Raw genomic sequence first — 55,637 nt, 5'->3', positions numbered from 1 at the left:
GATCAGCGCGGCGAACCCGCCGAGGACCCCGAGACCGGCGCAGACCGCAGCCATCACGACGAGGGTGATCCGAGCCCAGTTCTGACGCTTCAGGACGAAGATCGCCACCACCGCCGCCAGCGCGCTGATCAGGGCGAGCACCACGCAGAGCGCGATCACGAAGCCCTGCGCCGACTCGAGATCGCGGACGTCGCCCGGAGTCAGGTCGAACTCCGCCGGGTCGTCCATCAGCAGGTCGATGATCCCGGCGAACAGGACCGTGCCGAGCAGCCACAGCAGCGCGGACGCCCCGGAGGTCAGGATCGTGATCCACGCGGCGGCGGAGACCGTCGCCGGACGTCGGTCCGGGTCGGCCGGCAGCGGATACGCAGCCTGCGGCAACCCGCCGTACGGGGTGCCGGGCGGCGGACCCTGGGGGGTGCCGTACGCCGGGTTCTGGCCGTACGGAGGACTCGGCTGCTGCGGCGCGCCGTAAGGCGGGCTCGGCGGCTGCGGAGCGCCGTATGGAGGGTGCTGCGGCTGCGAGGGCTGCGGCGTGCCGTAGGGGCTCTGAGCGGAAGGCGCGTCCGGCGCGGGCGCGGAGTCGGGACGGTCGGGTGGTTCCTGGCCGGGTGTCGGTTCGGACATGGCGGCGATCCTAACGAGGCGGTCGGACGGTCGAGGAGTCCGTACGCCGGTGCGCGGCGAGGTCGGTCACGTTCGCCGGCGGGGCGCTTCGCGGCTCCGGCTCGGGGTCCGCGTCCTCGGGGAGGTCCAGCTCGTCGGCGGAGTCCGGGAAGTAGCCGAGGTAGGCCATCGCCGACTCGTGCAGCAGCGAGTTCGTCGCGAGGGCGTTGCCGTGCCACGGTCCCGATCGTCCGTTCAGCGCCGTGAACGTGCCGCCGGCCTCGCGCACGATCACGTCGAGCGCCGCCATGTCCCACAGGGCGAGCTCGGGCTCGGCGGCGATGTCCACCGCACCCTCGGCCAGCAGCATGTACGACCAGAAGTCGCCGTACCCGCGGGTGCGCCAGCAGTGCCGCGACAGCGCCAGGAACCCGTCGAGCTTGCCGATCGCCTCCCAGCCGCCGAGCGAGGCGTAGGAGAACGACGCGTCCTCGACCCGGTCGACCGCCGACGTGCGGATCCGGCGCGCCGACATCAGGGACTTCCCGGTGTAGGCGCCGGCATCCTTCGACGCCCACCAGCGGCGTCCGAGCGCGGGCGCCGAGACGCACGAGGCGACCACCTCGTCGTCGATCGCGAGCGCGATCAGCGTCGCCCACACGGGGACGCCGCGGACGTAGTTGGACGTGCCGTCGATCGGGTCGATGATCCACCGGCGCGACGCGTCCTCGACCGTCCCGACCTCCTCGCCCGACTCCTCGCCGATCACCGTGTCGCGGGTCCGTGCGCGGCGCAGGGTGCCGCGGATCGCCTGCTCCACGGCCCGGTCCGCCTCCGTCACCCAGGTCGCATCCGGCTTCGTCGCGATCTGCAGGTCGGCGGACTGGAACTTCTCCATCGAGATCGCGTCGGCGTTGTCGGCGAGCACGTGGCAGAGTCTCAGGTCGTCGTGGTGGGAGTGCGCCATGACGCCACCCTAGAGCCTCGCGACCCTAGGATGGACCACGACGGCTGCTCGGACCCGCGGCCGCGGGAGGCAACGTGTTCGACCAGATCGGCGGACTGCCGCTCCACCCCCTCGTGATCCACGTCGTCGTGGTCGGGGTGCCGCTCGTGGCGCTGCTCTCGGTGGGATTCCTCGTGCCCCGTTGGCGGTGGGTCCTGCGCTGGCCGCTGGCGGTCGGAGCGGTCCTGACCGCGGTCTCGGGCTTCGTCGCGGTTCGCGCGGGGCACGCGCTCGCCGACGACCTCGATGCCGGAGGCGAGATCGGCGCCGCGATCGACGAGCACGAGCAGTGGGGGACGCGTCTGCTGGTCGCGCTGATCGTGCTCGCCGTGCTCGCCGTGGCGACGGCCGTGGAGGCGTCACGGTCGAGCGGGAGCGCGGTGCACGTCCTGGCCGTCCTGACGATGGTGGTGGCGCTCACCTCGGCGTGGCTCGCGTTCGAGACCGGCGACCGTGGAGCGCGTGCGGTCTGGTGCGGTCAGTCGGTCGCCGCAGGTGACGCCGACAGCCTCGAGGACTGCCTCCGCTGATCGACAGTCTGCGCAGCGACAGCCTGCGCAGCGACAGTCTGCGTAGCGACAGTCTGCGCAGGGACAGTCTGCGTAGCCGGCTGGGCAGACCCGCACCTGGCCCTGACGGTTTCCCCAGCCAGGTGCAGGGTGTCCCAGCCAGGTGGTCGCGTCTACGCACTCCCGCGCGTACGCCCTCCACCCGGCGCTGTCCGCCGCGCGGCTACTCGCCCTCCCGGCTCGCGAGGAGCCGCCGGAACGAGTCCACCCGTGCGGCGTCCACCCGTCCGTCGGCGACCGCCGCGTCGAGCGCGCACTCCGGGTCCGACGCGGTGTGCTGGCAGCCGCGCGGACAGTCGACGGCGACCTCCTTGAGGTCGCCGAAGGCGGCCAGCAGCCCGTCCGCGCTCACGTGCGCCAGGCCGAAGCTGCGGATCCCCGGCGTGTCGACGATCCATCCCCCGAACGGCAGGGCGAGCACGCGTGCTGCCGTCGAGGTGTGCCGTCCGCGGCCGGTGACCTCGTTGACGTGCCCGGTCGTGAGCTCGGCGTCCGGCACGAGCGCGTTGACCAGCGTCGACTTGCCGACGCCCGAGTGGCCGACGAGCACGCTCGTACGACCGCGGAGCCGCTCACGCAGCATCGCCAGGTCTCCGCCCCGCTCGGTGACGACCACGTCGACGTGGAGCGGCGCGAGCTGCTCCGCGAGCGGCGCGGGGTCGGCCAGGTCGGCTTTCGTGAGGCAGACCAGCGGCGTCATGCCCGCGTCGTAGGCGGCCACGAGACACCGGTCGACCAGACGCGGACGCGGGGGAGGATCGGCCAGCGCGGTGACGACGACGAGCTGGTCGGCGTTCGCGACGACCACGCGCTCGTGCGTCTCGTCGTCGTCCGCGGTCCGGCGCAGCACCGTGCTGCGCTCCTCGACGTCGACGATCCTGGCCAGCGTGTCCGGTCGTCCGGAGGTGTCGCCGACGACCCGGACGCGGTCTCCCACGACCACGCCCTTGCGACCGAGCGGGCGCGACTTCATCGCCGTGACCCGGCGGTCGTCGTCACCGACGAGCAGGGTGTAGCGCCCTCGGTCGATCCCGACGACCCAGGCGTCCTCCGCGTCGGCGTGGCGAGGCCGGTCCTTCGTACGGGGGCGGGTCCGTCGACGGGGTCGGTCGAACTGCTGGTGCAGCCGCTCCTCGTCGTACCCGCCGGTCACGATGCGAACCGCTCCCAGTCGTCGGCGAACCCGGGGTAGGTCTTCGCCGTGGTCTCGACGTCGTGCACCCGGGTGCCCTTCGCTGCCAGGCCCAGCACGGCCGCCGCATGGGCCATCCGGTGGTCGGCGTAGGTCTCCAGGTCCGCGGACCGCAGCGGCCCGGGCACGATCGTCAGACCGTCGTCGTGCTCGTCGACCGTGCAGCCGACCCGACGCAGCTCGGTCGCCAGCGCGGCGATCCGGTCGGTCTCGTGGCCGCGCAGGTGCCCGATGCCGCGCAGGCGCGAGGGGCCGTCGGCGAGTGCGGCGACCGCGGCGACCACCGGCGTCAGCTCACCGACGTCGCCGAGGTCGAGGTCGACACCGCGGGGGACCCCGGTCGCGGTGACCACGAGGTCGTCGCCGTCGCGCTCGACCGCCGCACCGAACGACACCGCGATCGACCGCCAGCGGTCGCCCGCCTGGGTCGTACGGGTGGGCCAGTGCCGCACCCGCAGGCGGCCACCGGTGACCAGAACCCCGCCCAGGAACGCCCCGGCATTGGAGAGGTCGGGCTCGATCTCGGCGTCGAGGGCGCGGACGGCACCCGGCCGGACGATCCAGCGGGCAGGCTCGGGCTCCTCGACCTCGACCCCGCGACGCCGCAGCTCGTCCAGCGTCATCGCGACGTGCGGCAGCGAGGGCATCCGCTCGCCTGCGTGCCGCAGGTCCAGGCCGTCGGCGAAGCGGGGCGCGACCAGGAGCAGCGCGGACACGAACTGGCTGGACTCCGACGCGTCGATCGTCAGCGGACCGCCCGCGACCGTGCCGGTCCCGTGCACCGCGAACGGCAGCCGGTCTCCCTGCGGGGTGTCGAGTGCGACACCGAGACCGCGCAGGGCGTCGAGGGTCCCGCCCATCGGGCGCTCCCGCGCCCGCGGGTCACCGTCGAGCGTGGTGGTGGCGTCGAACAGCGCGGCGACGGCCGGGACGAAGCGCATGACCGTCCCAGCCAGCCCGCAGTCGATCGTGACCGCCCCGAGCGGCTGTCCGAGCGGTGCCGGGGTCACCGTCCAGTGCTCGGCGTCCCTGACGATCCCGGCGCCGAGCGCCGCGAGCGCGTCGGCCATCAGGTCCGCGTCGCGCGAGACCAGCGGGCGGTGGAGCCGGGACGGTCCGTCGGCGAGCGCGGCGAGGACGAGCGCGCGGTTCGTCTGCGACTTCGAGCCCGGCAGGGACACCGCGGCGTCGAGGGGCTCGGGACGGTACGGGGCGGACCACAGCTGCGTCGACATCGCGAAGAAGCCTAGCCGAGCCGATCGGCGCCTCAGCGCCGTCGGCGCTTCACTTCCCAGCGCACGTGGTTGGCGGTGTCGTGCAGCGACTCCTGGACGGACTCGCCGGCGTCGACGACCTTGTCCTTCGCTCGGGCCGGGAGGATCTTCTTCTTCGGGTCCGGGTCGAGCAGCGACATGAGCAGTCCACCGAGCATCGACAGGTTCTTGACGAAGTGCACCTGCTGGTTGCCGCGCACCGTCGGGTCGGACTCCTCCCAGTAGCGGTGACCGGCGAGCGTGGTCGGTACCAGCGAGGAGGCGAGGACCAGCGCCGACAGCCGTGGCATCCGCCCGGTGCCGAGCATCACGCCGAAGGCGACGTCGACGGCGCCGTTCACGCGGACCAGCGTCGGCCCGTCGATCGGGACGGGAGCGTCGGGTGCGACGCTGCCGACCAGCGACTCGATCCGGTCGGTGACGGGCTTGGCGCGAGCGGCGACGGCCTCGGTGTTGCGCAGGGCGTTGAGCCCTCCGTACACGAACATCGAGGCGAGGAGGGGGCGAGCGACGGCTCGGAGCAGGGTCATGGTTCCTTCCTACCGCCGATCGGGGTCACGGGCACGCGACGGCGGGTACGGGTCGGTGGTGTCGGCGGACGACGACGGTGGCGGCTCAGTCGGCCAGGTCGGTGAGGGCGACGCCGGGGTCGGCGAGCCGCTCGGGTGGGACCCGCGTGCCGATCAGCGGCTTGAGCGGCTCGACCCCGTCGTCCCACTGGTTGACGTGCATCGCTGCCCGGACGACGCCGTCGACCAGCCAGAACGCGACGTACGCGAGCTCGGACACGTCGCCGCGCAGGACGACCTCGGCGGAGGTGGCGTCCTCGAGGTGGCCGACGTACTCCATCCCGAGGTCGTACTGGTCGGTGAAGAAGTACGGCAGCCGGTCGAAGCTCACGTCCTGGTCCAGCATCGAGCGTGCCGCCGCGGGACCGGTGTTCTGGGCGTTCGCCCAGTGCTCCACGCGGACCCGGCCCTCGAGGACCGGGTGGTCGACCGCCGCGACGTCGCCTGCTGCGAAGATCGTCGGGTCGGAGGTACGCAGCGCTGCGTCGACGTCGACCGCGCCGTCGCCGGCGAGTCCCGCGGCGATGGCCCAGTCGACCTGCGGGTCGGCGCCGATCCCGACGACCACGCAGGCCGCCGCGATCTCGTCGCCGTCGGCCGTGCGGACTGCGGTGACGACGCCGTCGGTGCCGGTGATGCGGTCGACCTCGGTCCCGAGGCGGAGATCTACGCCGTGTGCGCGGTGCAGGTCGGCGAAGAGGGCCCCGACCGTGGGTCCCATCACACGCAGCAGCGGCTGCTCGGCCGGCTCGATCACCGTGACGTCGCAGCCGGCCGCGCGGGCAGCGGCGGCGACCTCCAGGCCGATCCACCCTGCGCCGACCACGACCACCGGGCGCTTCGTGGTGAGGGCGGCGCGGATCGCCGCGGCATCCTCCCGGTCCCGCAGCGTGTGCACCCCGTCCAGGTCGGCACCGGGGACGTCGAGCCTCCGAGCACGCGACCCGGTTGCGACGAGCAGCCGGTCGTACGACACGGCGGTGCCGTCGGCGAGCGTCACGGTGCGGGCCACCGGGTCCAGCGCCGTGACGAGGGCGCCGGTGCGCAGGTCGACGTCGTGCTCGTCCCACCAGTCCAGCGGGAGCACGGTCGCGCTGGCGAGGTCCTTCTCGCCGAGCATGAAGCCCTTCGACAGCACCGGGCGCTCGTACGGCAGGTGGTGCTCGGCCGCGAGCACCACCACGGTGCCGTCGAAGCCTTCCTCGCGCAGCGTCTCGGCGGCTCGGGCAGCGGCCAGACCGCCCCCGGCGATGACGTAGGTCGTGTTCGCGCTCATGCTCCGACCGTAGGGGGCGCAGGCTGCGCCGTCAGGTGGGCGACCCCGTCAGGAGGGGGAACGTGGCCCGTCGAGGAGGAACGTGAAGCGTTGCGGCTGGTTGAGCCGGTCCTGAGGGACGAACAGGCTGGAGATCAGCGTGCCGCGCAGCTGGACCGGCAGGCCCGGGATGTCGAGGACGGCGAGCGAGGCGTCGAGCGTCTGCGAGGGCCGCGCGTCCGACCGGATCTGCTGCTCGCCCGTGTCGTCCGCGTCGATGCGCCACCGCTGCTCGGGAGCCGACGTGCAGGGGCGCAGGGCGGTGGCCCTCAGCAGCCCCTCCCAGGTGAGGCAGAGGCCGGCGGCGGGACCGTCGATCGGGCGCAGCGTCGAGGCGTTGACGTCGCGCGGGTCGACGCGCCACCGGGTCGCCTCCGCGCAACCCTCCTCCGGGTGCGTGAACCCGACGACCGGTGTCTGTCCGACCTCGAACACCTCCAGGCAGACGGTGCTCGAGGTGAGGTACGGCCGGACCTGCAGCACGCCGTGCGTGTTCGGGAGGTCGACCGGGCCGTACAGACCCGGGTCGGACTCGCCGCCGGGGCCGACGGCGACGATCTCGTAGAGCACGCGCGCCCCGTTCGGGGCGTCGCGGTCGACGAACGACGGGGACGTGAGAAGATCGTCCCCGGAGACCAGCGTCCCGGTGACCTCGGCGGCGACGGCGAACCGACCGCCGAGCGCGGTGCCCTGCTCGGCGCGGTACACGCGGTAGCCGTCCGCGCCGTCGACGGCCTTCCACGCGAGCTCGGGGCCGTCGGGTCCGAGGCTGAACGTGATGTCCTCCGGGGCGCTCAGCCGGGGGTACGGGATGTCCACCGGGCGTGAGAGGCCGGGATCCGACGTCCCCCCGGGCCCGACGGCGACGATGCCGTAGACCACGCGTGCTCCCGCGGGCGCGGACCCGTCGAGGAAGACCGTCGCCTTGATCGGGTCGTCGCCGGACACGAGCTCGCCGAGCTCACCCGGCTCGCCCTGGCCCGTGGAGCGGTACACGCGGTAGCCGTCGGCGCCGTCGACCGGCCTCCAGGTGATGGCAGGCCCCTCCGGACCGAGCTCGACCGTGATCCCGCCCGGGGCGGTCGGGGGCGCGGGCGGCGGTGTCGTCGGTGGGCTCGTCGGTTCGGTGGTCGGCTCGGACGTCGGTGGGCTCGTCGGTTCGGTGGTGGGCTCGGACGTCGGTGGGGAGGTCGGTTCGGTGGTGGGCTCGCTGGTGGGTGGGGAGGTCGGCTCGGTGGTGGGTTCGGACGTCGGTGGGGACGTCGGCTCGGTGGTGGGCTCGCTGGTGGGTGGGGAGGTCGGCTCGGTGGTGGGTTCGGACGTCGGTGGCGACGTCGGCGGGCTGGTCGGGGGAGTCGTCGGCCGGGACGGGATCTCCACGGGACCGAAGACGCCCGGGTCCGAGTCGCCTCCTGCACCGACGGCCACGACCTCGTACACCACGACGGACCCGTACGGTGCGTCGCGATCGGTGAAGGCCGTCGACGTGATCGGCCGGCGCCCGGAGATCAGCGTCCCGCGTGCCGGTGCCGCAGCGGCTAAGCGACCGCCGGTCGCGGTCCCCTGGGTCTGCCGGAAGACGCGGTACCCGTCTGCTCCGGCGACCGCATCCCACGCGAGCTGGGGGCCGTCCGGTCCGATGGAGAACGTGAAGCCACCGGGTGTCCCCGGCGCCCCGCCGTTGTCGCCTCCGCCGTTGTCGCCTCCGCCGTCTTCTCCGCCGCCGTTGTCACCTCCGCCGTTGTCGCCCCCGTCGTTGTCGCCTCCGCCGTTGTCTCCGCCGCCGTTGTCGCCGCCGCCGTTGTCTCCGCCGCCTGCGTCGTCGTCACCACCGGGAGACGTGCCGGTGTCGTCCCCGGCCCCGGTGTCGCCGGGCGCGGGGGCCGCCGGCGGGACCGCGGCCGGGGGCAGCGCAGCGGGGAGCGCGGCCGGACCGTCGGCGGGCCCGTCGTCGAGTCCGTCGTCCGGCCCGTCGCCCGGGCCGCCGGAGCCGGGCCGATCGAGCTCCCCGCCCGGGGTGAGCGGCGAGATCGCGATGTCCGAGCTCGGCGTGCTCTCCGAGTCGTTGACGAGGTTGGTCAGGACGAGCGCGCCGGCGATCCCCGCGCCGACGATGCCGACGGTGACCCCGGCAGCCGTGAGGGCCGGCCCCGGCCCGCTCGCGACGAGGTCGCGGAACCGGTTGCCCGCCTGGCTGAACCAGCCGCCGACCCCCGCGGAGCCCGCCGCAGCGACCTTGCCGGCTTCGGCGGCGTAGCCCAGGGCCGCGGCGCCGAGCAGTGCCGGGAGCAGCAGGCCCTTGAGGTTGGAGTTGACCTCGAGCAGCTCCAGGTAGACCGCTGTGCAGCGCGAGCATCCGTCGAGGTGCTCGCGGACCTTGCCGGCGTCACGCTTGCCGAGGCCGTCGCGCACGTACGCGCCGAGGTGCTCGGTCGTCCAGCGGCAGCCGTCGGCGGCGGTGTCGGACAGGTGGTTCTGGAGGTAGGCCTGGCGCAGGCCCTCGCGGGCGCGGTAGGCGAGGGCGGACACGCCGTTCGGTGTCATCCCCAGGAGCGGGGCGACGTCGGCGGGCTTCTGGCCCTCGACGTCGAGGTGCCACAGGACGAGCTGCCACCGCTCGGGCAGGGACGTGAACGCCGCGGCGGCGGCGGAGTTCTCGAAGTCGCTGACCGCGGTGTCGTCGAACTCGACCCCGCCGCCCAGCTCCTCGGGGATGTCGGTCGCCGTCTCGCGCTGGGTCGTGCGGATCCGGTCGACGTGCAGCCGTCGGATGGCGGTGAGCAGGTACGCACGGAAGGCGAGGTCGGGTCCGCCGCCGGCGCGCAGCTGGTCCAGGACCCGGATGAACGCCTCGGAGACGAGGTCGTCGACCTCCGTGCCCGAGGTGAGCTGTCGGGCCATCCGCTGCGCGGCCTCGCGGTGGCGCTCGAACAGCTCGCCGTACGCGTCGGTGTCGCCCGCGCGCACCGCCGAGATCAGCTCGGCGTCGCTCGGGACGGCAGGGTCGGTCTGAACGCTCATGTCGGGTCTACCGTACGCATTCGCGGGGGCCGCCGAGAACTCCTGAGAAAAATCCACGAAAGTCGCGTCACGTTTCGTCACGCGCCACGTCTCTGGAGCATGACGCACATCGAGGACCCCCTCCACCGACCCGACCGACGCCAGGCGAGCCCGGCCTCGGACGGGTCCGAGGGGCTGTTCGGCGTGCCGATCCGTCGCCTGGACGCGCTGGGGGAGACCCTCGCGTCCGGCGGCGACCTGGCGGGGGTTGCGGTCGAGCTCGGGGCGACCGCAGCCACCGACGGCATCGGGTGGAGCGAGCTGCTGCGCGACGTCGAGGACGTGTGTCGTGGCGTCTCGGGCTCGCTCCCACCGTACGAGCTCGTCCGCGAGATGAGCATCGCCTGGACCGAGGCGGTCCTCCAGCACGCACACACGCTGTCGTGCGAGGACCCGCTCACCGGTCTCGCGACCCCGGCGCACCTGCGGACGCGCCTCGACGAGGCGTACCGGGTCGCCGAGCGCGAGGGGTACGACGCCGGCAGCCGCTGGGTGTTCGTGGTCGCCGAGCTGCCCGCCGGGGGCGGGCCGGAGGCCGGGCTGCTCCGCTCGCTGTCGATGCTGGCGCTGTCGGAGACGATGCGCACCTGCTTCGACGCGGACGAGACGATCGCGCGCGTAGGGGAGCGCCGCGCCGTCACGCTCGTCGAGCGCGAGTCCGGCACGGACCGCTTCGGCGCGCTGAAGGACCTGCTCGACGCGGCCGTCGACCTGCCGCAGGTGCGGCTGTGGGTCGAAGGGCTGCCGAGGGGCTCGGAGTCGGCCAGCCGGCTGCTCGACGAGCTCAGCAGGTAGTCGGGGGCACCGGTGTCCGCTCGATCTCGGGACGGGCGGACACCGGCCCCGGCGACGATGTCGGCGCCTTGTGACACGCTGAACCCATGTGCGGCCGCTACGCCACCACCCGATCCCGCGCCGACCTGACCGCCGAGTTCGAGGCCGAGCCGGCCGACGACCTCGGTGACGTCCGCGCTGACTACAACGTCGCGCCGACGAAGGTCGTGCCGCTGGTCCTGGAGCGTCGTGCGAGCGAGGGCGACGGGGTGCATCGCCTGGTCAAGGGGGTGAAGTGGGGCCTCGTCCCGAGCTGGGCGAAGGATCCGGCCATCGGCAACCGCATGATCAACGCACGGGCCGAGACCCTGGCCGAGAAGCCGTCGTTCCGCTCGGCGTTCGCGAAGAGGCGTGCGATCGTCCCCGCCGACGGATTCTACGAGTGGTACGCCGGGGACGAGCGCGATGCCAAGGGCAAGCCCGTCAAGCAGCCGTACTTCATCCACCACCCCGACGGCTCGACGCTCGCCATGGCCGGGTTGTACGAGATCTGGCGTGACAAGACCCGCGACGAGGGCGACGACGCGGCGTGGTTGTGGACCTTCACCGTGATCACGACGAGCGCCGCCGACGACCTCGGCCGGATCCACGACCGGGCGCCGATGCTCGTGCCGCGTGACGCGTGGGCCTCCTGGCTCGACCCCGCCAACGACGACAAGGAGGCGTTGTCGTCGCTGCTCGTGCCCGCCGCTCCCGGGGTGCTGGAGGCGTATCCGGTCTCGCGCTCGGTCAACAACGTGCGCAACAACGGCCCGGAGCTCATGGACCCGCTCCCCCTCGACGCGCAGGCGTCCGCGGGCGAGTCGCGCTCGTCCGACGACGCCTGATGGTCACGCTCGCGGAGGCGACCTACGACACCCCGCACGGCCCCGGTCGGATCGTGCAGCGACGGTCGTCGCGACCCTGGGCCTGCCTGGTGCTCACCCATGGTGCCGGAGGTGGCATCGACAGCCCCGACCTCGCACTGCTCACGGCGCGGCTGCCGCGGCTCGGCGTCAGCGTGGTCCGGGTGGAGATGCCGTGGCGCACGGCAGGCAAGCGGATCGCGTCCGCGCCGCGGATCCTCGACGAGTGCTTCGTCTCGCTGGTCGACCACCTGCGCCCGAGGAGCCCGATGGTGGTCGGTGGGCGCAGCGCGGGCGCCCGCGTGGCGTGCCGGACCGGGCGCTCGCTCGGCGCGGTCGCGGTCGTGGCGCTCGCCTTCCCGCTGCACCCGCCCGGGAAGCCCGAGCGGTCGCGGGCCGACGAGCTCGCGGGGTCCGGCCTCCCGACCCACGTCGTGCAAGGTGGGCGCGACCCGTTCGGACGTCCGGAGGAGTTCCGGGTCGGCACGTCCTTCACGGTCCTGCCGGACGCCGACCACAGCCTGCGGGTGCCGAAGCGGGCGGCGCTCGACCAGGCGGCAGCCGATGAGCTGCTGATCGCCGGGGTCGTCGGGTTCCTCCGGACGAAGGTCCCGGCACGCGCGGGCTGAGCGGACCGCAGCTGACACGGCGGCCGCGCTCCAGCGCGGTCGGACCGCCGGCCCGCGGGAATGGCGGCGACGCGGTCGACGTTGTGCGGGATGTCCCACCGACGCAGGAGGTGTCCGTGCAGCAGGTTCTGACCAGGCCCACCCAGCAGATCGTCCCGCTGGCGTCGGCGGCGACCCTGGACGGGGCGGCGAGGGTAGGCTGGAGTGCGATGACCGATTCCAGCGAGCAGGCAACGACGCCCTCCGGCGAGGCCGAGACGGTCCGGGTCGGCGAGGAGGAGACCGCTGCGGAGCGGACCGCGCGCTTCGAGCGCGACGCCCTCCCGTACCTCGACCAGCTGTACTCCGCCGCGCTGCGAATGACCCGCAGCCCGCACGACGCCGAGGACCTGGTGCAGGAGACCTTCGCGAAGGCGTACCAGGCGTTCCACCAGTTCCGGCCGGGGACCAACCTCAAGGCCTGGCTGTACCGGATCCTGACGAACACCTACATCAACTCCTACCGCAAGAAGCAGCGCCAGCCCGCGCAGCAGATGACGGAGGAGATCGAGGACTGGCAGCTCGCCCAGGCGGCGGCGCACACCTCGAGCGGCCTGAAGTCCGCGGAGATGGAGGCACTCGAACACCTCCCGGACAGCGACGTCAAGGAAGCGCTGCAGAAGCTCCCGGAAGACTTCCGGTACGCCGTGTACCTCGCCGACGTCGAGGGGTTCCCCTACAAGGAGATCGCCGAGATCATGGACACCCCGATCGGGACCGTGATGTCGCGGCTGCACCGCGGGCGCCGGCAGCTGCGTGAGCTGCTCACCGACTACGCTCGCGAACGCGGCATGACAGCGGCAGGTGAGAAGGCATGACTGACGAGACGGCGCCCCCGAGCGACTGCCAGCAGGCGCTGGAGAACCTCTACCTCTTCCTCGACCACGAGCTGCCGGAGCGCAGCTGGGACGACATCCACGCCCACATCGCCGACTGCGCGCCGTGCCTGACCGCCTTCGACGTCGAGCGGATCGTCAAGGAGCTCGTCGCCCGGTCGTGCCGGGAGAAGGCGCCCGACGTCCTGCGGGCGAAGGTCGTCACCTCGATCAGGACCTCCATCGTGGTCCGGACGACCGATCCCGGCACCGACGCGTGAGCGGGCTGGAGCCCGGGCTCGCCGCGACCGAGGAGCACGTGGTGGGCGACGCCGACACGGCCGTCGCGCTCGGCAGCGGATCGCTGCCGGTGCTGGCGACGCCCCGTGTGCTGGCCTGGTGCGAGCGGGCCACCTGCGCGGCGATCGACAGCCGGCTGCCGGACGGCTCGACCTCGGTGGGGACCCGCGTCCGTCTGGACCACCTCGCGGCCAGCGCGGTCGACGCGCGGGTCGCGGTGACCGCGACCGTCCGGTCCGTGGACGGACGGCTCGTGACCTTCGAGGTGGTCGCTGTCGACGCCGGTGGCACGCTGCTCGCCCAAGGCGAGGTACGGCGGGTCGTGGTGGACGTGGACCGGTTCCTCGCGCGGGTGCCGGCATGACCCTGGCATCCGAGCACGGGACCTCGCGCCCGCAGGACGGCGACGATCGCTCGGTCGTGGTGCGCCCCGCTGAGACCTCGGAGCTCGACCGGGCGGGCCAGGTCGTGGTCGATGCGTACGACACCGCCGGCTACCTCACGCTGGCCGACGGCACGACCGACGAGTACTACGCCGGGCTCCTGCGGGATGCGCCTGCGCGGGCCCGGACGTCGGAGGTGCTGGTCGCGGTGATCGGGTCCGAGGTCGTCGGCTCGGTCACGTGGTGCGGCGCCGGATCGCCCATGCGCGAGCTCGCGACCCGGCCGGACCAGGGCGAGTTCCGGATGCTCGGCGTCGATCCGTCCGCCGGCGGACGTGGGGTCGCCTCGGCGATGGTCCGCTGGTGCCTCGAGCGTGCCGAGGCCGACGGGCTGGCCGAGGTCGTGATCAGCTCGCTGCCCGAGATGCTCCCCGCGCACGCGGTCTACCGCCGTTTCGGTTTCGACCGACGTCCCGACCTGGACTGGTCGCCCATCGACGGGGTCGACCTCGTCGGGTTCTCCCGCGCGATCTGAGCCGCACGGCGGCACGCCTCGTACGCGCGAAAGACGAAGGCCCCGTACCGAGCCGGTACGGGGCCTGTGCGTCGATCACGACGTCACGCGTTGGGGCGCTTGCCGTGGTTCGCGTTCTTCTTGCGACGCGCGCGGCGCTTGCGGCCGGTCTTGCCCATGTGTCCTCCTCAGGCTTGCTGCGCCATCCATGGTCTCATGCCGGGCCAACGGACCCGGACGCGGTCAGACGCCCGTCGTGCTCCGCGGGTACTGCGCGTTCACGTCGGTCATCACGTTGACGAGGTACGGGACGCCGGAGGCGAAGGCGCGGTCGAGCGCAGGGCCGATCTCGCGCGGGTCCGTCACGGCCTCGCCGCCGCCGCCGAGCGCGGTCACGACCTGGTCGTAGCGGGTCTGTGGCGCGAGATCGGCCGCGACGTCGTAGCCGTAGAGGAACTGCATCGGGGACTTCTCCAGGCCCCAGGCGGAGTTGTTGCCCACGACCATCACGACGGGCAGGTCGTGACGGACGAGCGTGTCGACGTCGATCAGCGACATCCCGGCGGCACCGTCGCCGAGCAGCAGCACGACCTGGCTGTCCGGCCGGGCGATCCGGGCCGCCATCGCGGCGCCCAGCCCGGCGCCGAGGCACCCGTACGGGCCGGGGTCGAGCCAGCCGCCGGGACGCTTCGGCTCGACGTACTTGCCGGCGAACGAGACGAAGTCGCCGCCGTCGCCGATCACGACCGCGTCGTCGGCGAGCCGCGGGAGGAGCTCGCCGTAGATCCGCGCCGGGTGGATCGGGTCCGCCTCCGCCGTCAGGAGGGTCGCGTCGGCCTGCGCGGCCGCGGCGACGCGCTCCTGCAGGTCGGTCAGCCAGGCCGCCCACGAGGGTTTCGTGCCGGACTGGGCGAGGAGCCGCTCGAGCAGCCCGTCCAGCGTCGTCGTCAGGTCGCCGGCGACGCTGGCCGCCAGCGCTGCATGACCCGAGACCTGCGCGGGGGAGTCCGCGACATGGACGACCTTCGCGGGATCGGCGCCGTCCTTGCCGCCGAACACGCCGTACCCGAGCCGGAAGTCCAGCGGTGCACCGACGACCACGACGAGATCGGCGTTCTTGAACGCGTGCGAGCGGGCCTTCGTGACGAGCTGGGGATGTCCGCCGGGGACCACACCGCGGCCCATGCCGTTGGACAGGACCGGGATCCCGGACTCCTCCACGAAGCGGAGCGCGGCATCCTCGGCGTGGTCGGCCCAGACGTCGGTGCCGAGCACGAGCACAGGGCGCTCGGAGGCGTGCAGAAGGCGTGCCGTCCGCTCGATCGCGTCGGCGTCGGGCTCGATCCGGGTCGCCTCGCCGGTCGAGGTCGAGGTGACCGTGGTGCGCGAGAACAGCTGGTCCATCGGGACGTCGAGGAAGGTCGGGCCCCGGTGCGACGAGCGTGCGAGCGTGAAGGCCCGGTCGGTCATCGGCGCGATGTCGTCGACGGCGTGGGCGGTGGCGGCCCACTTGGAGACCGTCTCGACGATCGGCGGGTGATCGAGCTCCTGGAGGCTGCCGGTGCCCCACCGGTTCGCCGGGGCACGCCCGCCGACCACCACGAGCGGCGAGCCGGCGAAGTGGGCCTGAGCGATCGGGCTGACGCCGTTCGTCACCCCGGGGCCGGCCGTGAGCACGGCGAGCCCGGGGTCGCGGGTCAGCTTGCCGGTCGCCTCCGCGGCGAAGACCGCGGACGGCTCGTGCCGGACGTCGACGATCCGCATCGGCGGGTCCGCCTTCACCGCACCGTCGTACATCGGGAACACGTGGGCGCCGGACAGGGTGAACATGGTCGTGACGCCGTGGGCACGGGCGACGTCGACCGCGTGGTCGCCGCCGTGGCCCTCGCGGCCCTCGGCGGGCGCGTCGGCGGGGGTGTCGGAGGTCATGTGACCTACGTTACCGAGCGGTAAGAGCCGGGCGCACGGCCCGGTGGCCGATCAGTGTGTCGTCGTGAGCGTACGGCGACCGCTGGTGGACGCGAAGAGTCCCGGGTTCTCGGCCCGGATCTGGTCGATGACCACGAGCAGGAGGTCCGCTCGATCGGGCGCGGGGGTGGCGAACAGGCGCTCGTCCCCGGGCAGGTCGGAGCGGCCCTTCACGCCGAGCGCGAGCTGGACGTACAGCGCGCGCAGGAAGCGCGAGGTGTTCGCGGCGGCCGGCGTCGGCCACTCGCCCCCGGCCTGCCCACGCGTCCGTGGTCGCCGGGTCCCGGCCGCCAGCCGGGCGATCCAGGGCTCGACGACGTTCGAGCTGACCGCGTCGCGGTGCAGGATCGTCATGACGGCGAACGCGAGGCGGTCGTCCTCGCCGTGGCTGAGCACGTAGTGCGTGTCGGCGAGCAGACGGTCGGCGACGACGTCGAGCAGCACCGTCAGCTCGAGCTTGTCGAAGTGCTCGGAGCGGGCGAGCGCGGCGATCAGGTCGGCACCGTGCGCGACCGCGTGCGCCCAGCCGAGCTCCGGGATCCAGCCGCGCAGGTCCCGCTCGCGGACGAACCACGAGGTCACCTGGTCGCCCCACCCCATCACGGTCGCCGCCGGGAGCAGCTGGTGGGTGTTGTCGCGGAGCACGGTCTCGGTCAGCACCAGTGCGGTGTAGGAACGTCGCAGCACGCTCGCGTCCCCGTCGGAGCCCAGGCCGTTGCGCAGACCGGTGACCAGGCCGTTGCCGAATCCGCGCAGCAGCTCGTCGTACGTCCCGTTGCCGATCCAGCTGGTCAGCACCGGCACCGCGAGATCGTCCCGGACCGCCGGATCGGTGCTGGCGAGCATCTCGGTCAGCTCGAGGGTCAGATCGTTGAGCGATCGGTCCTCGGGAACGCGCATGCCGGCCTCGATGACGGACCGCCAGTACGACTCAGACACGGGCCCTATCGTTGCACGCTCGGTGTCGGCGGAGAGAGGGTACCCCGCGCCCTCGGGGCCCGCCGATACGCTGGGTCGGTGCCCTCCCTCGACGACGTCGCTCGCCACCAGACCGCACTGAGTCGCGAGGACGTCGAGTGGCTGCACCGGCTGGTCGCCGACTGGCAGATCCTCGCCGACCTGTCGTTCGCCGATCTCGTCCTCTGGCTCCCGGACTCGGAGGGCAAGGGATTCTGGTCCGGGGCGCAGATGAGGCCGACGACCGGCGTCACGGCTCACCTGGACGACCTGGTCGGCGACTTCGTGCCGAGCCACCGCCGTCCCGCGTTGGAGGCGGCCATGCGCGAGGGCCGGGTGATCCGCGAGGGCGACCCCGAGTGGCGCGAGGACATCCCGGTCCGCCTCGAGGCGATCCCGGTGCGCCGCGACGGCCGGGTGATCGCCGTGGTCGCGCGCAGCACGAACCTGCTGGGCGTGCGGACCCCGAGCCGCCTCGAGCTCGCGTACCTCCAGATCGCCGACGACCTGACGGGGATGATCAGCGAGGGCGCGTTCCCGATCCCGGGCGAGCAGTCCGACCTAAGCCACTCGCCGCGGGTCGGTGACGGGCTCATCCGGGTCGACGCCGCGGGCACGGTGATGTACGCGAGCCCGAACGGCGTGTCTGCCTTCCGTCGGCTCGGCGTGACCGCCGACCTCCAGGGAGCCGACCTGGTCGCGGCCACACGGGCGCTGGTCCCGGCGCCGCAGCGCCCAACCGACAGCGCGCTCTCGTCCGCCCTGACCGGACGGGTCGGCGCTGCTGCGGACCTGGAGAACGGCGACGCGTCGCTGAGCCTGCGGGCGATCCCGCTCCGGACGCACGGCCAGTCGTCCGGCGCGCTCGTGCTGCTGCGCGACGTCACCGAGCTGCGGGGGCGCGAGCGGGAGCTGATGAGCAAGGAGGCGACGATCCGGGAGATCCACCACCGGGTCAAGAACAACCTCCAGACCGTCCAGGCGCTGCTGCGCCTCCAGGCTCGGCGGATGGAGGACGGCGCCGGGCGCGAGGCGTTGGAGGAGGCCGTCCGCAGGATCGGGTCGATCGCGGTCGTGCACGACACCCTCAGCCAGGCCTTCGACGAGACGGTGGAGTTCGACGAGGTGGCGGACCGGTTGCGCCAGATGGTCGCGGAGGTCTCCTCGCCCGCCCGGCTGGTCACCACGGAGCGGGCCGGGTCGTTCGGCGAGCTGCGCGCGGAGGTCGCGACGCCGCTGGCGATGGTCCTCACCGAGCTGATCCAGAACGCCGCGGAGCATGCGTTCGGCGAGGAGGAGCGGGGCCACGTGCTGCTCCAGGTGGAGCGCCGCCCGGCGTACCTCCGTGTGGCCGTGGTCGACGACGGCGTCGGGCTCCCGGTCGGGTTCGAGCCGAGCTCCTCGAACAGCCTGGGACTGTCGATCGTGGCGACGCTGGTGGAGTCCGAGCTGGGCGGGTCCTTGGCCTTCGGCCCTCGGTCCCCGGCGACCGGCGGGGGCGGGACGCGGGTCGCGGTCGAGATCCCCCTGAGCGGTCGATGACGCGCCCGCACGGTCGGCGGCACCGGTCGTACGGACGGGCCCGTCCGTACGGACGACCGTTCCGGGCCCGGACACACAAAAGGTCCCGCACCTCCGGGGAGGGCGGGACCTGTGCGTCGTTCGGATCAGGCGGTGCGGATCCGGGCGCGGGCGGTGCGACGCTTGAGGGCGCGACGCTCGTCCTCGCTCAGGCCGCCCCACACACCGTGGTCCTGACCGGAGCCGAGGGCCCACTCGAGGCACTGGTCACGGACGTCGCAGCGACGGCAGACCAGCTTCGCCTCCTCGACCTGAGAGATCGCGGGCCCCGTGCTTCCGATCGGGAAGAACAGCTCCGGATCCTCATCGAGGCAGGCAGCGTGGTGACGCCAGTCCATGACGGAACTTCCTTTCCTGTGGGCGCCGTGGGGGTGACACGGCTCGGCAGCATTGTGAAGACTTTCACTAACGGGGGCGAGAACTCACGTTTCCGTTCTTGTGCAAGGGGGGAATCGTGGAACTCATCACCGTCTCGGGCGCCGTGATCGGGCGCCGCACAACGGCAATATGATCGTCGCAAGAAACGCGGGTTAACACAAGAGCAATACAGCCGAAGGAGCTTGTCTCGTGGGTCACACTTCCCGCGCACGTCCGACCCGCCTCACAGTAGCGGTGGTGGTGCTCGCCGTCGAGGCGTTGTCACTGCTCGTTTTCGCGGGATTCGACCTCGCAGCGGTGCGGCACGGCCAGGTCGTGCTGGCCGTGGGCACGACGATGTTCTTCGTCGGCTACGCAGGCCTCCAGCTCGCGACGGGGTGGGCGCTGTGGACGCTGCGGTCGTGGGGGCGTGCCCCAGCAGTCTTCACCCAGCTGGTGCAGCTCGGCCTGGCCTGGGGGTTGCGCGAGACCGCGCCGCCGTTGAGCGGGCTGCTGACGATCGCGGCGGCGGTGGTGCTGTTCGGAGTCCTGTCGGCGCCCAGCCGCCGCGCGCTCGCCGACGCCGGCACCCCGGAGGCGCCGTCGCACGGGTGAGACGCGCGTCTCTGTTCCACCGACGCGGTCCGACCCGTCAGAGCGGTGTGGTTCAATAGTGGCGGGGTAACCCCCCGTCTTCGCGCTCCCGCGATCCGACCGGTCGCGTGCGGAGCCTTCATCCCTTTCCTTCGCGGTGCCAGGACTCTGCTTCCGTCTCGACGTGAGACGGTGGGCCCGGCCCCGTTCTTCGTCTCCCTTGTGAGGTTTGTCGTGGTTGCCGAGTTTGTCGACCGTATGGTGGGTTCGCCGAAGTTCGCCGGGGATCCGGTCTTCGACGTACACCGGGGCGGGAAGATGGCGATCTCGAGCACCGTAGCCCTGCGCGACGCCGACGATCTCTCGCTCTCGTACACCCCGGGTGTCGCCCGCGTGTGCGAGGCGATCGCTGAGGATCCGGCCGTCGCCGACGACTACACCTGGGTCCCGAACACCGTTGCGGTCGTGACCGACGGGTCGGCCGTCCTCGGGCTCGGCGACATCGGCCCGAAGGCCTCGCTGCCGGTGATGGAGGGCAAGGCCGTCCTGTTCAAGCAGTTCGGTGGTGTCGACGCGATCCCGCTGGCACTGGACGTGCGCGACGTCGACGCGTTCGTCGACACCGTTGCTCGGATGGCGCCCAGCTTCGGGGGGATCAACCTCGAGGACATCGCCGCACCGCGGTGCTTCGAGATCGAGGCGGCACTCCAGGCTCGCGTGGACATCCCGGTCTTCCACGACGACCAGCACGGCACCGCGATCGTGACGTTGGCCGCCCTCTTCAATGCACTCCGACTGACCGGTCGCCGCGAGGAGGACACCTCCGTCGTGATCTCCGGCGCCGGTGCCGCGGGCGTCGCGATCGCACGGATCCTGCTCGCGAGCGGTGTCCGGCGGATCGCCCTGGTCGACCGCAAGGGCGTGATCCATCCCGGACGCGACGACCTGACGCCGATCAAGGCTGAGATGGCCTACGAGACCAGCGAGTGGGGCCGGCGCGGGTCGCTGGCCGACGCGCTCGAGGGCGCCGACGTGTTCATCGGGGTGTCGGGCGGTTCCGTGCCGGAGTCCGCGATCGAGCGGATGGCCGACGACGCGATCGTGTTCGCTCTGGCGAACCCGACGCCCGAGGTCCACCCGGACATCGCGCGCCGGCACGCCCGCGTCGTCGCGACCGGGCGCTCGGACTACCCGAACCAGATCAACAACGTCCTCGCCTTCCCCGGTGTCTTCCGCGGCGCGCTCGACGTGCGGGCCAGCCGCGTCACGGAGTCGATGAAGGTCGCTGCGGCGCGTGCGCTGTCCGACCTGGTCGGCGACGCACTCAGCGAGGCGTACGTGATCCCGTCGCCGTTCGACGAGCGTGTGGCGCCGGCGGTCGCCGGTGCGGTCGCCGACGCGGCGCGCGCTGCCGGCGTCGCCCGCCGGTAGGCGTACGCCCCACCGACCGCCCCGCACCGCCCGCCCCGCACCGCCCGCCCGAGCTGACAGCCCGCAGGGCACCGCGCGGCCGCTGGAGACTCCCCAGCCGGCTACGGAGTTCCTCACCGGGCTACGGAAGTCTCCCGCGCCAGGTGAAGGACTCCCCAGCCGGCTGGGGAGACTCCACGGCGCGGTGGGCACTGGGCGGTGGGCGGTCGGTAGGGTGCCGACATGTTCGCCGTGTATGCATCCTCGTTCAGCAACGACGACCCGCTGTCCGGCCTCGTCCTCGGGGAGCGCCCCGAGCCCGACGTACCCGAGGGGTGGACGACGGTCCGGGTCAAGGCTGCGTCGCTCAACCACCACGACCTGTGGTCCCTGAAGGGGGTCGGGCTGCGCGAGGAGGCGCTGCCGATGATCCTCGGCTGCGACGCCGCAGGGTACGACGCCGACGGCAACGAAGTGGTCGTGCACGCCGTGATCAGCGACCCGTCGTGGTCCGGGGACGAGACGCACGACCCGAAGCGCTCGCTGCTCTCGGAGCGCTACCAGGGCACGTTCGCCGACGTCGTCGCCGTGCCGAGGCGCAACGTCGTCCCGAAGCCGGCGGGACTGTCGTTCGAGGAGGCAGCCTGCCTCCCGACCGCCTGGCTCACCGCGTACCGCATGCTCTTCACGCAGTCCGGGCTCAAGCCGGGGGACTCCGTGCTGGTGCAAGGCGCCGGAGGCGGCGTCGCGACCGCGCTGGTGACCCTCGCCCGCGCCGCGGGACTGCGTGTCTTCGCCACCAGCCGCGACGAGGCCAAGCGTGCCCGGGCGCTCGAGATCGGCGCGCACGAGGTGTTCGAGTCGGGGGCACGGCTGCCCGTGAAGGTCGACGCCGTGATGGAGACGGTCGGCGCGGCGACCTGGTCGCACTCGGTCAAGTCGCTCAAGCCCGGCGGCACGATCGTGATCGCCGGCGCGACGTCGGGTCCGAACCCCTCGCAGGCCGAGCTCACCCGGATCTTCTTCCTCCAGCTGCGGATCCAGGGATCGACGATGGGGACGCGGACCGAGCTCGCGCAGCTCGTGGAGATGCTCGACGCGACCGGCACCCGTCCCCTGATCGACGACGTGATCCCGATGACCGAGGCACAGCGGGCCTTCCAGGCGGTCGCCGACGGCGACGTGTTCGGGAAGATCGTCCTGACCCGCTGAGCGGGCGCGGCACTTGCGTCGGAGGCCCGTACGGCGGGCGTCGGAGGCCCGTACGGCGGGTTGCTGCGTCGCGCGCCACCACCTGCGTACGGACCGCGGGGACGGACGTGCCTGCGTACGGACCGCGGGAACGGACGTGCCTGCGTACGACACCGGGAGGTGGTTCGAACGCAGGCACGTCGGTGATGGCGTTCCCGCGGTGGACGGAGATGCCTGCATCGCGACCGGCTCGCGGTTGCCATCGCAGGCACGTGCGGTGCGTCGTGGCGACGCTGGCGCTGGCGCTGGCGCTGGCGCTGGCGCTGGCGCGGGCGCGGCTGCATCAGTGCGGCCGATCGAGGGCATCACACGCCCTGGATCCGCCGCACTGTGCGTCGGAGGCCCGTACGGCGGGTTGCTGCGTCGCGCGCCACCACCTGCATTCGGACGGCGGGGACGGACGTGCCTGCGTACGACACCGGGAGGTGGTTCGGACGCAGGCACGTGCGGTGATGGCGTGGGCGGAGCGGCTACTCGTCCTCGTCGTCGAGTCGCGCGAGCCAGGTCGCGAGGCGCTCGACCGGCACCTCGAACTCGGGGTGGACGTCGACGAACTCCGTCAGGCGCTCGGCCAGCCAGGCGAGGGAGACCTCCTCGTCCCCTCGCCGGCCGGCGAGCTCCTCGATCCCACGATCGGTGAAGTACACGCGACTCCTCGGGCCCTCGGCCCCTCGACTCAGGCGAACGCCTGCGACATCAGCGTCTTGTTCTCTTCGACGTGCCGCTTGTGGTTGCCCACCGACGGCGCCGCCGACGCGTCCCGCGACACCCGCACCATCGGCAGCTCCAGCTCGGGCGCCAGGTTGAGGGCCATGAACGGCCACGGGCCCTGGTTCGCGGGCTCGTCCTGGACCCAGCGGACCTCCTGGGCGTTGGGGTAGCTCGACAGCTCCTGGCGGACCTCGTCCAGCGGGAGCGGGTAGAGCTGCTCGAGCCGCAGGATCGCGGTCTTCGAGAGCCCCTCCTCGGCCTTCGCCCGCGCAGCGAGCAGGTCGTAGGCGACGCGGCCGGAGGTGAGGATCACCCGCTCGACGGCGTTGCGGTCGAGCTCGGCCGGGTCGGGCAGCACGGGACGGAACGTCCCCTCGGTGAACTCCTCGGGCATCGACGTCGCCGCCTTGAGCCGCAGGAGCTGCTTCGGCGTGAACACGACCAGCGGACGGTGCTCGCTGCCGAGCGCCTGGCGTCGCAGGAGGTGGAAGTACGACGCCGGGGTCGACGGCTGCGCGACCGTGATCGCGTCCTCCGCGCCGAGCTGCAGGAAGCGCTCGATCCGGGCCGAGGAGTGGTCCGGCCCTTGACCCTCGTAGCCGTGCGGCAGGAGCAGCACGACGCCGGACTTCTGGCCCCACTTCGCCTCACCGGCGGAGATGTACTCGTCGATCACCGACTGGGCGCCGTTCACGAAGTCACCGAACTGCGCCTCCCACAGCGTCAGCGCCTCGGGACGTGCCACCGAGTAGCCGTACTCGAAGCCGAGCGCGGCGTACTCGGACAGCAGCGAGTCGTAGATGTAGAACGTGCCCTGGTCGCTGCCGAGGTGCTGCAGCGGCGTCCACTCGGCACCGCACCGGCGATCGATGATCGTCGCGAAGCGCTGCGAGAACGTCCCACGGCGCGAGTCCTGGCCCGCGAGCCGGACCGGACGGCCGTCGAGCAGCAGCGAACCGAACGCGATGATCTCGCCCGTGCCCCAGTCGATCGGACCGGCCGTGATCGACGCGGCGCGACGCTGCAGCTGGGGGAGCACCTTCGGATGCACCGAGAAGGCCTCGGGGACGTTCGTGTACGACTCGGCGACGGCCTTCAGAGCCTCCGGAGTCGTCGACGTCTCCACGACGCCCGCGGGCTTGGCCGGGTACTCGGGCGAGGTCTGGTACTCCTCGGGCATGCTCGCCTCGGCGAAGACCCGCTGGAGCTGGTCCTGGTAGTCCTTCAGCGCGCCCTCGGCCTCGTCCACCGTGATGTCGCCGCGGCCGACCAGCGCCGAGGTGTAGAGGACGCGGACCGACTTCTTCGACTCGATCACGTCGTACATCTGGGGCTGGGTGAAGCTCGGGTCGTCGCCCTCGTTGTGGCCGCGCTTGCGGTAGCAGATCAGGTCGATCACGACGTCGCGGTTGAACGCCTTGCGGTACTCGAACGCGAGCTGCGCGACCCGGATGCACGCCTCGGGGTCGTCGCCGTTCACGTGGAAGATCGGTGCCTGGACCATCCGCGCGACGTCGGTCGCGTACGTCGAGGAGCGCGACGACGACGGCGAGGTGGTGAAGCCGACCTGGTTGTTCACGATCACGTGGACGGTGCCGCCGGTGCGGTAGCCGCGCAGCTGCGAGAGGTTCAGGGTCTCCGCGACCACGCCCTGGCCGGCGAACGCGGCGTCGCCGTGGACGAGCAGCGGCAGGATCGGGAACTCCTCGCCGCGGTTGAGCCGGTCCTGCTTGGCCCGCGTGATGCCCTCGAGGATCGGGTCGACGACCTCGAGGTGGGACGGGTTCGCGGCCACGGAGACCTTGATCGCGTCGCCGTTGGCCGCGGTGAACTCGCCCTCCACGCCGAGGTGGTACTTGACGTCACCCGAGCCCTGGACGGTCCGCGGGTCGATGTTGCCCTCGAACTCGCGGAACACGTAGCCAGGGTTCTTGCCCGCGATGTTCACGAGGACGTTCAGGCGCCCGCGGTGCGCCATCCCGATGCAGACCTCCTCGAGACCGTCGGCCGCCGCGGCCTCGCAGATCTCGTCGAGCAGCGGGATCATCGTCTCCGAGCCCTCGAGGCTGAAGCGCTTCTGTCCGACGAACTTCGTCTGCAGGAACGTCTCGAACGCCTCGGCCTGGTTGAGCTTGTGCAGGATCCGCAGCTGCTCGGTGCGCGGGGGCTTCGTGTGCGCCCGCTCCACGCGCTCCTGGATCCACAGCCGCTGGTCGGGGTCCTGGATGTGCATGTACTCGATGCCGACCGTGCGGACGTAGGAGTCGCGCAGGATGCCGAGGATCTCGCGCAGCTTCATGAACCGCTTCTCGTCACCGCCGAACGACCCGGTCGCGAACTCGCGCTCGAGGTCCCACAGCGTCAGGCCGTGGGAGGAGATGTCGAGGTCGGGGTGGCTGCGAGGGGAGTGGTCCAGCGGGTTGGTGTCCGCCATCAGGTGGCCGCGGACGCGGAACGCGTGGATCAGCTCGAGCACCCGCGCCTGCCGGTGCACCTGGTCGTCGTGGCTGACCGCGATGTCGCGTGCCCAGCGCACCGGCTCGTACGGGATCCGCAGCGCGGCGAAGATCTCGTCGTAGAAGCCGTCGCCGCCGAGCAGGAGATCGCTGACGCGGCGCAGGAAGTCGCCGGACTGGGCGCCCTGGATCACGCGGTGGTCGTACGTCGACGTGAGCGTCATCATCTTCGAGATCGCCTGGCTGGCGATCGTGTGCTCGGAGGCTCCGAGGAACTCCGGCGGGTAGTCCATCGAGCCGACGCCGATGATCGCGCCCTGCCCGGCCATCAGCCGCGGCACCGAGTGGTTCGTGCCGATCGTGCCCGGGTTGGTGAGGCTGATCGTGGTGCCCTGGAAGTCGGCGACGGTCAGCTTGTTGTTGCGCGCCTTGTCGACGACGTTCTCGTACGCCGTCCAGAACTGCGCGAAGTTCATCGTGTCGGCCTGCTTGATCGACGGAACCAGCAGCTGGCGCGTCCCGTCCGGCTTCGGCAGGTCGATCGCGAGACCGAGGTTGATGTGCTCGGGCTTGAGCATGGTGGGCTTGCCGTCGGCGACCTCGAAGCCCGTGTTCATCTCGGGCATCGCGCGCAGCGCCTTGACCAGGGCGTACCCGATCAGGTGGGTGAACGACACCTTGCCGCCGCGTGCGCGGGCGAGGTGGTTGTTGATCACGATCCGGTTGTCGATCAGCAGCTTGACCGGGACCGACCGCACGCTGGTGGCCGTCGGCACCGCCAGGCTGGCGTCCATGTTCGCGGCCGTACGGGCCGGGGCGCCGCGGAGCACGACCCGCTCGACGTCGCCGGCGGGCTTGGCCGGCTCCGACTTCGCGGCGGCCTTCGGGGTCGGGGTCTTGGCGTCCGAGGCGGGCTTCGACTCGGCCTTCGGCGCGGCGGGCTTCGACTCGGCCTGCTTCGACTCGGCCTTCGGCGCGGCGGCCTTCGAGTCGGCCTTCGGCGGCTCGGCCTCGCGTGCGGCGTGCTTCGGCGCGGCGGGCTCGGACGGCTCGCTCGGCGTCGTCGCCGCCTTCGGCTGCGCGGAGCGGCTGCCGTTCGAGCCGGTCGGGATCTCACCGCCCTCGAACAGCTTCTTCCACGACGCGTCGACCGCCGACGGATCCTTGCGGTAGCGCTCGTACATCTCCTCGACGAGCCACTGGTTGGTGCCAAAGTCTGGCAGGGCGCTGTCGCTCTCGGCCACGGCCTCGATCGCCTCTTCCGGGTTGTCCACTCTGATGTCGCCGCCCACGGGGCATACGCGTACAAGAGTAGACCCCGACAACAGGGTCGCCATCTCCGGTACCACAGGGTGGTGTGGCTCACAAGGGCCGTGATGGCACTGTGATCGCGGAGGCCCTCTTCGGTGGGGTCAGCCGCGCTCGCGCACGTGCTCGCGCGCCGCGCGGACGAACGTGGCGAACGCCGACCGGCTGGAGCCGAGCCAGGGCACGACACGCTCCGTCATCCACGCCTGCGCCTCCTGTGGCGCGTCGGCGAGCCGGGCCCGGGCCTCGAGCCGACGCCAGGCTCGTTCGAGCTCGGCGACCGCCTCGTCGTAGCGCAGCACCGCCTCGTACGCATCGGGTCGGGCGAGGCCGCGCAGGTCCGCGGCGCGTGTGGCGCGCTCGACGAACCGCGCGGTGCCCGGGCTGCGGACGTCGTCCACGAGGCGGGTCGACTGCCGGTCGGGATCGCCGTCGCGGCGCGCGAGCCAGGCGTCGAGGACCGCATCGTGGCGCTGCTGCGCGCGCCGGTGCGCCTCCGCGAACCAACGCCGGGCGCGGCGGCGGTAGACCACCTCGTCGGCTCCGAGCGCCGCGGCGCAGCCGCCGAGCGCGATGACGGCGAGCACGGGGCCGGCCGCGGCCAGGCCGACGAGCCCGGACGTCGCGAGCCAGGCGCACCACACCGACCCGCGGTTCGGCCGACTCGCTCTCATGCGCCCCAGCCTACGCGTCGGCGGGCTCCGCGAGGGCCCGAGCGAGCATCTGCAGGGCGTCGTCGGCGACCCGGTAGTACGCCCAGCGGCCGCGCTGCTCGCGCGTGACGAGCCCGGCGTCGCCGAGCACCTTCATGTGGTGGGAGACCGTGGGCTGGCTCAGCGCGACGGGCTCGGTCAGGTCGCACACACAGGCCTCGCGCTCCTCGGTCGCGGCGATCAACGACAGCAGGCGGACGCGGGTCGGGTCCCCGAGCGCCTTGAACATGGACGCGAGCCGGTCCGCCGTGGCCTCGTCGAGCGCACCCCCGGTGAGCGTCGAGCAGCAGGAAGCGACGCCGGAGATCACGGGGACCGAGGTGCTCATGGCCCGATCCTGCCACACGCATTGACATTCGTCGATCAATCGTCGAGGGTCGGTCCTGTCGATCGGCCGTGATGGCCTGGGGCGTCCGTCCACTCCCGAGGAGACCTCTTCCATGACCACCCCGACAGTGCCCAGCGTGCTGTTCGTCTGTGTCCACAACGCCGGCCGCTCCCAGATGGCTGCCGGCTTCCTGCGCGAGCTCGCCGGCGACCGGGTGGAGGTGCTGTCGGCGGGCTCGAAGCCGGCCGAGACGATCAACCCGGTCGCGGTCGAGGCGATGGCCGAGGTCGGGATCGACATCACCGCCCAGCAGCCGCGTGTGCTCGATCCGGACGACGTCGAGCGTGCGGACGTCGTCGTCACGATGGGCTGCGGCGACGCGTGCCCGTACTTCCCCGGCACCCGCTACGAGGACTGGGTGCTCACGGACCCGGCCGGGCAGCCGCTCGACGTGGTCCGCGACGTGCGGGACGAGATCAGAGGACGCGTCGAGACCCTGCTCGGCGAGCTCGGCGTCGCGCGCGCCTGACGGAGCCCCGCGCCGTCCGCCGGGTGGCGTCCCTGGCATGCAGGAGGGCCGCCGACCCGTGCAGGTCGGCGGCCCTCCTCGCGGTGCCCCCGGCAGGATTCGAACCTGCGCACCCGGCTCCGGAGGCCGGTGCTCTATCCCCTGAGCTACGGGGGCCTGGCTCCACCGTACGTCGAGCGGCAGATCGGCCCGGCCCACCCTTGGCGAACCGCGTCAAACCGTACCGCACGGCGACTAGGGTTGCGTACGTGGCCTCCCATGTCTCACCGCCGCCGCGGGTCCTCGTCGTCGACGACACGGACTCCATCCGCCTGCTGATGCGCACGAACTTCGAGCTGGAGGGCTGGACGGTGCTCGAGGCGGCCGACGGGCTGGAGTGCCTCGACGTGGTCGTCGACACGCGACCGGACCTGATCACGATCGACGTGGTGATGCCGCGGATGGACGGCCTCGACACGATCCGTGCGCTCCGCTCCAACCCCCACACCCACGACATCCCGGTCGTGGTCGTCACCACCCAGGCCCAGGCGTACGACCTCCAGCGCGGACGCGACCTCGGCGTGGAGGCGTACGTCACCAAGCCGTTCGACCCCTGCGACCTGGTCGCGACCGTCCGCGAGGTGCTCGAGCTGTCGCGGGCGTCGGCCTCCTGACCGCGGCGCCGAGACCGAGAGATTGCGATTGACCGGCGTCGATACGATGGACCGGTGACTCCGGAACAGCTCTCTGCCGCCATCGTCGACGCCCTGGACGCGCTCGTGCGCGACGGCGTCCTGCGCCTCGACGAGGTGCCCGCCTCGGTGACGGTGGAGCGTCCGAAGGTCAAGGAGCACGGCGACTACGCCACGAACATCGCGCTCCAGCTCGCGAAGAAGGCGCAGATGCCGCCGCGTGAGCTCGCGGGCGCGCTCGCCGAGCGCCTCGGCGCGGCCGACGGCGTCGGCTCGGTCGAGGTCGCCGGTCCCGGCTTCCTGAACGTGCGGGTCGACACCGGCGCCCAGGGTGCGCTCGCCGGCGAGATCGTCCGCGAGGCGGGTGCGTACGGCCGCTCGGACGCGCTCGGCGGTGCCCCGGTCAACCTCGAGTTCATCTCGGCCAACCCGACCGGGCCCTTGCACCTCGGGCACACCCGGTGGGCCGTGGTCGGTGACGCGCTCGCGCGCGTCCTCGCGGCGGCCGGGGCGAAGGTCGCCACCGAGTTCTACGTGAACGACCGCGGCAACCAGATGGACAAGTTCGGCCAGTCCCTGATGGCCGTCGCGAACGGGCAGGCCGTCCCCGAGGACGGCTACCACGGCGCGTACGTCTCCGACCTCGCCGCCGAGGTCGTCGCCGGCGCGCCCGGGATCCTCGACCTGCCGGACGACGAGCAGCTGGTCGCGTTCCGGGAGAAGGGGTACGCACTCCAGCTGGCCCACCAGCAGGCCGACCTCGAGGGCTTCCGCACCCATTTCGACGTGTGGTTCTCCGAGCGGACGCTGATCACCTCCGGTGCGATCGAGCGGGCGTTCGCCGTGATCGAGCGCGAGGGCCACCTGTACGAGTCCGACGGCGCGACCTGGATGCGCACCACCGACTTCGCCGACGACAAGGACCGGGTCCTGGTCCGCGGCAACGGCGAGATGACGTACTTCGCTACGGACACCGCCTACTACCTGGACAAGCGCGCGCGTGGGTTCGAGCAGTGCATCTACCTGCTCGGCGCCGACCACCACGGCTACATCGGGCGGCTCCAGGCGATGGCCGCGTGCGCCGGCGACCGGCCCGGCTACAACCTCGAGGTGCTGATCGGCCAGCTCGTGAAGATCCTGTCCGACGGCCAGGAGCTGAAGCTCTCCAAGCGTGCGGGCACGATCGTCTCGCTCGCGGAGCTCGTGGACCTGGTCGGCGTGGACGCGCTGCGGTACACGCTGGCCCGTCACCCCGCGGACTCGCCGCTCACGCTCGACGTGGCGGAGATGACCCGGCAGAGCAGCGAGAACCCGGTCTACTACGTCCAGTATGCGCACGCGCGCCTCGCGAGCATCCTGCGCAACGGCGCTGCGCTCGGGCTGAGCCCGGACCCGCGCACCGCCGACCTGACGTTGCTGGAGACCGAGCGGGAGGGTGACCTGCTGCGGGCGCTCGCGGAGTTCCCGCGGGTGGTCGCGAAGGCCGCCGAGCTGCGTGAGCCCCACCGGGTCGCGCGCTACCTGGAGGACACCGCGGCGACGTTCCACAAGTTCTACGACGTGTGCCGGGTGCTGCCGCAGGCCGACGAGGAGCCCGGCCCCGTGCACGCCGCCCGGCTGGTGCTCGTCGCCGCCACCCGCACCGTCGTCGCGAACGGCCTCGATCTGCTCGGCGTCTCGGCGCCCGAGCGGATGTGACCGGCCCCGGAGGAGAAGCATGCGCGCGCACGAGGCCGGAGCCCTGCACGGACAGGCCGGGACCCGTGGTCCCGCCTGGCTGGCCAGGCCCGAGGACCCGAACGCCCTGGTGGAGCACCTGTGGTCGCAGAACGTCACGAAGGACGACGCGGGCGTCCTGCAGGTCGGTGGCGTCCGTGTCGACGAGGTCGCCGCGACCTACGGCACCCCGACGTACGTCGTGGACGAGTCCGACCTGCGCGCTCGCGCCCGGGCGTTCGCGGACGCGTTCGACGGCTGGGACGTGTACTACGCCGGCAAGGCGTTCCTGTGCACGGCGGTGGCCCGCTGGGTGACCGAGGAGGGGCTCAAGCTCGACGTCTGCACCGGTGGTGAGCTCGCGGTGGCGCTGCGGGCCGGGGTCGACCCGGCCGACATCGGCCTGCACGGCAACAACAAGTCGGTCCCCGAGATCCGGCAGGCGCTCGAGGTGGGGGTCGGCAAGATCATCGTCGACTCGTTCGAGGAGATCGACCGGATCAGTGCGCTCGCGTCGGAGCTCGGCGTCACCGCCCGCGTGATGGTCCGCGTGACGGCGGGGGTCGAGGCGCACACCCACGAGTACATCGCGACCGCGCACGAGGACCAGAAGTTCGGCCTGTCGATCACCGAGGGTGACGCGTTCGAGGCCGTACGGCGGGTGCTGGCCGACCCGGCGTTCGAGCTGGCCGGGCTGCACTCGCACATCGGCTCGCAGATCTTCGACACCGCGGGCTTCGAGGTCGCCGCCCACCGTGTGCTCGCGCTGCACGAGCGGATCGCCGTCGAGCTCGGTCACGTCTGCCCGGAGATGGACCTCGGCGGCGGCTACGGCATGGCGTACACGACCCAGGACGACCCGGCGACGCCCGCCCGGCTCGCCGAGGGCCTACGGACGATCGTCGAGCGCGAGTGCCGCGCCGCGGGGCTCGCGGTCCCGCGGTTGTCGATCGAACCCGGCCGGGCGATCGCCGGGCCGTCGACGTTCACCCTGTACGAGGTCGGGACGACCAAGGAGGTCGCGCTGGACGGCGGGGCGACGCGTCGTTACGTCGCGGTCGACGGTGGCATGAGCGACAACATCCGCACCGCGCTGTACGACGCCGACTACTCGTGCACGCTCGCGTCGCGCCGCTCCGACGCCGAGCCCGTGCTGAGCCGCGTCGTCGGCAAGCACTGCGAGGCGGGCGACATCGTGGTCAAGGACGAGTTCCTCCCCGGCGACGTCGCTCCCGGGGACCTGCTCGCGGTGCCCGGGACCGGCGCGTACTGCCGCTCGCTCGCGTCGACCTACAACCACGTGCCGCGTGCGGCGGTCGTGGCGGTACGCGACGGCGAGGCGCGCCTGATCGTCCGGCGCGAGACCACCGACGACCTGCTGCGCCTCGACGTCGGCTGACCTGCCCTCACCCCCTGACTCGGTGGCGACTGTCCCTCGCGACGCCGCTCCGACGTGCATCTGCCACCCCATCGCGGGGCAGGCGGGACCGCCGGGACAGCGCCAGTCGGGGGAGGGCCAGGCCGACTGCGGCGACGGCGACCAGGCCCGCGGCGAGGGGCGGGACCGCGTTCGGGCCGGAGCGTGCGACCACGTCGGCTGCGAGGGCGGCGCCGACGGCGATCCCGCCGTTGAACACCACCGGGATGAGGGCGCCGGCGAACGCCCGGTGCTCCGTACCGGCGCGCCGCAGGATCTCGGTCTGCGCCAGCGCGGGGAGCGACCCCGATGAGAGGCCCCACGCAGCGACGACCAGGAGACCCACGGCGGGTCCGACGCCGACCAGCGGGAGCGCGGCCAGTGCCCCGGCCGTCGCGGAGACGGCGACGACGAGCCCGGTGCGGGTGTGGCGGCCCGCCCGCGCGGCGAGCGCGATGCCGGCGGCCGACGTCACCCCGAACACGAGCAGCACGGTGCCCGTCCCTCCGGGCAGGCCCGCCAGGTCGTTCGTCAGGCGCGTGATGAAGGTGTAGGCCCCGTAGTGGCCGGCGAGCGCGAGGGCCAACCATCCCGTGAGGACGAGCACGGGTCGCACCGAACGCTGCGGACGGCCACCGCGAGCGCCGGCACGCGCCTCGTCCGCGGGTGCCGCGCCGTCCGCGGGTGCCGTGGCGCTGCGCCCGGGGGCGACCACGAGGCGCACGAGCAGGGCGACCAGCAGTGTCGCGGCGGCCAGCGCGACGAAGGCGGCACGCCAGCCGAGGTGGTCGGCGACGATCCGCGCGCCCGGCGTCCCGACGACCATCCCGGCGGTCGCGCCGCCGAGCACCACCGCGACGGCCGAGGCGAGCTGCCGGTCGTCGACCAGGTCGGCCACGTGCGCGTTCACGGTCGCCCACAGGACACCGACGGCCATCGCGCCGACGACGCGGGCCGCGGCCGCGGTGCCGTACGTCGGGGCGAGCGCTGATGCGAGCGAGGACGCCGCGAGCAGGACGAGGCTCGTCACGACGACGTCGCGCGGCTGCCAGCGGCGGGCGAGCCGTGCGAGCGGGAGGCTCGCGACCACGACCACGCCGGCCCACAGGGAGACCAGGCGGCCGGTACGGGCCTCGGAGACCCCCAGGCTGTCGCTGAGCGAGTCGAGCACGGCGGTCGGCAGCATCTCGGCGGTGACCATGACGAGCGTCGCGCCGGCGAGGACGAGCAAGGGTGCCCACGGGAGCGGGCCGCCGTGGGGTGGTGCACCGGGGTCGAGGGGTCTGGTGTCGGTCATGCTGCGACGCTAAAGTTTCACACTGATGTCAATGTCAAGGTCTGCTGGGTCACCATGGCCCGGACGGCGCGTCGCGAGGCTGGGGGACGGGATGAAGATCGGTGAGCTGGCGCAGCGGACGGGCGTGGCGCCTCGCCTGATCCGCTACTACGAGCAGCAGGGTCTGCTCCAGGCGGAGCGCGCACCGAACGGCTACCGCCGCTACACCGAGTCCGACGTCGAGCGGGTGGAGCGGGTGGCCGGGCTCGTTCGCGCCGGCGTCCCCACCCGGCTGGCGAAGGTCCTGCTCGACGCCGAGGACGCGCAGGAACGACGCGAGCCGACCTGCCCGGTGCAGGTGGCCGAGCAGCTCGCCGAGGAGCTCGAGGGGCTGGAGTCGCGGATCGCCTGCCTGACCCGCAGCCGCGACACGATCCGCACCTATCTGGCCCGGACACGGCACGAGGCGTTGCTCGCGTCCGCCGGACCGTCCTGATCCGGCCGGGTCCGAGCCTCGGAGCGCGAGCCCGCCGTACGGACAGGGCGCCGGACTGCGGCGTGGCACGACTAGTCTGGAGCGGTGACCGCGACACACGACAGCTTCCACACCCTGCGGGTCGCGCTGCTCGGACACGGTTCCGTCGGCAGCGAGGTCGCGCGGCTGCTCACCCGCGACGCCGACGAGTTGGCCCAGCGGGTCGGCGCCCGCCTCGAGCTCGTCGGGATCGCTGTGCGACGCCCGCGCAGCGACGGCGAGGGCGGACTGGACCCGGCCCTCTTCACGACCGACGCGATGGGGCTCGTCACCCGTGACGACGTCGACGTGGTGATCGAGCTGATCGGCGGCATCGAGCCTGCCCGCTCGCTGATCCTGGCCGCGCTCGAGCACGGTGCCTCCGTCGTGACCGGCAACAAGGCCCTGCTCGCCGAGGACGGCGAGACCCTCTCCCGGGCTGCGCAGGCCGCCGGGCGCGACCTGTCGTACGAGGCCGCCGTCGCGGGCGCGATCCCGATCGTCCGCCCGCTGCGCGAGTCGCTCACCGGCGACCACGTACGGCGGGTGCTGGGGATCGTGAACGGCACGACCAACTACATCCTGGACGCGATGACCACGTCGGGGAGCTCGTTCGTGGAGGCGCTCGACGACGCCCAGCGGCTGGGGTACGCCGAGGCCGACCCGACCGCCGACGTCGAGGGCTTCGACGCGGCCTCGAAGGCAGCGATCATCGCGAGTCTCGCGTTTCACACCCGAGTCACGATCGACGACGTGCACTGCGAGGGCATCACCGGCGTCACCTCGGCCGACATCGCCTCCGCCGCCGACATGGGCTGCGTCGTCAAGCTCCTCGCGATCTGCGACCGGACGCCGGACGGCCAGGCCGTCGCCGCCCGCGTCCACCCGGTGATGATCCCGGACGACCACCCGCTGGCGAGCGTGCGCGGCGCGTACAACGCCGTGTTCGTCGAGAGCGAGTCCGCCGGCAGGCTGATGTTCTACGGACCCGGTGCCGGCGGCGCCCCCACAGCGAGCGCCGTGCTCGGCGACCTGGTCGTGGCCGCCCGCAACCGCCTCCTCGGAGTCTGCGGCCCGCCCGAGCGCACCCACGCCGAGCGGACCGTGCTCGGGATCGGCGAGGCCCGCACCCGCTACCACATCGCGCTCGACGTCGACGACAAGGCGGGGGTGCTCGCGTCGGTCGCCCAGGTCTTCGCCGAGCACGAGGTCTCGATCTCGACCGTGCGCCAGGAGGGCCACGGAGACGACGCCCAGCTCGTCGTCGTCACCCACACCGCGACCGATGCCGCCCTGTCGCAGACCGTCGACCGCCTGCGTGACCTCCCGATGGTCCGCGACGTGTCCTCGGTGATGCGTGTCGAAGGAGAAGGACAGTGACCGTACAGCCGAGCGCCCACCCGTGGCGTGGAGTGATCGAGGAGTACCGCGACCGTCTCCCGGTCGGGCCCGACACCCCGGTGATCTCGCTGGGGGAGGGCGGCACCCCGCTCGTCTCGTCCGGCTGGCTGTCCGAGACGACCGGCTGCGACGTGTGGCTCAAGGTCGAGGGAAGCAACCCGACCGGATCCTTCAAGGACCGCGGGATGACCGCGGCGATCTCGGTTGCGGTCGCGGAGGGGGCCGAGGCCGTCGTGTGCGCCTCGACCGGCAACACCTCGGCGTCGATGGCCGCGTACGCAGCCAGGGCGGGCCTGCGTCCGCTCGTGCTCGTCCCCCAGGGCAAGATCGCCGCCGGCAAGATGGCCCAGGCCGTGATGTACGGATCGCACGTGATCCAGGTCCGCGGGGGCTTCGACGAGTGCCTGGACATCGCGCGCGGCCTCGCCGACGCGTACCCGGTGGCGCTGGTGAACTCCGTGAACCCGGTCCGCCTCCAGGGCCAGAAGACCGGCGCGTTCGAGATCGTCGACCGGCTCGGCGACGCGCCGGACCTGCACGTCATGCCGGTCGGCAACGCCGGCAACATCTCCGCGTACTGGCTGGGGTACGCCGAGTACGCCGACGAGGGCCTCGCGACCCGCCGCCCCCGGATGTGGGGGTTCCAGGCGGAGGGCGCCGCCCCGATCGTGCGTGGCGAGGTCGTGCCGCACCCCGAGACCGTCGCGACCGCGATCCGCATCGGCAACCCGGCCTCGTGGCATCTCGCCGTCGCGGCCCGTGACGAGTCCGGTGGGCGGATCGGTGCGGTCTCCGACGAGCAGATCCTGGCGGCGCAGCGCGAGCTCGCGCGCCGCGACGGGGTGTTCGTGGAGCCGGCGTCGGCGGCGGGGGTCGCCGGGCTGCTCGCGGCGCACGCGGCCGGGGACCTGGACCCGGGGCAGCGGATCTCGGTGGTCGTCACCGGCAACGGGCTCAAGGACGTGGACACCGCGCTGTCGGGGATCGGCTCGATCGTCGAGCAGGTCGTCGACGCGGACGTCCGCAAGGCGGCCGAGGTGGCCGGGCTCGCATGAGCGCCTTCGTCACCGGGCCGCGCACCGTCGTGGTCCCGGCGTCGAGCGCCAACCTCGGGCCGGGCTTCGACGCGCTCGGCCTCGCGCTCACCCTGTACGACGAGATCGAGCTCGAGGTCCGCGACCGCCCGGGTGTCGAGGTCGAGGTCGAGGGCATGGGCGCCGACGAGGTGCCTCGCGACGAGTCGCACCTCGTGGTCCGTTCGGCTCGTGCCGCGTTCGCGGCGTGCGGGCTGGAGCAGCCCGGGTTGCGTCTCCGCTGCACGAACCGCATCCCGCACGCCCGCGGGCTCGGGTCCTCCTCGGCCGCGATCGTGGGCGGGATCGTCGCCGCGCGGTCCGTGCTCGCCGACCCGGCGGCCCTCGACGACGCGGCCGCCCTGCGGCTGGCCGACCGCATCGAGGGGCATCCTGACAACGTCGCCGCGGCGCTGCTCGGCGGTCTGACGATCGCCTGGGGCGCGGCCGACGGCGCCCGGGCGATCCGGCTCCCGGTCGAGGCCGACGTCGTGGTGTACGTGCCGCCGACGCCCGTACGGACCGACGTCGCCCGTGGGTTGATCCCCGCAGGCATCCCGCACGAGGACGCCGCGCACGCTGCGGGCCGGGCCGCGCTGCTGGTCGCTGCCCTCCAGGGGCACGGCGACGCTCTGCTCGACGCGACCGAGGACCGGCTCCACCAGGGATTCCGCGCTCCCGCGATGCCGGACTCGCTGGCGCTGATCGAGCGGCTGCGCGCCGACGGGGTCCCCGCGGTCGTCTCGGGGGCCGGCCCGACGGTGCTCGCGTTCTGCACGGCGGAGCACCCCGCGGCGCCGCTCGCGGCCTGTGTTCCGGACGGCTGGGCGGTCCATCTGCTGGCCGTCGACACCGGCGGTGCGCGGCCGTCCTGACCACGCGCTCGCGCACCACCGTCGTCGGATCACGATTGGGTGACGGCGGACCCGTGGGGAACATCGCGGAGTAGCGCGGTGTTAGAGTCGACACAAGTGATCCGACGAGGGTCAGTTTCTCGACCGGCCTGATTCGGTCGCTCTTCTCCCGCCTTCCCCGCCTCGTCCAACCTCAGTCGAAGGCCCGGGGATTCAGCGGTGGGAAACCGCAGACCACGATCGACCCGTACGGGCCGATCCGGCGGTTCAGCACGCCCCGAACCGCTCACACCGTGCGGCGCCGTGCGTCGCCCGACGTGGGAAGGACCTCACGTGACCGACACCACCCCCACCCTGCTCGATGCCGCGGCCGACGCCGAGCAGCAGGCGCCTGCGAAGCGCGCGCGCCGTCGCGCCGGCAGCGGCCTGAACGCCATGGTGCTGCCCGAGCTCCAGAAGATCGCCTCGGGCCTCGGCATCAAGGGTGTCGCCAAGATGCGCAAGGGCGCTCTGATCGAGGCGATCCAGGCGGCGCAGGCGAGCAGCGGGCCGAGCGCCGCCGACGCGAGCACCGAGTCCGCGCCGACGACCCGGACGGTGGAGACGCCGGGCGACCCCGCCCCACGGTCCCGGCCGGAGGCGTCGTCGGCGAACGAGCCGCGGGCGGCCGAGGCGAGCACGGGGTCCGGGGAGAAGGGCGCCGACCGCCGCGGTGCGCAGGCGAGCACGGACGATCCGCAGCCCGGCGGCGGGACCGCCACGGACCAGAAGCGTCGCAAGGGTGACCCGCGCGGCAAGGACGACCAGCGCAAGGACGACCAGCGCAAGGACGACCAGCGCAAGGACGACCAGCGCAAGGACGACCAGCGCAAGGACGACCAGCGCAAGGACGACCAGCGCGGCAAGAACGATCAGCGCAAGAGCGACGCGCGCGGCAAGGACGACCAGCGCAGCAAGAACGACGGCGACGACGCCGGACGCAACGACGAGCAGGCGCGCGGTGACAAGGCTTCGGACAAGCGCAACCGCAACGAGCCGCAGGCAGCGAAGAGCGACCAGCGCGGCAACGACCAGCGCGGCAACGACCAGCGCGGCAACGACGACGGCGAGGGCGGCGGACGCCGCCGCAACCGCAACCGCAACCGCAACCGCAACCGCACCCGCGAGGCCGAGCCGCAGGTCACCGAGGACGACGTCCTGATTCCCGCGGCGGGCATCCTCGACGTGCTCGACAACTACGCGTTCGTCCGCACCAGCGGCTACCTGCCGGGTGAGAACGACGTCTACGTCTCGCTCGCGATGGTTCGCAAGTGGGGTCTGCGCAAGGGCGACGCCGTGGTGGGCCAGGTCCGGCAGCCGCGCGAGGGCGAGCGCAAGGAGAAGTTCAACCCGCTCGTCAAGATCGAGTCGGTCAACGGGATGTCGGTGGAGGAGGCGCGCGACCGCGTCGAGTTCTCCAAGCTCACCCCGCTGTACGCCTCGGAGCGGCTGCGGCTGGAGACCGACTCGCAGCAGATGACCGGGCGGATCATCGACATCGTCGCGCCGATCGGCAAGGGCCAGCGGGGCCTGATCGTGTCGCCCCCGAAGGCCGGCAAGACGATGGTGATGCAGCAGATCGCGAACGCCATCACGACGAACAACCCGGAGTGCCACCTGATGGTGGTCCTGGTCGACGAGCGCCCCGAGGAGGTCACCGACTTCCAGCGCACCGTGAAGGGCGAGGTGATCGCCTCGACCTTCGACCGGCCGGCGACCGACCACACCTCGGTGGCCGAGCTCGCGATCGAGCGGGCCAAGCGTCTCGTCGAGCTGGGCCACGACGTCGTCGTGCTGCTCGACGGCATCACGCGCCTCGGCCGCGCGTACAACCTCGCGGCGCCGGCCAGCGGGCGGATCCTGTCCGGCGGCGTGGACTCCTCGGCGCTGTACCCGCCGAAGAGGTTCTTCGGCGCCGCCCGCAACATCGAGGACGGCGGGTCGCTGACGATCCTCGCCACGGCGCTGGTCGAGACCGGCTCGCGGATGGACGAGGTGATCTTCGAGGAGTTCAAGGGCACCGGCAACATGGAGCTGCGGCTGCGCCGCGAGTTCGCCGACCGCCGGATCTTCCCCGCGATCGACGCGGAGGCGTCGGGCACCCGCCGCGAGGAGCTCCTGATGAGCCACGAGGAGCTCGCCATCGTCTGGAAGCTGCGTCGCGTGCTGTCCGGGCTCGACGGGCAGCAGGCGCTCGAGCTGCTGCTCGAGAAGCTGCGTTCGACGCGCACGAACGTCGAGTTCCTGATGCAGGTCAACAAGACCACGCCGGTGAGCGGATCGCGCCGCGGGTCGGACGAGGAGTGAGCCGGTGACCAGCGCGTACGACTTCAGCGCCGTCGACATCGACGGCAACGAGCGGAGCCTGTCGGAGTTCCAGGGCAAGGCCGTGCTCGTCGTCAACACCGCGAGCAAGTGCGGCTTCACCCCGCAGTACGAGGGGCTGGAGGAGCTGCACCGCAAGTACGCCGAGGAGGGCCTCGTCGTGCTCGGCTTCCCCTGCGACCAGTTCGGTCACCAGGAGCCGGGCGACGCCGAGGAGATCAAGAGCTTCTGCTCGCTCACCTACGACGTCACGTTCCCGATGTTCGCCAAGATCGACGTCAACGGGAAGGACGCCCACCCGCTGTACCAGTGGCTGCGCTCGGAGAGGACGGGCGTGCTGGGTGACCGGATCAAGTGGAACTTCACGAAGTTCCTCCTCGACTCCGACGGCCAGGTCGTGAAGCGCTACGGCTCTCGTACGACCCCCGAGGCCCTGACCGGCGACATCGAGCGCCTGCTGAACGACTGACCGGACCCGGCACCCCGCGGGTGGGCGGAATAGCACGCCCGCGATTCGTGTTGCTCACCATGACGGTGGCACAATGCCTAAGGCCCCTGGTTCACGGTCCGATCGGCGGATCGACCCAGAGGACGAGCGAGAGGACACCATGAAGAAGGACATCCACCCCACGTACGTGTCGACCGAGGTCTCCTGCACCTGCGGCAACACGTTCACCACCCGCAGCACCGCCACGGACGGCGTGATCCGCGTCGAGACCTGTGCGGCCTGCCACCCGTTCTACACGGGCAAGCAGCGCATCCTGGACACCGGCGGCCGGGTGGCGCGCTTCGAGAAGCGCTACGGCAAGAAGTAACGACCCTGCGGCGCCGGCCACGCACACGCGTGAGCCGGCGCCGTTGTCGTGTCTGGTCGGGGATCGTCGGCCGAGCCGGTCGAGATCACCCGAGCTCGACGGCGGCGGAGGAAGGGAGCGCATCGTGAGCAGGTTCGACGCCGTGCAGTCGCTGGTCGCCGAGCACGCCGAGCTCGAGCAGCGGATGGCCGACCCCGCCGTGCACGCCGACCAGGCGCTGGCGCGCCGGCTCGGGCGCCGCTACGCGGAGCTGACCGCGATCGTGCGGACGTACGACGAGTGGCGCACCGCCGGCGACGACCTCGAGGCGGCTCGTGAGCTCGCCGACGAGGATCCCGCGTTCGCGGCCGAGAGCGAGGCGCTCGCGGTCCGCATCGACGAGCTGGCCGAGCGGCTCGAACGCCAGCTGGTGCCGCGCGACGAGGCGGACTCGAAGGACGCGATCCTGGAGATCAAGGCCGGCGAGGGTGGCGAGGAGTCCGCGCTGTTCGCCGGGGACCTGCTGCGGATGTACCTCCGCTGGGCGGAGACCCAGGGCTGGAAGACCGAGATCATCGACGCCAACGAGTCCGACCTCGGCGGCTACAAGTCGGTGACCGTCGGTGTGAAGGCCAAGGGGACGCCCGAGCCCGGCCAGGCGCCGTACGCGAAGCTGCGCTTCGAGGGCGGGGTCCACCGTGTGCAACGGGTCCCCGTCACGGAGTCGCAGGGGCGCGTGCACACGTCCGCGGCCGGCGTGCTCGTGCTCCCCGAGGCGGAGACGGTCGACGTCGAGGTGCACGACAACGATCTGCGGATCGACGTCTACCGCTCGTCCGGCCCGGGCGGCCAGAGCGTGAACACGACGGACTCGGCGGTCCGGATCACCCACCTGCCGACCGGCATCGTCGTCTCCTGCCAGAACGAGAAGAGCCAGCTCCAGAACAAGGAGCAGGCGATGCGGATCCTGCGCTCGCGCCTGCTCCAGGCCGCGCAGGAGGCGGCCGACGCCGAGGCGTCGGACGCACGCCGCTCGCAGGTCCGCACCGTCGACCGGTCCGAGCGGATCCGCACCTACAACTTCCCCGAGAACCGGATCTCCGACCACCGGGTCGGATTCAAGGCGTACAACCTCGACCAGGTGATGGACGGCTCGCTGGACGACGTGATCGGCGCCTGTGTGGAGGCCGATCTCGCGTCCCGGCTGGCGGCGATCGAGGACGGCGGTCGGTGACGCCGGTCCGTACGGCCCTGGCGGAGGCCGCCGTGCGGCTGTCCGCGGCGGGAGTCGACTCGCCCCGCACCGACGCGGAGCTCCTGCTCGCCCACGTCCTCGGCGTGCCGCGTGGTGCGCTGCTGGTCGCCGACGACCTCGACGAGGCGTCGGCGCACGCGTACGAGGTGCTGCTCGCGCGTCGGGAGCGACGCGAGCCGTTGCAGCACCTGACCGGGACCGCTCCGTTCCGGCACCGTGAGCTCGAGGTCGGGCCGGGCGTGTTCGTGCCTCGGCCGGAGACCGAGAGCCTGGTCGACTGGGCTCTCGAGAGGCTCCACGACGTCGACGTCGCCGCGCCCGTCGTCGTGGACCTCGGTACCGGCTCCGGTGCGATCGCGGGAGCGGTGGCAGCGGAGCACCCCGGCGCGCGGGTGCACGCGGTCGAGCTGAGCGAGGATGCGTACGGCTGGGCCCGGCGCAACCTCGACGGGCTCGGCGTCGACCTGCGCCGCGGTGATCTGGCGGACGCGTTCGCCGACCTCGACGGCACGGTGGACCTGGTGCTGAGCAACCCCCCGTACATCCCGCTCGTCGCCTGGGAGTCGGTGACGCCCGAGGTCCGCGACCACGACCCCGAGGCAGCGCTGTTCTCCGGTGAGGACGGGCTGGACGCGATGCGCGCGGTCGCCGCGACGGCGGCGCGGCTGCTGCGCGCCGGCGGGTGGGTCGCCGCCGAGCACGCCGAGGTCCAGGCCGAGTCGGCGCCGGCGGTCTTCGTCGCCTCCGAGGCCTTCGACCGGGTCGACGACCGGCCCGATCTGGCGGGTCGTCCGCGATTCGTGGTCGCCCGGCGCCGCGCCCGGTGACGTTGCTGGCACGATGGCGTCTGTGAGCGAACGGTTCTCCTGCCTCGACGACGACGACGAGCGCGCCCTCGGCCTTGACGCCGCAGCGATCGCGCTGAGCAGCGGCGACCTGGTGGTGATGCCGACCGACACGGTCTACGGCATCGCCGCCGATGCGTTCAAGCCGGACGCCGTGGCTGCGCTGCTGGCCGCGAAGGGCCGCGGCCGCTCGATGCCGCCGCCCGTGCTGATCGCGGCGACGCCGGCCCTGTACGCGCTGGCGTCGCAGGTCCCCGACGAGGTGGTGACGCTGACCGAGGCGCTCTGGCCGGGGCCGTTGACCGTGATCTGCCACCAGCAGGAGTCGCTGTCGTGGGACCTGGGGGAGACCCGGGGCACGGTCGCGGTGCGGATGCCGGCGGACCCGAACGCCCTCGCCCTGCTCGAGCGCACGGGGCCGCTCGCGGTCTCGAGCGCGAACAAGACCGGCCGGGACGCCGCGACGACCGTGGACGAGGCCACCGAGCAGCTCGGGGACTCCGTCGCGGTCTACCTCGACGGCGGGCCCTCGGAGGGTGGGGTGCCGTCCACGATCGTCGACTGCACCGGCGAGCGCCCGCGCGTGGTCCGGATCGGCGCGGTCGGACTCGACCGGATCGCGGAGCTCGGGATCGAGGTCGCCTAGCCGTGCGCGAGTACCTCGTCGTCTTCTGCGTCGCGGTCGCGGTCACGTACCTGCTCGCGGTGATCGCCCGCGAGTCGGCGATCCGCGTCGGTGCGTGCGCACCGGTACGGGACCGTGACGTGCACGCCGTCCCGATCCCGTACTTCGGTGGCGTGGCGATGATGCTCGGCCTGCTCGCGGCCTACCTCGTGGCCTCGCGGATGCCGTTCCTGTCGGAGTCCGAGGACGCGGTGCTGGCCGACGCCGGCGCCGTCATGGTGGGGGCGACGGTTATCACGATCGTCGGCGTGATCGACGACATGTACGAGCTGGACGCGCTGACGAAGTTCGCGGGCCAGGTCTTCGCCGCGGTGATCACGGTCTCGATGGGCGTCCAGCTGGTCTACCTCCCGTTCCCCGGCAACACGGTGAGCATCGACCCGGTGCAGGCGATCCTGTTCTCGGTGCTGGTGATCGTGATCTGCGTGAACGCCGTCAACTTCGTCGACGGGCTGGACGGGCTGGCAGCCGGGGTGGTCGGCATCGGCGCGGTCGCGTTCTTCGTCTACGCGTTCGTGCTCGTCTCCGAGAACCGGCAGACCAACGCGATCGCGTCGGCGATGCTGTGCGCCGCGCTCGCCGGCGTGTGCGCGGGGATCCTGCCGCACAACTTCAACCCGGCGCGGATGTTCATCGGGGACGCCGGCGCGATGCTGATCGGCTTCGTCCTGGCGAGCTCGGCGATCTCGCTGTCCGGCCGGTTCGCCGCGACGGAGTCGATCCGGGGCCTCGGCGGGGCCGACGCGTCGCTGCTGCCGGCCGTGCTGCCGCTGCTGCTGCCCTTCGCCGTGCTCCTGGTCCCGTTCGTCGACCTGCTGATGGCGGTCGTACGCCGGACCCGGGCGGGCCGCTCGCCCTTCGCGCCGGACAAGATGCACCTGCACCACCGGCTGCTCGAGATCGGCCACTCGCACCGCCGTGCGGTCCTCGTGATGTACATGATCGCCGGGCTCGTCGCCTTCGGGACGGTCGTGGTCGGCCTGATCGGCGGCTGGCGGGCGATCCTCGGTGTGACGGTGATGGCGGTCGTGACCGCCTTCGTGGTGTTCTGGCTGCCACGCCTCGGCGCACCCGAGACCCAGCGCTGAGCGGCGTCGGCCGGGGTCGCGCCGACGGCGGGACGGACCCGGGCTGACCTGGTCGGATGGACCCGGGGTAGGGTCGAGGGAACACCTTGTGCTACTTTTCACAAGCACTGACCCAGCACCTTTGGACGGCCGCCCCATGACGACCGAGAGCTCACGATCCCGAGCCGCGCGACCCAGGCGCGTGCTCGTGGGGAGCGCTGTGGCGGTCGCCGTCGTGTGCGTCGTGGTCGCCGCGGTCGCGGCGGGCCTGTCCGGGGCGCTCGGAGCCCTCGTGGGAGCCGGCGTCGTGCTCGTGTTCTTCGGGGTCACGGCGACCGTCCTGCCGCCGCTGACCGAGCAGGCCAGCGGCAACGCGCTGCTCGTCGCGCTCCTGCTGTACGGCACCAAGATCCTCCTGCTGCTGCTCGGCGCCGTGGTGCTCGCGCGCAGCGGTGTCCTCGGCGACCAGATCGACGCGGCGGCGCTCGGGCTGACCGTCATCGCCTGTACGCTCGCGGTGACCGTGATCGAGATCGTTGCGGCCACGCGCAGCCGTACTCCCCTCTACGACCTGGGGGAGGAGCGGTGATGCTGCCGTGCTACCGTTCGGTGGGCAATGAGCACGAACCCACCAACACCCTCGACGGACCCCTGGGTCGCCGTCGGCCGGATCAGTGGGGGCGTCTTGGTGTACGGCGCGATCGGGTACCTCCTCGATCGCTGGTGGGAGACCTCCTTCATGGTGGCGATCGGCGTGATCGTCGGCGCTGCCTTGGGGATCTACACCGTGGTCGCCACGACGCGACACCCGTCCTGATTGCACCACCCCGCCCCGAGCTGTTCGACGTATCCATGACGCCCGCGCACCCCGTGCGCGACGCAGCCCTTGATGAGGTGAACGAGTGACCATCGCCGGACGGACCGACCTCGCCGAGTTCCACTCGCCGGGTCCCGCCGACTTCGACCTTCCCGCGATCGTCGCGGGGATCACCAAGCCGATGGTGCTCTACGTGCTGGCGGCCCTCGTGGTCTTCGTGTTCTTCTACGCCGCGTCGCGCCGCGCCGCCGTCGTTCCCGGCAGGCTCCAGTTCGCCGGCGAGCTCGCGTACAACTTCGTGCGCAACGGCATCGCCCGCGACTCGATCGGGTCCGCCGACTACATGCGGTTCGTCCCCTACCTCACGGCTCTGTTCTTCCTGATCGTCGTGAACAACTACTGGGGTCTCGTCCCGCTCCTGCAGTTCCCGACCTTCTCCCACGTCGGGTACGCCTACGGACTGGCGCTGCTCACCTGGCTCCTCTACAACGGGGTCGGGATCGCGAAGCACGGGTTCGGCGGCTACCTGAAGCTCCAGTCCGTCCCCGGCGGCGTCAAGGGCCCGGTGCTCCTGCTGATCGTGCCGCTGGAGTTCATCTCGAACATCCTCGTCCGGCCGGTCACGCTCGCGCTGCGACTCTTCGCCAACATGTTCGCGGGCCACCTGCTGCTCCTCCTCTTCACCCTGGGCGGCACCTACCTCGTCTTCGACTCCGGCAACGCCGCCTACATCCCGGTCGGCGTGATCGCGTGGGTCCTCGCGATCGCCGTCGGCTTCCTCGAGGTCCTGGTGATGTTCCTCCAGGCCTACGTCTTCACCCTGCTCACCGCTCAGTACGTCGGCGGCGCGCTCGCCGACGAGCACTGAGCACGACGGCGCCTGCGCCGTCCCCCCGACCGACAACTTCATACCGCGCACGAATCACCCCAGCGACGCACCTCGCGTCACGACGAAAGGAACAGCCGTGGAAGGCTCCCTCAACATGGTCGGTTACGGTCTCGCCGCCATCGGCCCCGGTGTGGGCATCGGCCTGATCTTCGCCGCGTACATCAACGGTGTCGCCCGCCAGCCCGAGGCGCAGTCGCGCCTCCAGACGATCGCGATCCTCGGGTTCGCGCTCGCCGAGGCGCTGGCGATCATCGGCATCGCGCTCGCGTTCGTCCTCTGACGACCGCGTGACGAGATCGCACCAGCCAACCCACTGACGAGGTCAGCTCATGAGTAGCAGCATCCTGGCGGCCGAAGAGCTCAACCCGCTCATCCCGCACGTCCCCGAGATCATCCTCGGCATCGTCTTCTTCCTGATCCTGGTCGCGCTCATCGCGAAGTTCGTCGTCCCGAGCTTCGAGAAGGCGTACGCCGAACGCACCGCCGCGATCGAAGGCGGCATGAAGGAGGCCGAGCGGGCCCAGGACGAGGCCAAGGAGGCGCTGGAGAAGTACACCGCCCAGCTCGCCGAGGCCCGGCACGAGGCTGCGCGCATCCGCGAGGAGGCGCGCGAGCAGGGTGCCGAGATCGTCGCCGAGATGCGGTCGCAGGCCCAGGCCGAGGCCGACCGGATCACGGCATCCGCGCACAGCCAGATCGAGGCCGAGCGCGTGCAGGCGATCCAGCAGCTGCGGCGCGAGGTCGGCGAGATCTCGACCCAGCTCGCCTCCAGCATCGTCGGTGAGTCGCTCGAGGACGAGGCGCGCCAGCGCCGTACGGTCGAGCGCTTCATGGTCGATCTCGAGGGCTCGTCGAACGGATCGGCGAACTGATGCGCGGCGTCTCGGCGGCCTCCCTCGAGTCCGTCCTGGAGTCCGTCGGCGGCGCGACCGCCGACGGTGCGGACGGGGTCGCGGTGGGCCAGGAGGTCTTCGCGGTCGTCGCGGCGCTCGACGCGAACCCGGTGCTCCGACGGGTGCTCTCCGACCCCGCGACCGAGCAGGACGCGAAGGCGGGCCTCGCCCGATCGCTGTTCGGCCCGCACGTCGGCGAGGGCGCGCTCCGGATCGTGGTCGTCGCGGCGTCCGCGCGCTGGAGCTCCGCACGCGACGTGGCTGACGCACTGGAGCAGGCCGGGGTCCAGGCGGTCCTCGGCCAGGCCGAGCGCGCCGGCGCCCTGGAGACCGTGGCGGACGAGCTGTTCTCGTTCTCGACGGTCGTCACCGGCGACGTCGAGCTGCGGCAGGCCCTGAACGACCGGACCGCCCCGGTGGACGCCAGGGCCGACCTGGCCGGCCGGCTGGTCGACGGCAAGGTCGACGCCGCGTCCGCGGCGCTCGCGCGGCAGGCGGCCGCCGGGCGTCACCGCGGCTTCGAGCAGACCCTCTCGGACTTCGGTTCGGCGGCGGTCGAGCGTGAGGGTCGCCTGAGCGCGACCGTGACCTCGGCCTACCCGCTCGAGACGGCCGAGCGCGAGCGTTTGGCTGCTGTCCTCGGGCGCAAGTACGGTCGAGACGTACACGTCGACGTCCACGTCGACCCGGCGGTGATCGGCGGCCTGTCCGTCGACATCGCCGGTGAGCGGATCGACGCCACGGTCGCCACCAAGCTCGCCGAGGCTCGGCGGGGTCTGGTCGGCTGAGCGATGCCCGACAGCACCAGCACCACCCTTGACATCCCCCAGCACGATCGAGAAGAAGGCAGGCACTGACATGGCGGAGCTCACGATCCGTCCGGACGAGATTCGCGACGCGCTCCAGCAGTTCGTCAGCGACTACAAGCCGCAGGCGACGACCGAGGAGATCGGCGTCGTCTCGGAGGCGATGGACGGCATCGCCCGTGTCGAGGGCCTGCCGTCGACGATGGCCAACGAGCTGCTCGAGTTCGAGGACGGCACGCTCGGTCTGGCGCTGAACCTCGACGTGCGCGAGATCGGCGTCGTGGTCCTCGGCGACTTCGCCGGCATCGAGGAGGGCCAGAAGGTCAAGCGCACCGGCGAGGTGCTCTCGGTGCCCGTCGGCGACGGCTACCTCGGCCGCGTCGTCGACCCGCTCGGCACCCCGATCGACGGGCTGGGCGACGTCGAGACCTCCGGGCGCCGCGCGCTCGAGCTCCAGGCGCCGACCGTCGTGCAGCGCAAGAGCGTGCACGAGCCGCTGATGACCGGCATCAAGGCGATCGACTCGATGACCCCGATCGGCCGCGGCCAGCGCCAGCTGATCATCGGCGACCGCCAGACCGGCAAGACGGCGATCGCGATCGACACGATCATCAACCAGAAGCAGGCCTGGGACTCCGGTGATCCGGACCAGCAGGTCCGCTGCATCTACGTCGCGATCGGCCAGAAGGGCTCGACGATCGCCTCGATCCGCTCGGCCCTCGAGGACGCCGGCGCGCTCGAGTACACGACGATCGTCGCCGCGCCGGCCTCCGAGGCCGCCGGCTTCAAGTACCTCGCCCCGTACACCGGCTCGGCCATCGGCCAGCAGTGGATGTACGACGGCAAGCACGTGCTGATCGTCTTCGACGACCTCTCCAAGCAGGCCGAGGCGTACCGCGCGGTCTCGCTGCTCCTGCGCCGCCCGCCGGGCCGCGAGGCGTACCCGGGTGACGTCTTCTACCTGCACAGCCGGCTGCTGGAGCGCTGCGCGAAGCTGTCGGACGAGATGGGTGCCGGCTCGATGACCGGTCTGCCGATCGTCGAGACGAAGGCCAACGACGTGTCGGCCTACATCCCGACGAACGTCATCTCCATCACCGACGGGCAGATCTTCCTCCAGTCGGACCTCTTCAACTCCAACCAGCGCCCCGCGGTCGACGTCGGCATCTCGGTGTCGCGGGTCGGCAGCGCGGCCATGCTGAAGTCGATGAAGGCCGTCACCGGCTCGATCAAGGTCGAGCTGGCGCAGTACCGCGCCATGGAGGCCTTCGCGATGTTCGCCTCCGACCTGGACGCCGCGTCGAAGCAGCAGCTGGCGCGCGGTGAGCGGCTGATGGCGCTGTTCCGGCAGGGCCAGTACGAGCCGTTCCCGGTCGAGGAGCAGGTCGTGAGCCTGTGGGCGGGCACGAGCGGCAAGCTCGACCCCGTCCCGGTCGAGGACGTGCAGCGCTTCGAGACCGAGTTCCTGGACTTCCTGCGCCGCGACCGCAGCGAGGTCCTGAGCTCCATCCGCGAGTCCGGCAAGTTCGGCGACGACACCGCCGAGTCGCTCGAGTCGGCCTACGACGACTTCGCCGACCAGTTCGAGACGTCCGAGGGCGGCTCGATCAAGGCCGGCCACGAGGAGCACGAGGCGCTGAGCGACGAGGACGTCGATCAGGAGCAGATCGTCGCGCAGAAGCGAGGCTGAGCCCCGATGGCCACCTCACTGCGCGAGTACCGCGCGAAGATCAGGTCGACGCAGTCGATGAAGAAGATCACGCGCGCCATGGAGCTCATCGCTGCGTCCCGCATCATCAAGGCGCAGCAGCGGGCCGCGGCGGCGACGCCGTACGCCCGTGAGCTCACGCGCGCGGTCTCGGCCCTCGCGACGTACGGCCACGTCGAGCACCGGCTGCTCACCGAGCACCCGGAGCCGAAGCGCGCCGCGGTCCTGGTGATCTCCAGCGACCGTGGGCTCGCCGGCTCGTACTCCTCGGCCGTCCTCAAGGAGGCCGAGCGGCTCGTCGAGAAGCTCAAGGGCGAGGGCAAGGAAGTCGACCTGTACGCGTCGGGCCGCAAGGCGGAGGCGTACTACCGCTTCCGTCAGCGCCCGGTCGTCCAGACCTGGACGGGGTTCTCGGACCGGCCGGAGTACGACCACGCCCGCGAGATCGGCAACGTGCTCACGAGTGCGTTCCTGATCGACCCCGAGGATCCCGAGACCGGGGACCCGGCGCGCGCGGTCGACGAGCTCCACGTCGTGTTCACCCGGTTCCGCTCGATGATCAGCCAGGAGCCGGACGTCATCCGCCTCCTGCCGCTCGAGGTCGTCGAGGGGGAGACCCCGACCAGCCCGGAGGACTCGCACCCGCTGTACGAGTTCGAGCCCTCGGCGGAGGACGTGCTCGACGCGCTTCTCCCGAAGTACGTCAACCAGCGGCTGTACTTCTGCCTCCTCCAGGGGGCGGCATCCGAGCTGGCGGCGCGCCAGCAGGCGATGAAGAACGCCACGGACAACGCCGAAGACCTCATCCAGAAGTACACCCGTATCGCCAACCAGGCCCGCCAGGCCGGTATTACCCAGGAAATCAGTGAGATCGTCGGTGGCGCGGACGCCCTGGCCGACGCGACCGCCGGGAGTGAGTGAGAGACATGACTGCCACGATCGACGAGACTCAGACCGCCACGGGGCGCATCTCCCGGGTGATCGGTCCGGTCATCGACATCGAGTTCCCCACCGATGCGATGCCCGACATCTACAACGCGCTCCAGGTGCACACCGCCCTGGACGCGGAGGGCCGCCCTCTCACGCTCGAGGTCGCGCAGCACATCGGTGACGGCATGGTCCGTGCCATCTCGATGCAGCCGACCGACGGCCTGGTCCGCGGTGCCTCCGTCAGCGACACGGGCGACCCGATCTCGGTGCCGGTGGGCGACGTCACCCTCGGCCACGTGTTCAACACGATCGGCGACTGCCTCAACCTCACCGAGGGCGAGGTGCTCGACGTCCAGGAGCGCTGGGGCATCCACCGCAAGGCGCCCGCGTTCGACGCGCTGGAGCCGAAGACCGAGATGTTCCAGACCGGCATCAAGGTCATCGACCTCCTCACCCCGTACGTCCAGGGCGGCAAGATCGGCCTGTTCGGCGGCGCGGGCGTCGGCAAGACGGTGCTCATCCAGGAGATGATCGCCCGGGTCGCGCGCGACCACGGTGGTGTGTCGGTGTTCGCCGGCGTCGGCGAGCGCACCCGTGAGGGCAACGACCTCATCGTCGAGATGGAGGAGTCGGGCGTTCTGGGTCAGACCGCGCTGGTGTTCGGCCAGATGGACGAGCCGCCGGGCGCGCGTCTGCGCGTGGCGCTGTCCGCGCTGACGATGGCGGAGTACTTCCGCGACGTCCAGAAGCAGGACGTGCTCCTCTTCATCGACAACATCTTCCGGTTCACGCAGGCCGGCTCGGAAGTCTCCACGCTGCTCGGGCGCATGCCGTCCGCGGTGGGCTACCAGCCGACCCTCGCCGACGAGATGGGCGTCCTCCAGGAGCGGATCACCTCGACCCGTGGACACTCGATCACCTCGATGCAGGCGATCTACGTGCCCGCGGACGACTACACCGATCCGGCTCCGGCGACCACGTTCGCGCACCTCGACGCGACCACCGAGCTCAGCCGTGAGATCGCCTCGCAGGGCATCTACCCGGCGGTGGACCCGTTGACCTCGACGTCGCGGATCCTCGATCCGCGCTACATCAGCGCGGACCACTACGGCGTCGCGACCCGCGTCAAGCAGATCCTCCAGCGCAACAAGGAGCTGCAGGACATCATCGCGATCCTCGGTGTCGACGAGCTGTCGGAGGAGGACAAGACGGTCGTCTCGCGCGCCCGCCGGATCCAGCGCTTCCTCTCCCAGAACACCTACGTGGCGAAGCAGTTCACGGGCATCGAGGGATCGACCGTCCCGCTCGACGAGACGGTCGACGCCTTCCAGAAGATCTGCGACGGCGAGTACGACCACGTCGCGGAGCAGGCGTTCTTCATGTGCGGTGGCCTCGACGACGTCGAGCGCAACTGGGCCGAGATCCAGAAGAACTCCTGATCGCGGGGACGGAGATCCTGTCATGACGGAACCGCTGCACGTCGAGCTGGTCTCGGCCGACCGCGTGGTGTGGTCGGGCGAGGCGACCTCGTTGCTGGCTCGCACGACCGAGGGCGACGTCGGAATCCTGCCGGGCCACAGTCCGCTGCTGTCCCTGCTCGCCGACGGCGTCGTGGAGATCGAGACGACCGACAACGAGACCTGGGTGGCCGCGGTCGACGCCGGCTTCATCTCGGTCGCGTCCGACCGCGTCTCGATCCTGTCGGAGCGTGCGGAGATGTCGCACGACATCGATCTGGAGAAGGCGAAGCGCGAGCTCGCTCGCTGCCAGTCCGAAGGCGCCGAGACCGAGGAAGCCGCAGCCGCGCTTCGTCAGGCCGAGGCCCGCGTACGAGCGGTCGAGACCGCGTCCTGATTCGGACCTGATCGACCGATGCGCGTCGAGGGAGGAGGGCACGATTGCCGATCTGGCTCTGGGTGCTCGACTCCCTCGGCGTGCTTCTGCTTCTCGGGATCCTCGCCGTCCTGGGTCTCGGGGCCCGACGTCGCCTGCTCGCGCGGGGCGGCGTCACCTTCGACCTGAGCGTCAACCGTCGCCAGGAGCACGAACCGGGTGACGCGCGCGGCTGGACCCTGGGCATCGGCCGCTACAACGGCCACGAGCTCCAGTGGTTCCGCACGTTCTCGTTCTCGCCGCGCCCGGCGCAGACGTTCCAGCGCGGCCACGTGGAGGTGGCCGGCCGGCGCAAGCCGGAGGGCTCGGAGTCGTACGCCCTGCACGCCGGCAACGTCGTGGTCGAGACACGCATGTCCGACGGCACGACGCAGTCGTTCGGGCTCAGCCCGCAGGCCCTGACCGGACTGCTGGCGTGGCTGGAGTCCTCGCCCCCCGGCCGCGAGGTCAACAACGTCATCTAGCCGCGAGTCGCCTTCCGCCGGTGCTCGAGGCGTGAGCGGAGCGAGTGATCGCGAGCGCTGGGTTCGTCTCGATCCTCGCTGCGCTCGGCCTCGACGAGCGGGGTGGGGGCTGCGCTCGGCCTCGACGAGCGGGGTGGGGGCTGCGCTCGGCCTCGACGAGCGGGGTGGGGGCTGGGAGTCGCCTTCCGCCGGTGCTCGAGGCGCGAGCGGAGCGAGTGATCGAGAGCTGGGGGCGTTGCCTAGCGGTCGCCGCCGGGGACCCAGAGGACGTCGCCGTTGTCGCGGTTCGCGTAGCGGGCGAGGATGAAGAGCAGGTCCGACAGGCGGTTGAGGTACTTCGCGGTCAGGACGTTCATCGTGTCCCCGTGCTCGTCGAGCGCGGCCCACGCGCTGCGCTCGGCGCGCCTGCACACGGTGCGGGCGACGTGCAGCACGGAAGCGGCCTGCGTACCGCCGGGCAGGATGAACGATCGCAGCGGCTCGATCTCGGCGTTGTAGCGGTCGCACCACTGCTCGAGCCGCTCGACGTACGCGGCCTCGACCCGCAGCTGGGGGTACTGGGGGTTCTCGACGACGGGCGCTCCGAGGTCGGCTCCGACGTCGAACAGGTCGTTCTGCACGTGCCGCAGGACACCGGCCACGTCGTCGTCGAGCTCACCGAGCGCGAGCGCGTGCCCGAGGTGGCTGTTCAGCTCGTCGGTGTCGGCGTACGCGACGAGGCGCGTGTCGAGCTTCGTGGTCGTGCTCATGTCGACGAGGCGGGTCGTGCCGTCGTCGCCGGTGCGCGTGTAGATCCGAGTCAGGTTGACCATGGACGCAGCCTAGCCAGCGGTACGCGGCGCGGCGCCGGGCGAGTCCGGCGGCTCCTTGCGTGCTGACTTGCGCACGGCGAGCACCGCCCGCGCCGTCGGCGCCTGCTCGCGCCACGCGAGCACGAGCCACCCGCGCGGGTCGTGCGTGACCGAGGCGCGGATCCCGGCCGAGCGCAGGTGCACCGCGGTGGCCTCGGCCTGGGCCTCGGTCCGCGCCCGTGCGACCGGGGTGAGCATCCCGTACGAGGGCCACGGGACACGCCGGCCGGGCGAGTGGGCCCAGCGCAGGATGAGCGCGAGGATGCCGATCCCGACCAGGCTGATCAGTGGGATGTAGGCGTATCCGAGCGCGTCGCTCATTCCTCCAGTGTGCGCCCGCATCCCCCTCGCGTACAGATCGCCGGACGGGCCGGACGTGACGCCGCTCACGCCTCTGTTACTCGCCGGTCATTTAGGCCTAACCTGTGCGCATGGCCGACTCGACCCACCGCGACCGTCCCTGGGTGATGCGCACGTACGCCGGGCACTCCTCTGCGTCCGACTCGAACGCGCTCTACCGCCGCAACCTCGCCAAGGGGCAGACCGGGCTGTCGGTGGCGTTCGACCTGCCGACGCAGACCGGGTACGACCCGGACCACGTGCTGAGCCGCGGCGAGGTCGGCAAGGTCGGTGTCCCGATCCCGGACCTCGGCGAGATGCGTCGGCTCTTCGACGAGATCCCGTTGAAGACGATGAACACGTCGATGACCATCAACGCCACCGCGATGTGGCTGCTCGCCCTCTACCAGGTCGTCGCCGAGGAGCAGGCGAGCGCGGCGGGGGAGGATCCGGCGGAGTGGATCGGCCAGCTCGCCGGGACCACCCAGAACGACATCATCAAGGAGTACCTCTCGCGCGGGACGTACGTGTTCCCGCCGGAGGCGTCGATCCGGCTCACGACCGACACGATCGCGTACACGGTCGTGAACATGCCGAAGTGGAACCCGCTCAACATCTGCAGCTACCACCTGCAGGAGGCGGGTGCGACACCGACGCAGGAGCTGGCGTTCGCGCTGTCGACCGCGATCGCGGTGCTCGACGCGGTCCGTGACGCGGGGCAGGTCCCCGCCGAGGAGTTCGAGAAGGTCGTCGGTCGGATCTCGTTCTTCGTCAACGCCGGCGTGCGCTTCGTCGAGGAGATGTGCAAGATGCGCGCCTTCGGGCGGCTGTGGGACGAGATCACCCGCGACCGCTACGGCGTCACCGACCCGAAGATGCGTCGCTTCCGCTACGGCGTCCAGGTGAACTCGCTCGGTCTCACCGAGGCCCAGCCCGAGAACAACGTCCAGCGGATCGTGCTCGAGATGCTCGGCGTGAGCCTGAGCAAGAACGCCCGCGCCCGCGCGATCCAGCTCCCGGCGTGGAACGAGGCGCTCGGCCTCCCGCGGCCGTGGGACCAGCAGTGGTCGCTGCGCCTCCAGCAGGTGCTGGCCTTCGAGTCGGACCTGCTGGAGTACGGCGACCTGTTCGACGGCAGCCACGTCGTCGAGGCGAAGGTCGACGAGCTGGTCAGCGGCGCGAAGGAGGAGATCGACCGGATCCAGGCCATGGGCGGGGCCGTCGCCGCGGTCGAGAACGGCTACATGAAGCAGGCGCTGGTCGCGTCGCACGCGGCCCGGCGCGCCGCGATCGAGAACGGCGACTCCGTCGTGGTCGGCGTGAACGCCTACACCGAGACCGAGCCGTCGCCCCTGACCGCCGATCTCGACACCGCGATCCAGACCGCGGACCCGCAGGCCGAGGCGGGCGCGATCGAGCGGCTCGCGTCGTGGCGCTCGGTCCGCGACGAGGCGGGTGCGGCCGAGGCGCTCGACCGGCTCCGCGCCGACGCCAAGACCGACGCCAACCTGATGACGGCGACCCTCGCCTGCGCCCGGGCCGGGGTCACGACCGGCGAGTGGGCCGGCGCGCTGCGGGAGGTCTTCGGTGAGTTCCGGGCGCCCACCGGCGTGACGGGCGTCGTCGGTGTGGCTGAGGCCGGCGCCGAGCTCGCTGCCGTCCGCGACCGCGTACGGGCGACGGGCGAGGAGCTCGGCGGCCGTCTGCGGCTGCTGGTCGGCAAGCCTGGTCTCGACGGCCACTCGAACGGCGCCGAGCAGATCGCCGTGCGCGCTCGCGATGCCGGGTTCGAGGTCGTGTACCAGGGGATCCGCCTCACCCCGGCGCAGATCGCTGCGGCAGCCCTCGACGAGGACGTCGACTGCATCGGCCTGTCGATCCTGTCGGGATCGCACATGGAGCTGGTGCCGGACGTGATCGCGCAGCTGCGCGAGTCGGGGATCGCCGACGTCCCGGTCGTCGTCGGCGGGATCATCCCGACCTCGGACGCGAAGCGGCTGAT

The 55,637-nt window shown here is 71.9% G+C and carries 57 protein-coding genes and 1 tRNA gene (2 of these 58 only partly in view); 39 read left to right on the top strand and 19 right to left on the bottom strand.

Going from position 1 to position 55,637, the window contains the following annotated elements; translation table 11 throughout:
* Both CLV56_RS03505 and CLV56_RS03500 read right to left on the bottom strand, forming a co-directional pair.
* Window positions 1–627, bottom strand: the 5' portion of a protein-coding gene (locus CLV56_RS03505; RefSeq protein ID WP_157805049.1) for a hypothetical protein. 270 nt of this gene lie to the left of the window's left edge; only the first 627 of its 897 coding nucleotides appear in the window; its start codon is at window positions 625–627; its stop codon lies beyond the left edge, outside the window.
* Between the two features lie 10 nt (window positions 628–637).
* Window positions 638–1,573, bottom strand: a complete 936-nt coding sequence (locus tag CLV56_RS03500; RefSeq protein ID WP_100414389.1) for an inositol monophosphatase family protein — start codon at window positions 1,571–1,573, stop codon at window positions 638–640.
* A gap of 74 nt (window positions 1,574–1,647) precedes the next feature.
* On the opposite strand from CLV56_RS03500, the gene CLV56_RS03495 reads away from it, so the two are divergent.
* Window positions 1,648–2,142, top strand: coding sequence for a DUF2231 domain-containing protein (locus CLV56_RS03495; protein ID WP_100414388.1), 495 nt, complete (start codon window positions 1,648–1,650; stop codon window positions 2,140–2,142).
* Window positions 2,143–2,344: 202 nt separating this feature from the next.
* Here CLV56_RS03495 and rsgA read toward each other — a convergent pair whose 3' ends face one another.
* The 5 genes from rsgA to CLV56_RS20940 form a co-directional block, all read right to left on the bottom strand.
* Window positions 2,345–3,334, bottom strand: coding sequence for a ribosome small subunit-dependent GTPase A (gene rsgA, locus CLV56_RS03485; protein ID WP_039345563.1), 990 nt, complete (start codon window positions 3,332–3,334; stop codon window positions 2,345–2,347).
* Window positions 3,331–4,608, bottom strand: a complete 1,278-nt coding sequence (aroA, locus tag CLV56_RS03480; RefSeq protein WP_039345560.1) for a 3-phosphoshikimate 1-carboxyvinyltransferase — start codon at window positions 4,606–4,608, stop codon at window positions 3,331–3,333. The genes rsgA and aroA overlap by 4 nt, the downstream gene beginning before the upstream one ends.
* 32 nt (window positions 4,609–4,640) lie before the next feature.
* Window positions 4,641–5,177, bottom strand: coding sequence for a DoxX family protein (locus CLV56_RS03475; protein WP_100414386.1), 537 nt, complete (start codon window positions 5,175–5,177; stop codon window positions 4,641–4,643).
* An 85-nt stretch (window positions 5,178–5,262) separates the two neighbouring features.
* Entirely contained in the window at window positions 5,263–6,492 is a 1,230-nt protein-coding gene (locus CLV56_RS03470) for an NAD(P)/FAD-dependent oxidoreductase (RefSeq protein WP_039345557.1), read from the bottom strand.
* Between the two features lie 48 nt (window positions 6,493–6,540).
* Window positions 6,541–9,552, bottom strand: a complete 3,012-nt coding sequence (locus CLV56_RS20940; protein ID WP_211287962.1) for a sigma-70 family RNA polymerase sigma factor — start codon at window positions 9,550–9,552, stop codon at window positions 6,541–6,543.
* A 99-nt stretch (window positions 9,553–9,651) separates the two neighbouring features.
* On the opposite strand from CLV56_RS20940, the gene CLV56_RS03460 reads away from it, so the two are divergent.
* The 7 genes from CLV56_RS03460 (at window position 9,652) to CLV56_RS03430 (ending at window position 13,971) form a co-directional block, all read left to right on the top strand.
* Window positions 9,652–10,386 (top strand): hypothetical protein, encoded by a 735-nt coding sequence (locus CLV56_RS03460; RefSeq protein WP_039345553.1) that lies wholly within the window; start codon window positions 9,652–9,654, stop codon window positions 10,384–10,386.
* Window positions 10,387–10,472: 86 nt separating this feature from the next.
* Entirely contained in the window at window positions 10,473–11,252 is a 780-nt protein-coding gene (locus CLV56_RS03455; RefSeq protein ID WP_039345550.1) for an SOS response-associated peptidase, read from the top strand.
* Window positions 11,252–11,899 carry an alpha/beta hydrolase family protein gene (locus CLV56_RS03450; protein WP_039345548.1) on the top strand — a complete coding sequence of 216 codons (648 nt, stop codon included), beginning with the start codon at window positions 11,252–11,254 and terminating at the stop codon, window positions 11,897–11,899. Before CLV56_RS03455 ends, CLV56_RS03450 begins: the two co-directional genes overlap by 1 nt.
* A gap of 209 nt (window positions 11,900–12,108) precedes the next feature.
* A complete protein-coding gene (locus CLV56_RS03445; RefSeq protein WP_039345545.1) occupies window positions 12,109–12,756 on the top strand; it encodes a sigma-70 family RNA polymerase sigma factor in 648 nt (215 codons plus the stop codon).
* Window positions 12,753–13,034 (top strand): mycothiol system anti-sigma-R factor, encoded by a 282-nt coding sequence (gene rsrA / locus CLV56_RS03440; RefSeq protein ID WP_039345543.1) that lies wholly within the window; start codon window positions 12,753–12,755, stop codon window positions 13,032–13,034. The genes CLV56_RS03445 and rsrA overlap by 4 nt, the downstream gene beginning before the upstream one ends.
* On the top strand, window positions 13,031–13,417 hold the full coding sequence (locus CLV56_RS03435) for a thioesterase family protein (RefSeq protein ID WP_245857570.1): 387 nt from the start codon (window positions 13,031–13,033) through the stop codon (window positions 13,415–13,417). The genes rsrA and CLV56_RS03435 overlap by 4 nt, the downstream gene beginning before the upstream one ends.
* Complete coding sequence (locus CLV56_RS03430) at window positions 13,414–13,971, top strand: GNAT family N-acetyltransferase (RefSeq protein WP_100414385.1); 558 nt, start codon at window positions 13,414–13,416, stop codon at window positions 13,969–13,971. The genes CLV56_RS03435 and CLV56_RS03430 overlap by 4 nt, the downstream gene beginning before the upstream one ends.
* A gap of 83 nt (window positions 13,972–14,054) precedes the next feature.
* On the opposite strand, the gene CLV56_RS21420 is transcribed toward CLV56_RS03430, so the two are convergent.
* The 3 genes from CLV56_RS21420 to CLV56_RS03420 all read right to left on the bottom strand — a co-directional run bounded on the left by CLV56_RS21420 (window position 14,055) and on the right by CLV56_RS03420 (window position 16,857).
* Window positions 14,055–14,129, bottom strand: a complete 75-nt coding sequence (locus CLV56_RS21420) for a 50S ribosomal protein bL37 (RefSeq protein WP_373887156.1) — start codon at window positions 14,127–14,129, stop codon at window positions 14,055–14,057.
* A gap of 64 nt (window positions 14,130–14,193) precedes the next feature.
* Window positions 14,194–15,879, bottom strand: a complete 1,686-nt coding sequence (locus tag CLV56_RS03425; RefSeq protein ID WP_039345540.1) for an acetolactate synthase — start codon at window positions 15,877–15,879, stop codon at window positions 14,194–14,196.
* A gap of 51 nt (window positions 15,880–15,930) precedes the next feature.
* Window positions 15,931–16,857, bottom strand: coding sequence for a DUF2785 domain-containing protein (locus tag CLV56_RS03420; protein WP_039345537.1), 927 nt, complete (start codon window positions 16,855–16,857; stop codon window positions 15,931–15,933).
* A gap of 78 nt (window positions 16,858–16,935) precedes the next feature.
* Here CLV56_RS03420 and CLV56_RS03415 point away from each other — a divergent pair, with 78 nt between their 5' ends.
* Window positions 16,936–18,417 (top strand): sensor histidine kinase, encoded by a 1,482-nt coding sequence (locus CLV56_RS03415; RefSeq protein ID WP_039345534.1) that lies wholly within the window; start codon window positions 16,936–16,938, stop codon window positions 18,415–18,417.
* Window positions 18,418–18,542: 125 nt separating this feature from the next.
* Here the strand turns inward: CLV56_RS03415 and CLV56_RS03410 are convergent, their stop codons facing one another.
* Window positions 18,543–18,794, bottom strand: coding sequence for a WhiB family transcriptional regulator (locus tag CLV56_RS03410; RefSeq protein WP_039345530.1), 252 nt, complete (start codon window positions 18,792–18,794; stop codon window positions 18,543–18,545).
* A gap of 229 nt (window positions 18,795–19,023) precedes the next feature.
* Between CLV56_RS03410 and CLV56_RS03405 the strand changes: the two genes are divergently transcribed.
* From CLV56_RS03405 to CLV56_RS03395, 3 genes are all read left to right on the top strand, one after another.
* Window positions 19,024–19,428, top strand: coding sequence for a hypothetical protein (locus CLV56_RS03405; RefSeq protein WP_170224738.1), 405 nt, complete (start codon window positions 19,024–19,026; stop codon window positions 19,426–19,428).
* 237 nt (window positions 19,429–19,665) lie between these two features.
* On the top strand, window positions 19,666–20,838 hold the full coding sequence (locus CLV56_RS03400) for an NAD(P)-dependent malic enzyme (RefSeq protein ID WP_100414384.1): 1,173 nt from the start codon (window positions 19,666–19,668) through the stop codon (window positions 20,836–20,838).
* Between the two features lie 222 nt (window positions 20,839–21,060).
* Window positions 21,061–22,029, top strand: coding sequence for a zinc-binding dehydrogenase (locus CLV56_RS03395; protein WP_039342177.1), 969 nt, complete (start codon window positions 21,061–21,063; stop codon window positions 22,027–22,029).
* Between the two features lie 509 nt (window positions 22,030–22,538).
* Here the strand turns inward: CLV56_RS03395 and CLV56_RS20790 are convergent.
* From CLV56_RS20790 to CLV56_RS03380, 4 genes are all read right to left on the bottom strand, one after another.
* Window positions 22,539–22,715: a DUF6104 family protein gene (locus CLV56_RS20790; RefSeq protein ID WP_170224752.1), complete on the bottom strand. Its 177-nt coding sequence runs from the start codon at window positions 22,713–22,715 to the stop codon at window positions 22,539–22,541.
* A gap of 29 nt (window positions 22,716–22,744) precedes the next feature.
* Window positions 22,745–26,488, bottom strand: coding sequence for a multifunctional oxoglutarate decarboxylase/oxoglutarate dehydrogenase thiamine pyrophosphate-binding subunit/dihydrolipoyllysine-residue succinyltransferase subunit (locus CLV56_RS03390; protein WP_425437710.1), 3,744 nt, complete (start codon window positions 26,486–26,488; stop codon window positions 22,745–22,747).
* Window positions 26,489–26,647: 159 nt separating this feature from the next.
* Window positions 26,648–27,217: a hypothetical protein gene (locus tag CLV56_RS03385; RefSeq protein WP_157805047.1), complete on the bottom strand. Its 570-nt coding sequence runs from the start codon at window positions 27,215–27,217 to the stop codon at window positions 26,648–26,650.
* Between the two features lie 10 nt (window positions 27,218–27,227).
* Window positions 27,228–27,584 carry an ArsR/SmtB family transcription factor gene (locus CLV56_RS03380; protein ID WP_039342171.1) on the bottom strand — a complete coding sequence of 119 codons (357 nt, stop codon included), beginning with the start codon at window positions 27,582–27,584 and terminating at the stop codon, window positions 27,228–27,230.
* A gap of 112 nt (window positions 27,585–27,696) precedes the next feature.
* Here CLV56_RS03380 and CLV56_RS03375 point away from each other — a divergent pair, with 112 nt between their 5' ends.
* A complete protein-coding gene (locus CLV56_RS03375; protein WP_039342168.1) occupies window positions 27,697–28,113 on the top strand; it encodes an arsenate reductase ArsC in 417 nt (138 codons plus the stop codon).
* Between the two features lie 84 nt (window positions 28,114–28,197).
* Here CLV56_RS03375 and CLV56_RS03370 read toward each other — a convergent pair.
* Window positions 28,198–28,269, bottom strand: a tRNA-Arg gene (locus CLV56_RS03370).
* A 92-nt stretch (window positions 28,270–28,361) separates the two neighbouring features.
* Between CLV56_RS03370 and CLV56_RS03365 the strand changes: the two genes are divergently transcribed.
* Genes CLV56_RS03365 through lysA form a run of 3 tightly spaced genes read left to right on the top strand, consistent with a single transcriptional unit; the run spans window position 28,362 to window position 31,899 of the window.
* On the top strand, window positions 28,362–28,766 hold the full coding sequence (locus tag CLV56_RS03365; protein ID WP_039342165.1) for a response regulator: 405 nt from the start codon (window positions 28,362–28,364) through the stop codon (window positions 28,764–28,766).
* A gap of 54 nt (window positions 28,767–28,820) precedes the next feature.
* Window positions 28,821–30,482: an arginine--tRNA ligase gene (argS, locus tag CLV56_RS03360; RefSeq protein WP_039342162.1), complete on the top strand. Its 1,662-nt coding sequence runs from the start codon at window positions 28,821–28,823 to the stop codon at window positions 30,480–30,482.
* 19 nt (window positions 30,483–30,501) lie between these two features.
* Window positions 30,502–31,899: a diaminopimelate decarboxylase gene (lysA, locus tag CLV56_RS03355; RefSeq protein WP_039342160.1), complete on the top strand. Its 1,398-nt coding sequence runs from the start codon at window positions 30,502–30,504 to the stop codon at window positions 31,897–31,899.
* A 7-nt stretch (window positions 31,900–31,906) separates the two neighbouring features.
* Here the strand turns inward: lysA and CLV56_RS03350 are convergent, their stop codons facing one another.
* The gene (locus CLV56_RS03350; RefSeq protein ID WP_100414382.1) at window positions 31,907–33,214 is read right to left on the bottom strand and encodes an MFS transporter; all 1,308 of its coding nucleotides are present in this window, start codon (window positions 33,212–33,214) and stop codon (window positions 31,907–31,909) included.
* 91 nt (window positions 33,215–33,305) lie between these two features.
* Here CLV56_RS03350 and CLV56_RS03345 point away from each other — a divergent pair, with 91 nt between their 5' ends.
* The 22 genes from CLV56_RS03345 to CLV56_RS03245 all read left to right on the top strand — a co-directional run bounded on the left by CLV56_RS03345 (window position 33,306) and on the right by CLV56_RS03245 (window position 52,445).
* Window positions 33,306–33,689 (top strand): MerR family transcriptional regulator, encoded by a 384-nt coding sequence (locus tag CLV56_RS03345; protein WP_039342157.1) that lies wholly within the window; start codon window positions 33,306–33,308, stop codon window positions 33,687–33,689.
* An 84-nt stretch (window positions 33,690–33,773) separates the two neighbouring features.
* Window positions 33,774–35,087 (top strand): homoserine dehydrogenase, encoded by a 1,314-nt coding sequence (locus CLV56_RS03340; RefSeq protein WP_039342154.1) that lies wholly within the window; start codon window positions 33,774–33,776, stop codon window positions 35,085–35,087.
* A complete protein-coding gene (gene thrC, locus CLV56_RS03335) occupies window positions 35,084–36,163 on the top strand; it encodes a threonine synthase (RefSeq protein WP_039342150.1) in 1,080 nt (359 codons plus the stop codon). Before CLV56_RS03340 ends, thrC begins: the two co-directional genes overlap by 4 nt.
* The gene (thrB, locus tag CLV56_RS03330) at window positions 36,160–37,056 is read left to right on the top strand and encodes a homoserine kinase (RefSeq protein ID WP_039342147.1); all 897 of its coding nucleotides are present in this window, start codon (window positions 36,160–36,162) and stop codon (window positions 37,054–37,056) included. Before thrC ends, thrB begins: the two co-directional genes overlap by 4 nt.
* Before the next feature lie 414 nt (window positions 37,057–37,470).
* Window positions 37,471–39,381: a transcription termination factor Rho gene (gene rho, locus CLV56_RS03325; RefSeq protein ID WP_245857847.1), complete on the top strand. Its 1,911-nt coding sequence runs from the start codon at window positions 37,471–37,473 to the stop codon at window positions 39,379–39,381.
* A gap of 4 nt (window positions 39,382–39,385) precedes the next feature.
* Window positions 39,386–39,868, top strand: a complete 483-nt coding sequence (locus CLV56_RS03320) for a glutathione peroxidase (RefSeq protein WP_039342144.1) — start codon at window positions 39,386–39,388, stop codon at window positions 39,866–39,868.
* Between the two features lie 139 nt (window positions 39,869–40,007).
* Window positions 40,008–40,214: a 50S ribosomal protein L31 gene (gene rpmE / locus CLV56_RS03315; RefSeq protein ID WP_039342141.1), complete on the top strand. Its 207-nt coding sequence runs from the start codon at window positions 40,008–40,010 to the stop codon at window positions 40,212–40,214.
* 124 nt (window positions 40,215–40,338) lie between these two features.
* Entirely contained in the window at window positions 40,339–41,427 is a 1,089-nt protein-coding gene (gene prfA, locus CLV56_RS03310; protein ID WP_039342138.1) for a peptide chain release factor 1, read from the top strand.
* Window positions 41,424–42,275, top strand: coding sequence for a peptide chain release factor N(5)-glutamine methyltransferase (gene prmC / locus CLV56_RS03305; protein ID WP_100414380.1), 852 nt, complete (start codon window positions 41,424–41,426; stop codon window positions 42,273–42,275). The genes prfA and prmC overlap by 4 nt, the downstream gene beginning before the upstream one ends.
* A gap of 13 nt (window positions 42,276–42,288) precedes the next feature.
* Complete coding sequence (locus tag CLV56_RS03300; RefSeq protein WP_039342137.1) at window positions 42,289–42,939, top strand: L-threonylcarbamoyladenylate synthase; 651 nt, start codon at window positions 42,289–42,291, stop codon at window positions 42,937–42,939.
* 2 nt (window positions 42,940–42,941) lie between these two features.
* Window positions 42,942–44,066, top strand: coding sequence for an MraY family glycosyltransferase (locus CLV56_RS03295; protein WP_039342134.1), 1,125 nt, complete (start codon window positions 42,942–42,944; stop codon window positions 44,064–44,066).
* A 187-nt stretch (window positions 44,067–44,253) separates the two neighbouring features.
* Entirely contained in the window at window positions 44,254–44,634 is a 381-nt protein-coding gene (locus CLV56_RS03290) for a Cg1360 family ATP-synthase-associated protein (protein ID WP_157805046.1), read from the top strand.
* A gap of 27 nt (window positions 44,635–44,661) precedes the next feature.
* Window positions 44,662–44,862, top strand: a complete 201-nt coding sequence (locus tag CLV56_RS20485; protein ID WP_039342132.1) for an AtpZ/AtpI family protein — start codon at window positions 44,662–44,664, stop codon at window positions 44,860–44,862.
* A gap of 85 nt (window positions 44,863–44,947) precedes the next feature.
* Window positions 44,948–45,730 carry a F0F1 ATP synthase subunit A gene (atpB, locus tag CLV56_RS03285; protein WP_245857561.1) on the top strand — a complete coding sequence of 261 codons (783 nt, stop codon included), beginning with the start codon at window positions 44,948–44,950 and terminating at the stop codon, window positions 45,728–45,730.
* Window positions 45,731–45,845: 115 nt separating this feature from the next.
* Window positions 45,846–46,031 (top strand): ATP synthase F0 subunit C, encoded by a 186-nt coding sequence (gene atpE / locus CLV56_RS03280; RefSeq protein ID WP_100414378.1) that lies wholly within the window; start codon window positions 45,846–45,848, stop codon window positions 46,029–46,031.
* A 49-nt stretch (window positions 46,032–46,080) separates the two neighbouring features.
* On the top strand, window positions 46,081–46,623 hold the full coding sequence (locus CLV56_RS03275; RefSeq protein WP_039342128.1) for a F0F1 ATP synthase subunit B: 543 nt from the start codon (window positions 46,081–46,083) through the stop codon (window positions 46,621–46,623).
* The gene (locus CLV56_RS03270; protein ID WP_039342125.1) at window positions 46,623–47,432 is read left to right on the top strand and encodes a F0F1 ATP synthase subunit delta; all 810 of its coding nucleotides are present in this window, start codon (window positions 46,623–46,625) and stop codon (window positions 47,430–47,432) included. Before CLV56_RS03275 ends, CLV56_RS03270 begins: the two co-directional genes overlap by 1 nt.
* 70 nt (window positions 47,433–47,502) lie before the next feature.
* A complete protein-coding gene (gene atpA / locus CLV56_RS03265) occupies window positions 47,503–49,140 on the top strand; it encodes a F0F1 ATP synthase subunit alpha (protein ID WP_039342123.1) in 1,638 nt (545 codons plus the stop codon).
* 6 nt (window positions 49,141–49,146) lie between these two features.
* The gene (locus CLV56_RS03260) at window positions 49,147–50,079 is read left to right on the top strand and encodes a F0F1 ATP synthase subunit gamma (RefSeq protein ID WP_039342120.1); all 933 of its coding nucleotides are present in this window, start codon (window positions 49,147–49,149) and stop codon (window positions 50,077–50,079) included.
* Window positions 50,080–50,084: 5 nt separating this feature from the next.
* Window positions 50,085–51,527, top strand: coding sequence for a F0F1 ATP synthase subunit beta (gene atpD / locus CLV56_RS03255; protein ID WP_039342117.1), 1,443 nt, complete (start codon window positions 50,085–50,087; stop codon window positions 51,525–51,527).
* Window positions 51,528–51,549: 22 nt separating this feature from the next.
* Window positions 51,550–51,942, top strand: coding sequence for a F0F1 ATP synthase subunit epsilon (locus CLV56_RS03250; RefSeq protein WP_039342114.1), 393 nt, complete (start codon window positions 51,550–51,552; stop codon window positions 51,940–51,942).
* 44 nt (window positions 51,943–51,986) lie between these two features.
* Window positions 51,987–52,445 carry a DUF2550 domain-containing protein gene (locus tag CLV56_RS03245; RefSeq protein ID WP_039342112.1) on the top strand — a complete coding sequence of 153 codons (459 nt, stop codon included), beginning with the start codon at window positions 51,987–51,989 and terminating at the stop codon, window positions 52,443–52,445.
* 239 nt (window positions 52,446–52,684) lie between these two features.
* Here CLV56_RS03245 and CLV56_RS03240 read toward each other — a convergent pair whose 3' ends face one another.
* Window positions 52,685–53,257: a cob(I)yrinic acid a,c-diamide adenosyltransferase gene (locus CLV56_RS03240; RefSeq protein ID WP_039342109.1), complete on the bottom strand. Its 573-nt coding sequence runs from the start codon at window positions 53,255–53,257 to the stop codon at window positions 52,685–52,687.
* Window positions 53,258–53,266: 9 nt separating this feature from the next.
* Window positions 53,267–53,617: a hypothetical protein gene (locus tag CLV56_RS03235; protein ID WP_039342106.1), complete on the bottom strand. Its 351-nt coding sequence runs from the start codon at window positions 53,615–53,617 to the stop codon at window positions 53,267–53,269.
* A gap of 110 nt (window positions 53,618–53,727) precedes the next feature.
* On the opposite strand from CLV56_RS03235, the gene CLV56_RS03230 reads away from it, so the two are divergent.
* Window positions 53,728–55,637, top strand: the 5' portion of a protein-coding gene (locus CLV56_RS03230; RefSeq protein WP_039370321.1) for a protein meaA. Its footprint extends 103 nt past the window's final position; 1,910 of the gene's 2,013 nt are visible here — the first part of the coding sequence; the start codon lies at window positions 53,728–53,730; its stop codon lies beyond the right edge, outside the window.

It is taken from the genome of Mumia flava (genome assembly GCF_002797495.1).
Lineage (GTDB): Bacteria > Actinomycetota > Actinomycetes > Propionibacteriales > Nocardioidaceae > Mumia > Mumia flava.
This window is presented reverse-complemented; position numbering and strand designations above follow the sequence as displayed.

Coding starts and splice junctions, on each gene's coding strand:
- CLV56_RS03460 (WP_039345553.1), top strand. CDS start 9,652: ATGACGCACATCGAGGACCCCCTCCACCGACCCGACCGACGCCAGGCG.
- CLV56_RS03455 (WP_039345550.1), top strand. CDS start 10,473: ATGTGCGGCCGCTACGCCACCACCCGATCCCGCGCCGACCTGACCGCC.
- atpA (WP_039342123.1), top strand. CDS start 47,503: ATGGCGGAGCTCACGATCCGTCCGGACGAGATTCGCGACGCGCTCCAG.
- CLV56_RS03395 (WP_039342177.1), top strand. CDS start 21,061: ATGTTCGCCGTGTATGCATCCTCGTTCAGCAACGACGACCCGCTGTCC.
- CLV56_RS03300 (WP_039342137.1), top strand. CDS start 42,289: ATGGCGTCTGTGAGCGAACGGTTCTCCTGCCTCGACGACGACGACGAG.
- CLV56_RS03410 (WP_039345530.1), bottom strand. CDS start 18,794: ATGGACTGGCGTCACCACGCTGCCTGCCTCGATGAGGATCCGGAGCTG.
- CLV56_RS03475 (WP_100414386.1), bottom strand. CDS start 5,177: ATGACCCTGCTCCGAGCCGTCGCTCGCCCCCTCCTCGCCTCGATGTTC.
- CLV56_RS03445 (WP_039345545.1), top strand. CDS start 12,109: ATGACCGATTCCAGCGAGCAGGCAACGACGCCCTCCGGCGAGGCCGAG.
- CLV56_RS03385 (WP_157805047.1), bottom strand. CDS start 27,217: ATGAGAGCGAGTCGGCCGAACCGCGGGTCGGTGTGGTGCGCCTGGCTC.
- CLV56_RS20940 (WP_211287962.1), bottom strand. CDS start 9,552: ATGAGCGTTCAGACCGACCCTGCCGTCCCGAGCGACGCCGAGCTGATC.
- CLV56_RS03450 (WP_039345548.1), top strand. CDS start 11,252: ATGGTCACGCTCGCGGAGGCGACCTACGACACCCCGCACGGCCCCGGT.
- CLV56_RS03250 (WP_039342114.1), top strand. CDS start 51,550: ATGACGGAACCGCTGCACGTCGAGCTGGTCTCGGCCGACCGCGTGGTG.
- CLV56_RS03380 (WP_039342171.1), bottom strand. CDS start 27,584: ATGAGCACCTCGGTCCCCGTGATCTCCGGCGTCGCTTCCTGCTGCTCG.
- CLV56_RS03350 (WP_100414382.1), bottom strand. CDS start 33,214: ATGACCGACACCAGACCCCTCGACCCCGGTGCACCACCCCACGGCGGC.
- atpE (WP_100414378.1), top strand. CDS start 45,846: ATGGTCGGTTACGGTCTCGCCGCCATCGGCCCCGGTGTGGGCATCGGC.
- CLV56_RS03240 (WP_039342109.1), bottom strand. CDS start 53,257: ATGGTCAACCTGACTCGGATCTACACGCGCACCGGCGACGACGGCACG.
- lysA (WP_039342160.1), top strand. CDS start 30,502: ATGCGCGCGCACGAGGCCGGAGCCCTGCACGGACAGGCCGGGACCCGT.
- CLV56_RS03275 (WP_039342128.1), top strand. CDS start 46,081: ATGAGTAGCAGCATCCTGGCGGCCGAAGAGCTCAACCCGCTCATCCCG.
- CLV56_RS03400 (WP_100414384.1), top strand. CDS start 19,666: ATGGTGGGTTCGCCGAAGTTCGCCGGGGATCCGGTCTTCGACGTACAC.
- rho (WP_245857847.1), top strand. CDS start 37,471: ATGGTGCTGCCCGAGCTCCAGAAGATCGCCTCGGGCCTCGGCATCAAG.
- CLV56_RS03235 (WP_039342106.1), bottom strand. CDS start 53,617: ATGAGCGACGCGCTCGGATACGCCTACATCCCACTGATCAGCCTGGTC.
- CLV56_RS20485 (WP_039342132.1), top strand. CDS start 44,662: ATGAGCACGAACCCACCAACACCCTCGACGGACCCCTGGGTCGCCGTC.
- rsrA (WP_039345543.1), top strand. CDS start 12,753: ATGACTGACGAGACGGCGCCCCCGAGCGACTGCCAGCAGGCGCTGGAG.
- CLV56_RS03270 (WP_039342125.1), top strand. CDS start 46,623: ATGCGCGGCGTCTCGGCGGCCTCCCTCGAGTCCGTCCTGGAGTCCGTC.
- CLV56_RS03260 (WP_039342120.1), top strand. CDS start 49,147: ATGGCCACCTCACTGCGCGAGTACCGCGCGAAGATCAGGTCGACGCAG.
- CLV56_RS03375 (WP_039342168.1), top strand. CDS start 27,697: ATGACCACCCCGACAGTGCCCAGCGTGCTGTTCGTCTGTGTCCACAAC.
- atpD (WP_039342117.1), top strand. CDS start 50,085: ATGACTGCCACGATCGACGAGACTCAGACCGCCACGGGGCGCATCTCC.
- thrB (WP_039342147.1), top strand. CDS start 36,160: ATGAGCGCCTTCGTCACCGGGCCGCGCACCGTCGTGGTCCCGGCGTCG.
- CLV56_RS03500 (WP_100414389.1), bottom strand. CDS start 1,573: ATGGCGCACTCCCACCACGACGACCTGAGACTCTGCCACGTGCTCGCC.
- CLV56_RS03345 (WP_039342157.1), top strand. CDS start 33,306: ATGAAGATCGGTGAGCTGGCGCAGCGGACGGGCGTGGCGCCTCGCCTG.
- CLV56_RS03430 (WP_100414385.1), top strand. CDS start 13,414: ATGACCCTGGCATCCGAGCACGGGACCTCGCGCCCGCAGGACGGCGAC.
- CLV56_RS03425 (WP_039345540.1), bottom strand. CDS start 15,879: ATGACCTCCGACACCCCCGCCGACGCGCCCGCCGAGGGCCGCGAGGGC.
- rpmE (WP_039342141.1), top strand. CDS start 40,008: ATGAAGAAGGACATCCACCCCACGTACGTGTCGACCGAGGTCTCCTGC.
- aroA (WP_039345560.1), bottom strand. CDS start 4,608: ATGTCGACGCAGCTGTGGTCCGCCCCGTACCGTCCCGAGCCCCTCGAC.
- CLV56_RS03470 (WP_039345557.1), bottom strand. CDS start 6,492: ATGAGCGCGAACACGACCTACGTCATCGCCGGGGGCGGTCTGGCCGCT.